Below are 49,231 nucleotides of genomic sequence, written 5' to 3' on the forward strand. Positions count from 1 at the left end.
ACTGGGCACCAAACACATAAAAAGCCGTTGCATCCGCAACGGCTTTTTTGTTTTCCGGCCGCCAAAGAAAAAACGAGACCGACAGCGATCTCGTTTTTCGTTGTATCTGCTGAGCTGCGGGTACACGCACCGCAGTGCGCACACCCCAGCCCCTCTATTACTTACGCAGCAGCGTCTTAAGCACGTTCTGCAAACGGCGTGCATTGGCCGTATCGCTGGTGCTTGCCAGCACGCGCGCCACATCCTGACCCCAAGTCTGGGCCGGCGCAGGGTCATTGCGTCGTGTGAGCAGCTGCAACTGCAACATGCGCCGCGCAGCGATGTGCTCCGCGGGCGTTGGAGCGTCAGCCGCCATCTCCAGGCGCAGCAGCGCTTCCGACGCATCTCCCGTGGGCCCGGCAGACAGCGCTTGTGTCCAGGCGCTGCGCACCGACGCCGTCACGCCCGAACCCAGATCTTGCGTGCCGGGCACCATCGCTGCATCGCGCTTATCCCATGCCGTCAACAACTGGGTCAGGGCTTCGCCATGGGCCTGTGCTGCCAGCTTCTTCAGAGCAAGCTGCGCGTGCTCCATCGCCTCGCGCTGTGCGCGGAACGCTGTGTCACCCAGACGGGGGCCACGGTCCTCGAACGCCGGGCGATCACCAAAACGGCCACCTCGATCAGCACGATCGCCCATGCGGCCATCAGTGCGTGGGCCACGGGCACCGTCTCGGTCACCAGGGCGCCCATCACGGCGGTCACCAGGGCGCGCACCACGGCCGGTGGCTACCGGAGCGTCTTTTTTCATGCCAGGGCGATCATCCCCACGCACAGCCACAACAGGTCGTGCAGCAGGCTTGGGGGTCGCGGGTACGGGTGCAGGCGCTGCGGCAGTAGCATCACCACCTTCCACAGCCTCCACAGAGGCATCCGCTCCGACTTCGGTAGCAAGGGGAGCAGCGGGAGCAGCATTCACCTGGACTTCGGCGTGCGACTGTGCATCCTTGTTGGCCGTGGCGACAGCTTCGGCCGCCTGGGCCTGTCCGCGCAATGCGGCTTCCAGCGCCTGCATGGCAGCGCGGATCTGCTGCGCATCACCAGTGGCGTTGGCTGCTTCCAGCGCCTTGGAGGCCTCCAGAACCACGCGGTCCCGCGCACTCAGCTCGGTGACAGCGCGATCACGATCCACCGACTTGCGATTGAACGCTTCATCAATGGGCTTGCGGAAAGCGTCCCACAGCTTTTGCTCGTGCTTGCGATCCAGCGGCACCGTCTGCGCCTCGGCTTGCCAGCGCTGCTGCAGTGCCTTGACGGCATCGATACGCAGCGACGGAGCTGCGCCAAGGGCTGTGGCCTCGTCGATCATCGCGTGGCGACGCGCCAGGCTTTCCTTCTGCGCGGACTCCAGTGGTGCAGCAGCCAGGGCAATGGCCTGCTTCCACAACGGCTGCAGTTCGGCAAAGATTTTTTCACCCACATGGCCGCCTTCGCGCCAGCGGTCACCAAACTGGTACAGCGCACGATTGATGGCCTTCCAGTCGCCCGACGCAGCATGCTCTTGCGCCCAGGCCTTGACCTCTTCGATCAGCGCCAGACGTTGCGCCTTGTGCTCGGCCGCTTCGGAGCGGATCTTCTCCAGCCATGCTTCCACGACCTTGTGCGCTGCGTTGCAGGCTTCGTCAAACTTCTTCCAGAGAGCGTGGTTGGGGGCACCGCCCTGGTCTGCCTGCTTCCACTGGTCTCGCAGATTGCGCAGAGTCTCCTGCATTTTGCGGCCACCCAGAGCCTGCCCCTCTGGGCGGTTGAGCAGGGCTTCGGCCTTGGCCACCAGGTCCTCACGCACCTGGTCTGCGCTCCAGCGCTGCCAGCCTTCCAGTTCACCGGCAGCCACCAGCGCCGAGTGCACCTGCTGCTCCAGGGCGTTGTCAATGTGTTTGCCATGCACCTTGAGCACAGCACGCAATGCAGCTGCCGCGCCAGCGCTGGCCTTGCCATGGCCTTCGGCAGTTTCTTTTTCGAGCGTCGCCAACGCATCACGCACCAGTTGGTGGGCTTTTTCAATCACCTCTGGCGCCACCTTGGGTTTGACGACACGCGCTGGTTTGCTGGCTGCAGCAGAAGCGGCCGCAGCGGCGGCAGCCTCAGTGGGCAGGCCACGTGCGGCGCGCAGTTCGTCCGCCCACACGGGCACGGGTGGCAGGGGCGAAGAGGCATCTTCTGCCGCAGCGGCAGCCTGGGCTACTGCGGGCTGAAAAGCCTCCCACACCACCAGCAACTGGGTACGCGATGCATCCAGCAGGGGGGGGAAGCGTGCTTCGACACTCGCCCAGCTCGCATCACCCGTCAGCTCCTGGGCCTGCTCCTGCCAGCGTGCGACATCGGCGCGCAGCAGCTCCAGCGCAGCATGTGCATCACGCCAAGGTTTGGTGGAAAGCACTTCGATGCGCTGCGCCAGCAGCACAGCGGCCTCGCGCTGCACCTGCACACGGTGCTGCAGGTCTTCGATGACCTTCACACGGTCCGCCAGCTGCACCTTGAGCAGCGACAGCGGCTCGCGCGAAAGAGGCGCGCCGGCCTTGGCGGCATCACGTTGCCAAGCCAGGGCATCTGCAATATTGAGCTTGGGGGCGGCCAGCAGGGCCTGGGCCTTGTCCGCCCACTCAGCCGCAATGGCCTCCTGCCCCTTGGCACGGCGGATTTCGTCCAGACGTTCGCGCACGGCGCGGGCTGCGCCCTTGTCACGTCCGCTCAGCTCCTTGAACACCTCCTGCAGCTGCTCGGGGGCTGGCTGCGTCGCCAGCCAGTCGCGGATACGGGAGGCGCGCTCACCCGACGTGGCGGCAGAGAAAGCGCCGCCGGTCAGCGCATCGAGCGGGTGCGGCTCGTGGGTTTTGGCCGGGGCCGGATTCACTTCAGGTGCGTCGGACATTTTGCTGCGGGAAAAAAATGGAAACATGGATCCAATGAATAACGAAGGCGTCCCAGGCGCAGGGCCTGGGGCCGTGCCCGAGCGACCGCACCATGCGCACGCGAGGGCAACAAAGGGGCTATTTTCACCGGATTGGGCCAGCAGGCCGTAGCGGGGTGCATCATCAACACCAGCAAGGTGATCTGGCACAAGGCTCTGCGAGACAAGCCGCCCCGCTGATGGACCTCTGCGAGGACGCCGCGCGACACTCCGGGCGAAGGGTCGCCGCTCTAGGGAACAGCCCCCATTATCTATATATAAGACAGCGCCGCCCACACACATGGCGAAGCACCAATAAGAAAGCCCAACGAGCAGTGCCTGAAGGGCCTGCCCGCCGGGCTTGACGGCTGACACAACGGTCTTTGCCATCGATCGCGATGCGGAGAGAAAGGTCCGCATGGCGAGGAGGCAAGGTATTGCCTCCAGGGGTTGCCATGGAAGCGGCATCTGCTGCACCTCGGCACTGAATGCCCTCGGAGGGAGACTTCGCTTCGTCTGGCGATGCCTGAAATCTACAGGCGCCTCCACCTTATCAAACTCGCTTCGCCAACTCAAATCGGATTCTCAATGGCGGCGAAACGCCCGATTGAATTTGACATGGAGATGTCAGCCACCACCTGCCAGCCCACAGCGCTAAACGGCCCCTCACCCCACAAAAACTGTGATTTTTTACATAGTTTTCATAATTTTTATGTCTAAAAAAGAATTTTGTTAGTATTGACTATGCATTTAGTGAGCTTCTAGAATCCGCCAGCCCCAAAAACAGGGCTAGTACAAACCCCAATCGCTGCCGAACCCGGCTAAGTCAACCCAGGGCGCCAAGCACTCCACAGACGTGCAGCCCGGACTTGATGGCGTACCAATCCAGGCGACCTGCCAGAAAAGCACAGTCCACCGTGACTGCCTCGCTCCACTGGCCCGCCTCAGAAAGGAAGAGCTATGACAGCGTCAGGAAAAATAGTCTCCGGCGTGCGAACCTTCGCGGCCGACGTGACCGAAGGTTTTCTTGAAATCACCCACAACAGCTTCGCCCTTATTGGCTTGGCCGTTGCCTTTGTCGTCATTGCCCTCACTGCACGGCCCGATCTGCGCCAGGCCGGCGAAGAGCAACTGATGAACTGGCTGCAAGCCCGCCAGGTTGAAATGCTGGGCATGCCCATCGAGCCGGAGGCAAGCGAGCGCGCCACGGCCGTCAACCCCAAAGATCTGCCCAAGGAACAGGCAGCTGTGGCCTTCTGGCTCAGCAAGAAGTACCGCGTGGCACCTGAGCCTCTGAGCGCACTGGTGGCAGAGGCTTACGAGATTGGCACCCGCGCCAAGATCGACCCTACCCTGATCCTGGCCATCATGGCCATCGAGTCGAGCTTCAATCCGTTTGCCGAAAGCGCCGTGGGCGCACAGGGACTCATGCAGGTGATGACCCGCGTGCACACCGACAAGTACCAGAGCTTTGGCGGCCACTTTGCCGCCTTTGACCCGGTGAGCAACCTGCGGGTGGGTGTGAAGGTGCTGCAGGAATGCATCGCCCGCGCTGGCTCGCTCGAAGGCGGTCTGCGCTTTTATGTGGGCGCTGGCAACATGGCCGACGATGGAGGCTACGCAGCCAAGGTGATGGCGGAGCATCTCCGCTTGCGCCAGGTGGCCGGTGGCCGCGCAATTCCTTTCAATCCTCCGCCATCTTTGTCTACCCAGGCTCCGGTACAGAGCATTCCTGCGGCAGCACCCCGCACCACGCCCCCGGCAGCAGCCAGCGACAAGGTGGCACTGCTGACACCTGACTTGTAAACCAGTAGGTTACCCGGCGCGCCCTGGGAACGACCTTTGCACCAAGTGGTTTGGAGGTTTGTATGGTGTGCCAATGGCGCAGTGTCGGCTACACTAGAGGTGCACGCGACTGGCGATAGGCGCTGCATCCAGCCGATGGATGTTGCCGCTGACGTGGAAACCAGCAAGAACCCACTTCTTGTGAACCACTGGGAAGCGTGCCGCAGGGGTCCAGCCCCATGCGTTCAGCCGTTCGCCTGGGCAGCCCTTGTTTCAAGGGACACAAGTTCATAGGACTGCCAATCATGTACGACCGCAAAATTCTTGTCGAACAAACCGACCCCGAGCTGTTTGCTGCCATCCAGGCCGAGAACGCGCGCCAAGAGCACCACATCGAGCTGATCGCCAGCGAGAACTACGCCTCCCCCGCCGTGATGTGGGCCCAGGGCACCCAGCTGACCAACAAATACGCCGAAGGCTATCCAGGCAAGCGCTACTACGGTGGCTGCGAGCATGTGGACGTAGCCGAACAACTGGCCATTGACCGCGTCAAGCAGCTGTTCGGCGCAGAAGCCGCCAACGTGCAGCCCCACTGCGGTGCGTCGGCTAACGAGGCCGTGTTCCTGGCCTTCTTGAAGCCCGGCGACACCATCATGGGCATGAGCCTGGCCGAAGGCGGCCACCTGACTCACGGCATGCCCCTGAACATGTCCGGCAAGTGGTTCAACGTGGTTTCCTATGGTCTGGATGCGAACGAAGCCATCGACTATGAAGCGATGGAAAAGAAGGCCCACGAGACCAAGCCCAAGCTCATCATCGCCGGTGCCTCGGCTTACAGCCTGCACATCGACTTTGCACGTTTTGCCAAGGTGGCCAAGGACGTGGGCGCGATCTTCATGGTGGACATGGCCCACTACGCTGGCCTGATCGCCGCTGGCGTGTACCCCAACCCCGTGCCCCACGCTGACGTGGTCACATCGACCACGCACAAGAGCCTGCGCGGCCCCCGTGGCGGCATCATCCTGATGAAGGCCCAGCACGAAAAGGCCATCAACAGCGCCATCTTCCCCGGCCTGCAAGGTGGCCCGCTGATGCACGTGATCGCCGCCAAGGCAGTGGCTTTCAAGGAAGCGCTGCAGCCAGAGTTCAAGACTTACCAGGAACAAGTCGCCAAGAACGCCAAGGTAGTGGCCGAGACGCTGACCGCACGCGGCCTGCGCATCGTGAGCGGCGGCACGCAAAGCCACGTCATGCTGGTGGACCTGCGCGCCAAGGGCATTACCGGCAAGGAAGCCGAGGCCGTGCTCGGTGCCGCCCACATGACCATCAACAAGAACGCGATCCCCAACGACCCTGAAAAGCCGATGGTGACCAGCGGCGTGCGCATTGGCACCCCCGCCATGACCACGCGTGGCTTCAAGGAAGAAGAAGCCCGCATCACGGCGAATCTGATTGCCGACGTGCTGGACAACCCGCGCGACGAGGCCAACATCGCTGCCGTGCGCGCCAAGGTCAATGCGTTGACCGCTCGCTTCCCTGTCTACGGCTAAATCCCCAGCCAAGAGCCATGAAGTGCCCCTTCTGCAGCCACCTCGAAACGCAAGTCGTTGAAACGCGGGTGTCTGAGGATGGGGTCTTCATCCGCCGCCGCCGCCAGTGCGGTGCGTGTGACAAGCGCTTCACCACGTACGAGCGGCCGGAGGTAAGCTTTCCGGCCATCGTCAAGAAGGACGGGCGCCGCATTGAATACGACCGGGGCAAGCTGCTGGCTTCGTTCAATCTGGCATTGCGCAAGCGCCCTGTCAGCACCGACCAGATCGACAGCGCCATCGAGCGCATCGAAGAAAAACTGCTCAACCTGGGGCAGCGCGAAGTAATCTCCAGCCGCATTGGCGAGCTGGTCATGCGCGAGCTCAAGAAGCTCGACAAGGTGGCCTATATCCGCTTTGCCAGTGTGTACCGCAGCTTTGAAGACATCGACGACTTCCGCGCCATGGTGGATGAGGTGCGCAAGTAGCAGTGTGCTCCCCGGAGTGGCCGTCGCGCTGATGCCCTCTGCGTGTCCTCCTACCCCCCTGCTACCTTGTCTGCGCGATGCAGCGCGAGGGGCCACTGGCACGGATTGCACGTTGCAACGTTCGGCTATGGCCCCTGCGCATGTCGCGCATGCTACTTCGCAGAAGCTATTAATTTGATAGCTACTGCAGCATGATGGACTAGCGCTTCAGGCGGTTTTTACGTCAAAACTACCGCACAGCACTCAGGCAAGGTCCGCGCAAGTGCCCGACAATGCGCGCGGTGAAAACTCGCCATTTCCTGCAGCTGGTGCTGCTGTCTGCCCTGTGGGGCGCTTCCTTTCTGTTCATCCGCGTTGCCAGTCCGGTTCTGGGCCCCAATGTCATGGCCGCGCTGCGGATTGGCCTGGCCACTCTCACACTGATCGGCATCATGCGGTGGGCGGGCGAGCCCTGGCCCTGGCGCCACTGGCGTGAGCTGCTGGGGCTTGGCACGCTGACGGTGGCAGTACCCTTTCTGCTGTACGCCTGGGCGGCCCTGCACCTGCCTGCGGGCTACAGCTCGCTACTCAACACCATGGCCGTGCCGTTTGGCGTGATTGCCGCCGCCTGGATGAAGGAGGACACGCTGAGCACGCGCAAATGGGCGGGCTGCCTTTGCGGCTTTGCAGGGGTCGCGCTGATCGTGCAGCTGGGGCCTGTGGCGCCCACCTCATCGGTGCTGCTCGCGGCGGGCGCGTGCGTGGCAGCCGCGGCCTGTTATGGCCTGTCTCTCACCTGGATGAAACGGGCGACAAAGCGCATGTCGCCGCTGTCGATTGCCGCAGGCATCCACGCTGCAGCCCTGTTGCTGCTGCTACCGGGGGCGGCATGGACCTTGCCCGCCGCGCGTTTTACTCCAGAGGCACTGGCCGCCGTGGCCGTGATGGGCATCGTGACCTCAGGGCTGGCGTACTGGCTTAACCTGCGGGTCCTCAAACATGTCTCGCCCGTGGCCGCCATGAGTTCCGCCTTCATGATCCCGCTGTTTGGTGTGGCCTGGGGGCATGTGTTTCTGGGCGAGGCCCTGGGGCCGGGCATGCTCTGGGGTGGCACCTTGGTGCTGGTGGCGACCGGGCTGGTCACAGGTTTCAACCCCCTGCGATGGCTGGGTGCTTTGCGCCGCACCGAAGGCTGACCCACTGCCCCACTGACTGACCGAGCGACCCAGCGCCGGAGACGGGCTTCAGCGCGCGACGGTCGCGACGCGGGTGATACGGTTGGTGGTTGGCGGCATCACTGGGCTTTGCAGGCGGAAATAGGACTCCAGCGCGTCCAGATCCAGCTCCCCCACGCGCCGGTCCTGGCCTTGCGTCAACACTGTGAAGTTGTCGCCGCCGCTGTCCAGAAAGCTGCTCATCACCACACGCACCGACTGCGTGTCTGTCACTGGCGCGCCATTCAGCACCATGTGGCTGATGCGCGCCCCGGCAGGCTGGCTCAGGTCGTAGCGGTAACTGAACCCACTGGATACCGACAGCACCCGGGGTCTCTGCACAGTGTTGCCGGCGCTGGCGAACTGCTGCTCCAGCACCGCGCGGATCTGCGCTCCCGTGAAGGTCTTCACCACCAGCTGGTTGCCAAATGGCTGCACCGCATACAGCTGGCCATAACGCACCAGGCCTTGCCCATCAGGCACCAGGTCGGCGCGCAGGCCGCCCGGGTTCATGAAGGACAGCTGCGCACCACCGTCCGCAGGCGCTCGCGTGGCCAGCAACTGGGCGTCCGCTACCAGGTTGCCCAGCACGCTCTCCAGCGCCGCATTGGGTTGGCGGCGCATGGCCCCCTGGGCCTGGCCCACCGGCCGCTGGGCCAGTGGAATGGCGGCAGCGCGGTAGGTGTCGATGATCTTTTGCACGCCGGCATCCGCAGGGAACGTCGGCACGGCAGTGGTCAGCGGCACCAGCCCCTGGGCGCCGATGAAGGCCTCGCCCTGCACCACCACATTGCGCGCCGTCTTGCTCACCAGGCGGCGGGTCTGCGTATCCACGCGCAGCTGGATGTCGGTGAGCAGCGTGCCGTACTGGCCCGCACTTGTCAGCAAGAAGGGCTTGGCCGGGTTCACGCGGCTGTAATCGCACACATAGGCCTGGTGCGTGTGGCCGGAGACCACCACATCCACGGCCGGGTCCAGGCGCTCCAGGATGGGCACAATGTCGCCCGACAGGCCTGCGCAGCTGGTCTCCTGCACGCCCGCCGTGGTGCCGCCACCTTCATGGATGGCCACCACGATCACATCGGCGCCTTGGGCCTTGAGTTGCGGAATCAGCGCGTTGGCCGTGGCGGCCTCATCCTCAAAACGCAGCCCGGCTACGCCCGACGGGCTGACCATGGTGGGGGTGGCCTGCAACGTGAGGCCGATAAACCCCATGGTGACGGTGACACCGCCTTCGGTAAACCGCTTGAGCCCCATGGCTGGCAGCAGGGTGCGGCCGTCCTCGCGCACCGTGTTGGCCGCGAGCAGGCCAAACTTGGCCCCCTCAAAAGGCTTGCTGATGCGGCAGGGCTCGCGCGAGGTGAACTTCTCGCAGCCCCCGTGCTGCAAGCGCAGCAGTTCGCGCCAGCCCCGGTCAAATTCGTGGTTGCCCACCGCATTGAAGTCGATCTGCATGCGGTTGACGGCCTCGATGGTGGGCTCGTCCAAAAACAGCGACGACACCAGCGGCGACGCCCCCACCATGTCGCCTGCCGACACCACCGCGTGATGACGGGACTGTGCCTTGAGGGCCGCCATGGCGCTGGCAAAGTACGCCATGCCCCCGGCAGGCGCCAGCACCGGGCCGGTGGGCCCCTGCACGCGGTGCGCCATGTGGGGCGGCTCCAGATTGCCGTGCAGGTCGTTGAAGCCGATGAGGGTGATGTCGATGGTGGGTGGCGTGGCCTCAGCCACCGGCGCGGGAGCCCCCGGGCTGGTGCAACCGGTCAGCCACAGTGCCACGCTGACCAGCGCCACGCCGCAGCTACCCCGCAGGGCCCAGCGAATGCGCGCCGTGTGACCGTCAGCCTTCAACAAGCCGTTGCTCATAGGAAAGAGACCGCCCGAAGGACGGCGCAAAAAGGAGAGGTTTACAGAAACGATGCCTGGATCGGCGGCACGGGTGGCACCACGTCGCCGCACTGGGCACGGTGGCGCAGTGCGTGCTCCATCACCACCAGCGCCAGCAGCGCCTCGGCAATTGGCGCAGCACGAATGCCCACGCACGGGTCGTGGCGGCCCTTGGTGATCACCTCTGTGCTCTTGCCATGGATGTCGATGGACTCGCGCGGGCTGATGATGGAGCTGGTGGGCTTGATGGCAATGCTGACCTCCAGGTCCTGCCCCGTGCTGATGCCGCCCAGCACGCCACCCGCATTGTTGGTGCGAAAGCCCTGGGGCGTCATCGAATCACCATGCATCGTGCCCCGGTGGGCCACGCTGGCAAAACCGGCGCCAATCTCCACGCCCTTCACGGCGTTCAGGCCCATCATGGCGTGGGCAATGTCTGCGTCCAGCTTGTCGTACAGCGGCTCGCCCAGGCCCACAGGCACGCCCGTGGCCTGCACGCGGATGCGGGCGCCACACGAATCCCCCGCTTTGCGCAGGGCGTCCATGTAGTCCTCGTACTGCTGCACGTCGGCCACAGGGGCAAAGAAGGGGTTGCTCTGCACGTGGTCCCAGCTCTCGAACGGGATGGCCAGCTCGCCCAGCTGCGTCATGCATGCACGGAACTGCGTGCCGTATTGCTGAGCCAGCCACTTCTTGGCCACCGCGCCTGCGGCCACCGTGGGCGCCGTCAGGCGGGCCGACGACCGGCCACCGCCGCGCGGGTCGCGGATGCCGTACTTGTGCCAGTACGTGTAGTCAGCATGGCCGGGGCGAAAGCTCTCCGCGATGTTGCTGTAGTCCTTGCTGCGCTGGTCGGTGTTGCGGATCAAAAGCGCAATGGGTGTGCCGGTGGTCTTGCCTTCGTACACGCCGGAGAGGATTTCCACCGCATCGGGCTCGTTACGCTGCGTGACGTGGCGGCTGGTGCCCGGGCGGCGCCGGTCCAGGTCGGCCTGAATGTCTGTTTCGGTGAGCGACATGCCGGGCGGGCAACCGTCGATCACGCAGCCAATGGCCGGGCCGTGGGATTCACCAAAGTTGGTGACTGCGAATAAGGTACCGATGGTGTTGCCGCTCATGGCGGGGATTATCCCAGAGCCCCAGGGAGCCATCGCGCAACACCACCGGTCTACCGGGGCGCACCACTGCGCACCCGAGAAATCTACCATTGCAATGTCGCATGCGCGGGGCCCGATGGGGGCCGTGGCCCCCAGGCACGGGCAGGACATATCTCGCTTGGCAGGGCTCTGGGCGCTTGTTAGCATGTAACCATCGATTTCTGGGATCTACATGCCCGCCCTCGCGCCACCCTCTCCGGGTCCAACATCGCCGTCCCGCACCCTTCTGACTGCCGCACTGGCAGATGCACCGCTTCGCCGCGCACTGGATGCCAGCGACAACGCCGTCGTCCTGACCAACAGCGCCAAACGGGTGGTCTACATCAACGAAGGGTTCACACGGCTGTTTGGCTACCAGCCCGCCGAGGTGCTGGGCAGGCACCTGAGCGAGGTCTTGCTGGGCCCCCACTCCGATCCGGACCTCCTCGAAAGCATCCGGGGCAATGTGCTGACCAAAGGCAGTTTTCGTACGGACACCCTGCTTTACAGCAAGGCGGGGCAACCGCGCTGGGTGTCGCTGGTGATCAATGCGTCCGACGAAAGCTCGGGCGGACCGGGAGGCAGCATCTCGATCTTGACCGACATCACGCTCACCAAGATGCACGAGGTGCTGCAGACGCGTGTGCTCGAAGGCATGGTCAACGAGTTGCCCCTGCCCGAACTGATGGCACTGGTCTGCCGCGAGGTCGAACGCATTGCGCCCGAGGTCACCGCTACCATCCTGGCGGTGGACGCACAGGGCCGGCTGCACCCGCTGGCAGCGCCCAGCCTGCCAGCCATCATCAGCCGCGCGCTGGACGGACTGGCCATTGGCCCCACGGCAGGGTCGTGCGGCACCGCGGCTTTCCGCAACGCGCCCGTGGTGGTCACCGATATAGCCACAGACCCGCTCTGGGACGACTACCGTGACCTGTTTGCACCGAGCGGCCTGCGCGCCTGCTGGTCCAGCCCCATCCGTGACCACCGGGGTCAGCCGATCGGCACCTTCGCGTTCTATTTCCGCGAGCCGCGCGCACCCGACGCGCTGCATCAGCGCCTGGTCGATGTGTGCCTGCACCTGTGCGCATTGGCCATCGAACGCGACAGCACGCACCAGCGCATCCACCAGCTGGCGTTTTTTGACGTGTTGACCGGGCTGCCCAACCGCGCACTCTTTCGGAACAGCGCCGAACGCACACTGACCGACCTGCGGCAGAGTGGCCACACAGGCGCCCTGCTGTATCTGGACCTGGACCGGTTCAAGCAGGTCAATGACACCCAGGGGCACGCTGCGGGTGATCTGCTACTGAGCGAAGTGGCCCAGCGACTGACCCAGGGCTTGCGCGCCCGCGACCTGATTGCCCGCCTGTCGGGTGACGAATTTGTGCTGCTGTTGTCCGAGTGCACCACCGAACAGGCCGTGCAAAGCGCCCACCGTGTGCTGCACGACATTGCCCAGCCGCTGGATATTTTTGGGCAGACCCACGTGCCCCACGCGAGCATCGGCATTGCGATGTTTCCAAACGATGGTGACACCATCGACACCCTGCTGCGCCATGCCGACCAGGCCATGCACCAGGCCAAGAGCGACCATCGCCACAGCCTGCAGCTGTTCAGCGCCGAGATGAACCGCCGCGCCCAGGAGCGCGCCTCGCTGGAGCGTGCGCTGCAGCAGGCACTGTCCGACCGCAGCCTCACGCTGCACTACCAGCCGCAGGTGCTCAGCGGCTCCCCCGGCATATTGCACGGTGTGGAGGCTCTGGCGCGCTGGAACCACCCGCAGTGGGGCATGGTGCCACCGTCGCAGTTCATCCCTGTGGCCGAGGACGCCGGCCTGATCCATGACTTGACCTTGTGGTTGCTGGACGAAGCCTGCCGCCAGCTGGCGGCCTGGCGCGCTGCGGGCCACGATGTACCCTGCGTGGCCGTCAACCTGTCGGGCCGCAGCTTCCACCGGCCCGAATTTGCGCAGGAGATCGGCGATGCGCTGCAGCGCCATGGCCTGCGCACCAGCGATGTGCTGCTGGAGATCACCGAGAGCGTGATGATGGATGCGCGGCCAGTCACGCTGCAGAACATCGAAGCACTGCACCACAAGGGCTTCAAGCTGTCTCTGGACGACTTTGGCACCGGCTACTCCAGCCTGAGCTATCTGCACCGACTGCCCATCAGTGAGCTCAAGCTCGACATGGCTTTTGTGCAGGACCTCACCACCAGCGCCACGGCGCGCGCCCTCACTGTGTCGGTGCTGAGCATTGCGCACAGCCTGGGCATGGTTGTGGTGGCCGAGGGGGTGGAGACCACCGGCCAGCAGCAGTGGCTGCAGGCCCACGGCTGCCCGGTCATGCAGGGCTACCTGTTCGGCAAGCCGCTACCACCCGATGAGATCGAGGCCTGGCTGTGCGCCCAGGCGCCTCGCCCCTATCGCTGACTTGGCTAGAGACACATCTGTGCCGTCACGCCGGGGCGCGGGCCTCGCGCCCTGCCCACAACCTCAGGTACGGGGTTCTTCTTCCGGCCAGTCCCGGATGTAGGCCTTGAGCATCTTGTTCTCGAAGTTCTGGCTGTCCACCACGGCCTTGGCCACATCATAGAAGCTGATAACGCCCATCAGCATGCGGCGGTCCATCACGGGCATGTAGCGTGCGTGGCGGTCCAGCATCATGCGGCGCACTTCGTCCATATCAGTTTCGAGCGTGCAGGTCAGGGGCGCATCGTCCATGGCCGTGCGCACCAGCATCGTGCCCACGCTGCCGCCGTTCTTGACCAGCGCCTGGATCACTTCGCGGAAGGTGAGCATGCCCACCAGGTCGCCATGCTCCATCACCACCAGCGAGCCAATGTCGCGCTCTGCCATCAGGCTCACGGCACCCGCCAGCGGCTCGTCCGGCGATGCGGTGTAGAGGGTGTTGCCTTTGACGCGAAGGATGTCGCTGACTTTCATGGTGCGGAGTCTCCGGGGGATCGGGAAGAATCGGAAAGGGTATGTGTGGGCCCGCACACACCAGCACATCCGCTGGGGTTGCCCAGGTGCTGCAGGCTGTTTGTCGGCAAATATAGCCCACAATGCCCGCCTGCATTGACAACATGGGAGACACACAGATGCCCGGTTACTCCGACCCCGGCTTTGACACGCTCGCGCTGCACGCAGGCGCCAGCCCCGACCCCGCCACCGGCGCGCGCGCCGTGCCCATCCACCTGACCACCTCGTTCGTCTTCGAGTCGAGCGACCATGCCGCGTCCCTCTTCAATCTGGAGCGCGGCGGCCATGTGTACAGCCGCATCAGCAACCCCACCAATGCGGTGCTGGAGCAGCGCGTGGCCGCCCTGGAAGGGGGCGTGGGCGCGATCGCCACCGCCAGCGGCCAGGCTGCATTGCACCTGGCGATTGCCACGCTGATGGGCGCGGGCAGCCACATCGTGGCCAGCACGGCGTTGTATGGCGGATCGCAGAACCTGCTGCACTACACGCTATCACGCTTCGGCATCGAGACCACCTTTGTGAAGCCCGGCGACATCGACGGCTGGCGCGCTGCGGTGCGCCCCAACACCAAGCTGATCTTTGGCGAGACCGTGGGCAACCCCGGCCTGGATGTGCTGGACATCCCCACCGTATCCTCCATCGCGCACGAGGCCGGCGTGCCGCTGCTGGTGGACTCCACCCTCACCTCGCCCTGGCTCATCAAGCCCTTCGAGCATGGCGCCGACCTGGTCTACCACTCGGCCACCAAATTCCTCTCGGGCCACGGCACGGTGGTGGGGGGCATCGTGGTGGACGGAGGCAGCTTTGACTGGGACGGTCCCAAATCGGCCGGCAAATTTGCCGAACTCACGCAGCCGTACGACGGCTTTCACAACATGGTGTTCACCGAAGAGAGCACCGTGGGCGCCTTTCTGCTGCGCGCGCGGCGCGAGGGCCTGCGCGACTTTGGCGCCTGCATGAGCCCGCACACGGCCTGGCTCATCCTGCAAGGCATTGAAACCCTGCCGCTGCGCATGGCGCAGCACATGCGCAACACCGAGAAGGTGGTCGAATTTTTGGCCGCGCAGCCGTTTGTGTCGCGCGTGGGCCACCCGTTGCTGGAGTCTCACCCCAGCCATGCCTTGGCGCAAAAGCTGCTGCCACGCGGTGCGGGCTCGGTGTTCAGCTTTGACCTCAAGGGCAACCGCGAGCAGGGCAAGAAGTTCATCGAAACCCTCAAGGTCTTCAGCCACCTGGCCAACGTGGGCGACTGCCGCAGCCTGGTGATCCACCCGGCCAGCACCACGCATTTCCGCATGAGCGACGAAGCGCTGGCGGGCGCAGGCATCAGCCAGGGCACGATCCGCCTGTCCATCGGCCTCGAAGATGCCGACGACCTCATTGACGACCTGAAACGCGCGCTCAAAGCCGCAGAAAAGGCGGGGGCCTGACCATGCACATCCAAGTCAACGGCGCCGCCATCTACTGCTACACCGGCGGCAAGGCATTTGATGCCGCTAAGCCCACGGTGGTGTTCATCCACGGTGTCCTCAACGACCACAGCGTGTGGGCCCTGCAAAGCCGCTACATGGCCAACCACGGCTGGAACGTTCTGGCCATCGACCTGCCCGGCCACTGCCGCAGTGGCGGCGATGCCCCCGCCACGGTGGAGCAAGGCGCGGACTTCATCGGCGCGCTGCTGGATGCCGCGGGCGTGCAGCGCGCGGCGCTGGTGGGCCACAGCTGGGGTTCGCTGATTGCCATGGAAGCCGCTGCGCGGCTCAAGGACCGCATCAGCCACCTGGTGCTGGTGGGCACGGCGTTCCCGATGAAGGTCTCGCCCGCACTCATCGAGGCCTCGCAGACCGACCCGGAGAAGGCGATGCGCATGGTCAATGTGTTTTCCCGCAGCACCCTGTCTGCGCCCCCGTCGGCCCTGGGCCCGGGCACCTGGGTGTTTGGTGCAGGCATGGCGCTGGGGCGCAAGGTGCTGCGCAGCAACACGGCAGTCAACGTGTTCCACCGGGGATTTGTGGCCTGTGACAGCTATGCCGGTGGCGAAGCGGCCATGGCGCAACTGACCTGCCCCGTGCTGTTTGCGCTGGGCAGCCAGGACCAGATGACGGCGCCCAAGGCCGCACAGGGACTCGTCAAGGCCGCCCAGGCGGCGGGCAAGCAGGTACAGATCGCCCACCTGCCCGTGGGGCACAACCAGATGACCGAGGCGCCGGAAGAAACACTGGCCGCTATCCGGGACTTCCTGGCACGGTGACCCCCACCAACCCCGGCGCGCCGAAAAGGCCGCCGGGGTTTTTGGTTGTAGACCCATTGGCGACAGCACACCCGCAATGCCCCGCTGGTGCGCACTGGGGCTGCGGCGTATAACGCGTGCAGAGCCCCAACGCCGCCCGGAGACAACGCCATGACCACCCAGACTGCCACCCCGCAACCAGCGCCCAGCACGGACCCTCGGGCCTTCACGCGCTTCGCGGACTTCTACCCGTTCTACCTGAGCGAGCACAGCAACCGCACCTGCCGCCGCCTGCATTTTGTGGGCTCAACACTCACCCTGGTCTGCCTGGCCATGCTGGTGGCCACAGGCAAGCCGCAATACCTGCTGTACGGCCTGCTCTGCGGCTACGGCTTTGCCTGGGTGGGGCACTTTGGTTTCGAGAAGAACAAGCCTGCCAGCTTCAAGCGCCCGCTGTACAGCTTCATGGGCGACTGGGTGATGTACAAGGACATCTGGACGGGCAAAGTGCCCTTGTGAACTGATTGAAAGCTCTACAGGCAGCGGGCGCTAGTGCAGCATGCCTGACTAGCTATAATTTATATAGCATTCAAGACATCTCCCACAAGCAGCAGGTCAACTCAGGTCAACGCGCCTGCAGCACATCAGCCATGTACAAGCTTTCCAGCCTGGCGTTGACCCACAGCGGCCCCAGGCTGTCCACCCGCTGCAGCAGCAGGCGCTGCACCAGGGGCGCAAGCAAGGTGCTCTCCGGGTCGGCCAGCAGCACGTAGCGGGACTCGGGCACGTCGGCCGCGCTCACGGCGGCATCGTTCACCTGCACTACCCAGTCCAGCGCGGTCAGGGCCTCAAGCACAGGCTGCAGTTGCAGCCCATCCACCCGCAGCAACTGGGCCAACTGGCTGGGGCGCAGGCCCTTGATGGGCTGCTGGCGCGCACGGTACAGCGCCTGCAGCACCTCCACCGCCAGCTGAAACGTCCAGCCCGCCACCGTGCCGCGCCGCGCCACCCCCGCCAGCAGGCTGGGCAGGTAGGCGGTCACCACTGCCCCCAGCAGCACAATGACCCAGGCCACATAGATCCACACCAGCAAGATGGGCAGCGTGGCAAACGCGCCGTACACCACCGAATAGGTGGGCACCTTGCCCAGGTACACCGCCAGCGCCTTCTTGGCCAGCTCAATGCACACCGCCACAAAAAAGCCGCCCGTCCAGGCATGGCCCCACTTCACCGGGGTGTTGGGTACATAGTGGTACAGCGAGGCCATGCCCCCCGCCAGCACCACAAACTGGATCGAATCAAACAGCAACTGCACGCCATCGGGCAGGCGCTTGACCAGCCCGCCCGAGGCCGACATCACATACGAGGTGAGCGCCAGGCTCGCCCCCATGAGCAGCGGGCCCAGCGTGATGGCCGCCCAGTAGATCAGCACCCGCTGTCCCAGCGGCCGCAGGCGCTGCACGCGCCAGATGTCGTTGAGCGTGCGGTCGATGGTGAGGATCAGTGCCAGCGCCGTGGCCAGCAGGATGCTGAACCCCGCCACGCCCAGGCTGCTGGCCTTGGCCGCAAACTGGGTGAGGTAGCCCAGCACCTGGCGCGAGATGCTGTCAGGTACCAGGCTGCTGACCAGCCAGCCCTGCAGCGCATCCTGCAGCTTGCCGAAGATGGGGAATGCGGTGAACACCGCCAGCGCCACGGTAAAAAACGGCACCAGCGCCAGGATGGTGGTGAAGGTGAGGCTGCTGGCCGTGAGGCCCAGGTGGTCCTCGCGGAAGCGCTCACGCAGCGTCTGGGCCGTGGTCTTCCATGGGAAGTGCGACAGCTCGGTCATCAGCGCCTCCACGCGCAGTGCGGCTGTCTGTAAGGTCAAGGGCATGGCCGATATGATGCCACCCCAATGACTGCATCCCCCGCCGCCCCCTCCTCGCCCACCCCCCATCCCATGCCCTCCGACCATGGTGTGGCTGCCACCCGCTGGGTGGCTACCGGTAGCTTGCTGGCCCTGATTGTTCTGTGCCTGGCGTGGGAGCTGGTGCTGGCGCCCGTGCGGCCTGGCGGCTCGTGGCTGGCCATCAAGGCGCTGCCGCTGTGCATACCGCTGGCAGGCATCCTCAAGAACCGCATGTACACCTACCGCTGGGTCAGCCTGGTGATCTGGCTGTACTTCACCGAAGGCGTGGTGCGCGGCTGGGGCGACAAGCCCCCATCGCAATGGCTGGCCTGGGGCGAGGTGGCCTTGTGCCTCGTGCTGTTCACCGCCTGCACCCTGCATGTCCGCGTGCGCCAGCGCAACGCCAAGGCAGCCGCTGCTGCGGCAGAAGCCAGCGCAGCGCCACCCGCCCCCTGATGCCCATGGCGCAGCCCTCCGCTATCCGATCAACCCACTGAACCCGTCGCTTCACCCATGACCACTTTGCTCGACACCCTGCGCACCATCGTCGGCCCCGCCCATGTGCTCAACGAAGGCGACCTCACCGCCTGGGAACAGGACTGGCGCCGCCGCGTGCGCGGCAAGGCCCTGGCCGTGGTGCGTCCTGCCAATACGCAAGAGGTGGCCGCTGTGGTTAAGGCCTGCGCAGCAGCAGGCACCGCCATCGTGCCCCAGGGCGGCAACACTGGCCTGGCCGTGGGCTCCACACCCGACGACTCGGGCACGCAGATCGTGCTGAGCCTCACCCGCATGAACGCGGTGCGCAGCGTGGACACCGACAACCTCACCATGACGGTAGAAGCTGGCTGCATCCTGCAGAACCTGCAGGATGTGGCGCAGAACGCGGGCGTGCTGTTCCCCCTGTCACTCGCGGCCGAGGGCAGCTGCACCATTGGCGGCAATCTGGGCACCAACGCAGGCGGCACACAGGTGGTGCGCTATGGCAATGCACGCGACCTGTGCCTGGGCCTCGAAGTGGTCACCGCCCAGGGCGAGGTGTGGGACGGCCTCAAGGGCCTGCGCAAGGACAACACCGGCTACGACCTGCGCGACCTGTTCATCGGCAGCGAAGGCACGCTGGGCATCATCACCGCCGCGACGATGAAGCTCTACCCAGAGCCCGCCGCACGCCTCACCGCCTGGGCCGCTGTGCCATCCATGGAGCACGCCGTGGCGCTGCTGGGCCTGGCGCACAAGCAGCTGGGCGCGGGCCTCACGGGCTTTGAGGTGATGGGCCAGTTTGCGCTGAGCCTGGTCGGCAAGCACATGCCGCAGCTGCGCGTACCCTTCCTGGGCGACGACAACGCGCCCTGGTGTGTGCTGCTCGAAAACTCCGACAGCGAATCCGAAGAGCACGCGCGCGCACGGTTTGAAGCCTTGCTGGAGACCGCGTTTGAAGCAGGCTGCGTGACAGACGCCGTGGTGGCCGAGAACCTCACCCAGGCCCACCAGCTGTGGCACATCCGCGAGAGCATTCCGCTCGCCCAGGCCGAAGAGGGCCTGAACATCAAGCACGACATCTCGGTGCAGATCTCGCGCATCCCTGCCTTTGTGGCGCACACCGATGCAGTGCTGCAGCGCGAGATCCCCGGCGTGCGCTTGGTCAACTTCGGCCACCTGGGCGACGGCAACCTGCACTACAACGTGCAGGCCCCGGCAGAGGGCGACCCCAAGGCCTTCCTGCGCGAGCATGAAGCGCATGTAAACCACCTGGTGTACGAGGCCGTGGCCGAGTTTGGCGGCTCGTTCTCGGCCGAGCATGGCATCGGCGAACTCAAGGCCGACAAGCTCGCCAAGTACCAGTCGCCCGTGGCGCTTGGCATGATGCGCGCCATCAAGCAGGCGCTGGACCCGCAGGGCATCATGAACCCGGGGCGGGTGCTGCAGGCCTAGGCCCACCGGCACGGGTCAATCAGCGCCAGATCAGCGCAAGAAATGCAGGCCGCCCAAGGCCAGCAGCTCGCGCATCGGGGGCAAGAGCCCCCTGCCAAACGCATCAGCCTCGTACATGGCATACCGCTCCAGGGCGCGTTGCTCGAAGTCAGGAGCGTTGACGGCAGCAGCCACCAGCAGATCGGGGTGGTAGTTCAGCAAGCGGTAGTCGCTGCGTTGGCGCAGGCCCACGAAGGGGCATTCCTCATCCGGCACGCTGTTGGCCCATCTGTCCAGATCCTGCAGGCTGTGCAGCTGGTCCAGCCAGTCCAGCACGGCCCTGTCGTACAGTGCCGCCAGCTCATCCCGGCGCGTGGTGGCACTGTCTGCGCTGCCCATGGGCAACTCGTAGGTCACCCCCCCAGCCTGTTTTGAGAACAGTGCAGGTGGCTCCAGGTAAGTGAATGGCAGTCTGCGCGTCTGCGCGAAGTGCTGCAGGGACACCCTAAAGGCCGGCCCGCCATCGCTATCAAGGGCTGCCTGCAGGTGAGAGGGCAATGAAAGGCGTATCCATACGCCGTGGTGCAAGGTGTCTCGCACCATGTCCGAGTACACCAGCGCCTCGCCCACAGGCAGCTTTTTCTTGAACCAGAATTCGCCCCGCACCTTGCGCCAGCCCCGATGCACAAACAAGGGCTCCAGCGATTGCTGCATCCAGCGGCTGCGAGCCGAAGGCGAGGTGTCCAGCTCAGGGAATGCAGGTATGTCTGCCACAGCTGCAGCAGATCCCCTCGGGCCCAACGCCTGCCCTGAAGGGATGTGCACCTCGCCGCTGTGCGGATCAAAAATCACCCACCCCAGCTGGCGAGCCACGCGCTCAATCACCGGTAGCACCACCTCCAGTTCGGCCACGGCGGGGCTCAGGCTTTGCACCAGCGCAAACGGGTCCGGCTCCGGGGTTTCAGACCAATAGTCTTCGGGCTCGCCATCCTGCGGCAGCCCGGCTGCAATGGCTTGCATCAGAGCACCTGCCGCCGGATCGGGGTTGAAGCTCAACTGCTGGCGCAGGTCACGCAGCGTGGCCTGCGCGTCGTCACTGGAGATAGGGATCGGATGGCGCCAGAGGTGCAGAACATAGCTCATGGTCGAAGCTTGGGGCACAGAGCCCGAATGCGGATCAGACGCGCATCGTAGTCCACCGCACCCGAGAAAACCGCGGGGCATGGCGGCCGCCGCGCACCTGCAGGCCCTTGCAGGGAAACAGTCCTCCGGCTCTAACTGCAAAATGGCAATATCGCTCCACAACATCTCGCAGCCCGCCATGTGTTCCGCCACCAGCATACGTCCCGTCCAGCTCGCCGACTACCCAGCCTGGCGCCCGCTCTGGGACGGCTACAACGCGTTCTATGGCCGCTTTGGCGCCACCGCGCTGCCGGAGCACATCACGCAAGCCACCTGGCAGCGGTTTCATGACGCGGCAGAGCCCATGTTCTGCCTGGTGGCGCAGGACGATGCCAGCGGCGAGCTGCTGGGCCTCACGCACTATCTGTTTCACCGCAGCATGACGCGCATCGAGCCCGTGTGCTACCTCAGCGACCTGTTCACCCGCGAAGCCGCGCGCGGCCGGGGCGTGGGACGGGCGCTGATCGAAGCGGTGTACGGCGCAGCGCGCGCCGCCCAATCTTCCCGCGTGTACTGGCAAACCCACGAGACCAATGCCGCCGGGCGCCAGCTGTACGACAAGCTGGCCAAGCACCATGGTTTCATCGTGTACGCACAAGAACTCTGACCGCCACCCAAGGCCCACCTATGACACTGCCTGATCTGCACAGCGCCATCGCCGAACACACCGGCACGGTCTTCTGCGAGCGCATCAACAAGCCGCAAGAGACCAAAACGGTGAATTTTCAGCACCACATCCAGCACCCCGCTGCGATGGATGCCCCCCTGCCCGGTGTGGGCCAGCTCGCCGCTTTCTACGCCACGTTCGGCGGCGTGCTGCTGTACCACGATGCCAACTCGGGCGACGCCGCCCGCTACATCGCCCCGCCCGCTGAATGGCCCACGCTGCAAGAGGCGTTCGAGGGCTGGACGGAGCACCTGAGTGACGAAGAACGCGAAGAGATCCTGCCCGACTGGATTGCGCACTGCCTGGTGATTGGCGAGACGCCGCACTCGGGCAACTACATCCTGATGGCGACCGATGGCGAGTGCGCCGGACAAGTCTTCGAGTTTGACCACGACGGTTATGAGTTCACCCACGCGGCTGACGACCTGGTGGACTATGTACAGCGCCTGCTCCATCTCGACAGCCCCACGCTGGCCAACATCGCTTCGCACATGCGCTTCATTGACAAGAACACGGGGGCCCAGTGGTGGATTCTGGAAATGAGCGACAACCAGGGCCACCGGGTGCGTACCGACGTGTGAGCTGCGGCAGGGGTGGGAGCACCCATAGCTATAAAAATGAGAGCTTTCAGCGCATATAAATTGGGCGCCAGAGGCCATTTTTACTAGAACATTCGCCCTCCCGTCCGTGACACGAAGGGCAACGCCACTGCAGAAAAGGTGACGTCACAACACCTTGCGCATTGGCTGTGCCTTTAGCCCCGCCCAGGTTTGCCCCGCTCCATGCGGCACATAGCCAAGGCGGCGATAAAAGGCCTCCGCAGTGCGCGTGCTCTCCAACCCCAAAGCTGCGAGCCCCACCTCGCGTGCATGGGCCTCCACGTGCTGCAGCAGGCCCCGCCCCACCCCTTGGTGCAAGGCCTCTGGCACCACATAGCAAAGCGCCAGCGTGGGCCGCGCCAGCAGCGCAAAGCCCACCATCGTGTCGCCTCGGTATGCCCCCCATGCTGCAGCGCCCAGCGCGGAGATCCACGCAGCCAGGTTCTCGGGCGTCTTGTTGGCCAGCCAGGCCATCAGGATGGTGGGGTCATGGCCGTGGTCAAGCGCACAGCAGTGGGTGATGGACTGGCGGATGACCGTGCAGGCGGCTTCTGCGGCATCGGGGCCCACAGGGATGATGCGGTGGGCTTCGGAGACTGCGTTGGCGGGCCTCATGCCGATGCGGCCCGCGACAAGCCCACCAGCAACACCGCCAGCAATGCGTAGAACAAAGATCCGGCGATGTACAGGCCGCTCGCAGTCACCACGCGTTGACCCTCGCGCCGAAACGACAACGCTCCGGCGGGAGCAAACATGCGGGCTTCCTGGTGGCGCACATGCTCCGTGCGCCAGCGCCCCAGGCTGAGCGCACGCACCAGCAGTGCGCCGGTGGCTATCAGCAGCACATCTACCGCAGACCACAACACCGCAACCACAAGATCAGTCATAGGCATCCCCGGCGAATTGGCGATGTTTGATCATAGACATGCCGCTCCCAGGGGTGCGGACACAAGCCCCATGTCAGCGCGGGTCTTGGGCGGCGGGATGCTGCTCGCTCCATGCGCGTGCAGCCCCCCATCCCGGCGGCACGCAGCCCTGCTCCATCACACACAGGCTGGCGCTGGCCAGCGCATGGCGCAGCGCCTGCTGGCAGGCGTCGGCCGTCAGCCCGTCCACAAACTCCGCAAAACTCGCAACCCCGGCGGTCTGCGACTGCCGCAGCAGATGCGCCAGCAGCCCTGCCAGAAAGCTGTCGCCCGCGCCCACGGTGTCCACCACTGGCAGCGGCTGGGCCTCTTTTGCAAAACACTGCACGCCGTTGCGGTGCAGCAGCCAGGCGCCTTCCGCGCCCAGCGTGAGCGCCAGCAGATGGGCCTGCGGGTTGGCAGCTAGCAGATGCTGTGCGCGGGCCAGGGCATCCACGCCGGGCACGGCCAGATGCTCCAGGTCTTCGTCGCTGGCCTTGATGATGTGGGCGTGGGCCAGCGCGGCGTGCACCGCGGTGCGGTAGGCCGGCAGGTCGGGCATGACGGAGGGGCGCAGATTGGCATCGACCACCACACAGCGGCCTGCGGCGCGCTGGGCGGCCAGCCACGGCAGGTAGATGGCAGTGTCACGCGCGTCGAGCGCCAGCGCGCCGGTGCACACCAACTGCAGCGCGGGCAAGGCGGCGCAGCTATCGCCCAGACCTGCGGCAGACACGGCACGGTCGGCCACGCCTTCGCGGTAGAAGGCGTAGTCAGGGTGGCCATGTGCGTCGAGATTGACCACGGCCAGTGATGTGACCTGCTGCACGGGCTCGGGCTGGGCCAGCACCACGCCGTCAGCCACCAGTTGCGCAGCCAGTTCACGCCCAAAACGGTCGCGCGACAGGGGGTTGAGGTACTGGGTGCCCACACCCTGTCGCGCCAGCGCGCGGCACAGGTTGTAGAGCGCGCCGCCCAGGCACGGCAGGTAGCTGCCATCGGGGCGGCGGATCAGGTCGATGAGGGCCTCGCCTGCAATGGCGGCGTGGATGGGCGCTGTGCCGTTGGAAATCGTGGATGAGGAAGTCATGGTGTTTTGGGAGAAAACAGGCAGCGCGTCAGAACTGCGATTGCAGCGCGGGGTACAGCGCGACAAAGCGGGCATAGCGTTCGGCCAGCTGGGCTTGTTGTGCGGGCTGTGGCATGAAGATGGCGTCAGCGGGCAAAGGCTGGCACCAGTGGGCTTCGTCACCACCGCAGGCCATGGCCGCCAGGCGCGCAGCCCCCAGGGCGGCTGCGGCGTGTGCGCCCTGCGGGCGCTGCAGCGGGGTGCCCAACGCGCTGGCCAAGAGCTGCGCCCAGGGGTTGCTGCGGGCACCGCCACCGACCAAGGCCAGGGCTTCATCATCCCGGCGGGCAGCACCACCCTGCCCGGCCCCGGCAGCACGCATGGCATTGAGGCCATCCAGCAGGCCAAAGCCCACGCCTTCCATCACGGCATAGGCCAGGTCCGCCGCTTCGTGCTCGGCCCGCAGGCCCATGAACACGCCGGTGGCAGCCGCGTTGTTGTGCGGTGTGCGCTCGCCACTCAGGTACGGCAAAAACAGCGGCGCCTGCGCCTGGCGGGTGGTGTTGAGGACGCTGACGGCGTCAGACAGTTGCGCCTCGTCGCCACGCCCCGTCAGCCGGGTAACCCAGCCAAACGCACTCGCTGCACTGAGCATGACGGACATGTGGTGCCAGCGCTGCGGCAACGCATGGGCAAAGGCATGCACGGCGCGCTCGGTGGCAGGCGCAAAAGCGTCCGTCACGCGAAAGACCACACCCGAGGTGCCCAGCGACACAAAACCCTGCCCCGCAGTGCGGGCGCCCACGCCTACGGCACTGGCGGCGTTGTCGCCCGCGCCAGCAGCCACGACGATGCTGTCACCGAGCCCCCAGCGGCGTGCCACATCGCTGCGCAGTGTGCCGGTGGGCGCACTGCCCTCGGCCAGCGTCGGCATGTGCGAAACATCGAGCCCACAGGCTTGCAACATGGCCGGGCTCCAGGCGCGCGCCTGCACGTCCAGCCACAGCGTGCCCGATGCGTCGGACATGTCGCTCACTGCATCGCCGGTGAGTTGCAGGCGCAGCCAGTCCTTGGGCAGCAGCACGGTGCGGATCTGGTCGAACAGGGCGGGCTCGTGCGTGCGCAGCCACAGCAGCTTGGGCGCGGTGAAGCCGGGCATGGCGAGATTGCCGGTGATCTGGCGCGAAGTGGGCACAGCCGATTCCAGCTGCGCACATTCGGCGCTGGCGCGGCCGTCGTTCCACAAGATGGCCGGGCGCAGCACCTGGCCCAACGCGTCCAGTACCACCGCGCCATGCATGTGGCCCGAGAGGCCGATGCCCCGCACCTGCGCCCACGCTGCGGGAGCCTGCGCGCGCAACTGCGCCACGGAGGTCTCCACAGCGGCCCACCAGTCGGCGGGGTGCTGCTCGCTCCAGGTGGGCTGGGGGCGCAGCTGGGGCACGGCGGCATCTACCGTAGCGACCACAGTGTGCGCATCGTCCAGCAGCAGGAGCTTGACACCCGAGGTGCCTAAATCGATTCCAAGGTACATGGGTGATGGACAGATGTCAGTGATTCACAGTGAAAGCCATGGCCCGGCCTTTGCCTTTGGCGGGCTGCGTGCAGGGGTCACGCAACAAGGGCCTCCTCCCGTCTCAGGGTGCAGATCCGGCCAGGGATCAGGAAGTCTTTCCAAACCTTCCCGCGCCCTGCTTGCGGTACTCGCTGGGCGTCATGCCCTTGATGTCCAGAAAGCGGCGGTTGAAGTTAGCCATGTTGTTGAAGCCCACGTCATAAGCAATGTGGGTGATGTAGCGCTCGGTCTCCATCAGCAGCTGGCACGCGCGGTTCACGCGCACCAGGTTCACGAAGTCGGTGAAGGTATTGCCCGTGGCGCGGCGGAAGAAGCGCGAAAAGCGGCTTTCCGTCATGCCCAGCTCTTGCGCCAGGTCGGCCGCCGACAGCGGGTCGGCCAGGTGGTCGGTGATGCGGCTCACGATGGCGTTGATCTGGTCGAGCTGGGTATCGTTGTCCTCGCTTTGCAGCTGCGTGCTCGACAGCAAGCGAAAGTCGGTGCAGCGCGCCAGGTCGCTCAGGAACTCACAGAAAGCGCCGAACCGGGCGAGCCCCTGACGCGCCTTGATGCGGTGCCAATGCTCTTGCGCCTGCGCTTCCATGCCAAAGAACTCCACACCGTGGCGCGCGCGCTCCAGCAGAGGCAGCACCTCGCGCAGCTCGGGGATGGTCTCGCTGCTGGCCACCAGCGGCGCGTGCGAGAACTGGATCACCAGGTCGCGCAGCGGCACGCCGCCTTCGGGCAGATCCATACTGATCCAGTTGTGCGGCAGGCGCGGCCCGGTCAGCACCAGGTGGCCGGGCTGGAACTGACCGATCCAGTCCCCCACAAAGACCTTGCCAGAGGTCGCGGTGATCAGGTGCAGCTCGTACTCGTCGTGGTAATGCCAGCGCGCCAGCGGCGTGGGAAACCCGTGCGACAGGCAACGGATGAAGCCCGCCGTCTCGGGCGACTCGTAGCCCAGAGCGGGCGAGCGCACATAGTCGTGCTCCAGCTCGGGCTTGGTCTGGCGCGGGGCGATGGGCATCTTCACGGTCATGGCGATAGTGGGCTCAAATTACACCAGCATCAGGCGCCTGTCCGCTCCGCCACAAAAGCCAACACGCGGGCATAGGCTTTGCGCAGCGCGTCCACCAGTTGGGGGTGGCCAGCCATCTCGCCCCACAGGGTCGTGTCGGCCGCATACGCCGCCACGGGGTCAGCGGCATCGCAGATGGCATGGGCCGCTGCGGGGTCCATGGCCTGGTCCTGGTAGGTGTAGGGGATCTGCCCCGCGTGCCAGCGCTGCAGGTAGGCCAGGAACAGCGCGGGCAGCATGGCCACGCTGTCGAACGGTGCGTTGCGCGCCAGCTTGTCGCGGACGGTGGGCGCGATCATGCCGGGGATCTTGGAGAACGCATCCATGGCCACGCGCTGATTGGTGTCTGCAATGGCGGGGTTGCCAAAGCGGTCCAGCACCACGTCGCGGTAGCGCTGCAGGTCGATGGGGCATGGCTGCTCTGGGGTGTGGAGCACCGGGATCGCGTCGTCGGTGACGTAGTCGTAGGCCATCTGGCGAATGGCCGCATCGTGTGTGCCTTCGTGGATGTACTGGTAGCCCGCGAGCGTGCCCGCCCAGGCAATGCAACTGTGCGTGGCGTTGAGCAGGCGGATCTTGGCCTCTTCATGGGCCTGCACCGACTGAACCATCTCGACGCCGACCGTTTCCCACGCGGGTCGGCCCGCGATGAAATGGTCTTCGATGACCCACTGGATAAAGCTTTCACCCATGAGTGCTGCTTTGTCGTCCCAACCCGTTGCAGCCTTCACGCGCTCGGCCACATCGGCCGTGGGGCGTGGCGTGATGCGGTCCACCATGGCGTTGGGGCTGGTGGTGTTCTGCTCCACCCACTCTTTCAGTGGCGTATCGCCCAGTGCCTCGATGAACTGCAACAGCCCGCCGCGCGAGCGGTCGCCGTTGTGGCGCAGGTTGTCGCAGTTCATCAGCGTCACAGGGCCTGCACCGGCTGCCCGGCGTGCGCGCAGGATGCTGACCAGGCCGCCGTAGATCGTGTGGCCTGCCTGGCCGGCCTTCACGGCCGCCAGATCGGCACGCAGGTCGGCAAACGTGGGCCAGTCGAGCTGGTTCTGGGCATCCAGGTAGTAGCCCGCTTCGGTCACCGTGAAGCTGATGATGCGGGTGGCGGGGTCGGCACCCATGGAAATCAGCGGGGCCAGGTCGTCCTGGTAGGGGATCACCCGCTGGATCGACTCGATGACGGTGTAATTGCGCTCGCCTTGGGGGGTGACGGTTTCGAGCGTATATCGCCCATCCTGCGCTTGCAGCGCCGCGATGGTGTCGGCCATGTCCGGGCGCAGGTTGCCGCCTGCGATGGCCCAGCCCGTGTCACCTTGCTGGCGCAGCTGGTGAACGTAGACGGCCTGGTGGGCACGGTGGAAAGAGCCCAGGCCCAGGTGCAGGATGAAATTCATGGTGCGTGACTGCGGGTTTCTAGAGATCAAAGTTCGTGGGCATCATCACGACGTCGCGGATGGTCATGCCGCGCGGGCGGGTGAGCATGAAGAGCACCACATCGGCCACTTCGGACGCCGCGATGAGGCTGCCGCTGGCCTTGGCCTCGGCGAGCTTTTCCGCGGGCCAGTCGGCCAGCAGCGAGGTGATGACCGGACCGGGCGAGATGGAACCCACACGGATGCCGTGCTTGAACACCTGGCGGCGCACGGTCTGCACAAAGCAGTTGACCGCCCACTTGGACGAGGCGTAGACGGGCTCCCACGGCGTGGGGAAATGCGCGGCCAGCGAGCTGGTGACGATGATGTCGCCCGTGCCACGCTCGATCATGTGGGGCAGCACGTTGTGCACGTTCTTCATCACCACGTTGACGTTCAGGTTGAGCATGCGGTCGATGGCGTCGGGGTCGGCATCCACCAGGTCGCCGCCCACATACAGCCCGGCGTTGGCGTGAAAGATGTCGAGCTGGCCCGCGAGCGCCAGCGTGCGCTGCAGCAGGCTGGCGCATTGCCTGGCATCGAGCAGGTCCAGCACCAGCGGCAAGGCGCCGGCGCCGATGGCTGCACAGGCCTTGGCCAGCGCTGCCTCGTCACGGTCGATCAGCACCACACGCGCACCAGCGTGGGCCATGGCTTGGGCACTGGCAAAGCCGATGCCCGATGCGGCGCCGGTAACGGCCGCCACCTTGCCTTGAAGTTCTTGTCCGGGGGGCATGGGAGCAGTCATGGCGGTCATGCGGTCTGGCGGGCCACCACGCGGCCGTTCGGGTCGAACCAATGGGCTTGCGAGGCATCGATGTCCAGGCAAACCGCATCGCCCGCACGCAGGCCTGTGCGGTCGTTCTGGCGCGCCACAAACTGCGCGCCGCTGGGCGTGCTCACGTAGATCAGCGTCTCTGCGCCCAATGCTTCCACCAAGTCCACCTGGCCCGGCACCGGCGTCGCGCCGGTGTTGCGCACCGTGATGTTCTCGGGGCGCAGGCCGATGGCGCCGCCCTCCGCCCCGGCGGGTGCCTGCTGCTGCACGGGCGATGGCAGCTGCGGCAAGGGCACCACATTCATCTGCGGCGTGCCGATGAACTGGGCCACGAACTGGTTGGCAGGCTTGTCGTACAGCTCCAGCGGTGTGCCCACCTGCTCGATGACGCCGTCGCGCAGCACCACCACGCGGTCGGCCAGCGTCATGGCCTCCACCTGGTCGTGCGTGACGTAGATGGTGGTGGCCCCGAGGTCGCGGTGCAGCTTGGCGATCTCCACCCGGGTCTGGCCGCGCAGCGCCGCGTCGAGATTGGACAGTGGCTCGTCAAACAGGAACACCTTGGGCGCGCGCACGATGGCGCGGCCGATGGCCACGCGCTGGCGCTGCCCGCCCGACAGCTCCTTGGGCGTGCGCTGCAGGTACTGCGTGAGGTTGAGGATGCGCGCGGCGTTCTGCACCTTCTCGTCGATCACCTGCTTGTCCACCTTGGCGAGCTTGAGCGCGAAGCTCATGTTCTCGTACACGCTCATGTGCGGGTACAGCGCATAGCTCTGGAACACCATGGCCAGGTCGCGCTTGCTCGAGGGCTGGTCGGTGATGTCGCGGCCGTCCAGCATCAGCGTGCCGCCGTCGGTGGCTTCGAGCCCCGCGATCAGCCGCAGCAGCGTGGACTTGCCGCAGCCCGAGGGGCCGACGAAGACGATGAATTCGCCTTTCTGGATGGAGAGGTCGATGCCCTTGATGGCGCGGTGTTCACCAAAGAATTTCTCGATGCCGCGCAGTTGAAGGTAGGCCATGGAATCTGGTTCCTGAAAACTTGATTGCGTTGGATAGGAAAGCTGCGCGTTACTTCACGGCGCCAAACGTCAGGCCCTGCACCAGCTGCTTCTGGCTGAACCAGCCAAACACCACAATGGGCGCAATGGCCATGAGCGACGCTGCAGACAACTTGGCCCAGAACAGGCCCTCGGGGCTGGAGTACGACGCGATCAGCGTGGCCAGCGTGCCCGCCTTGGCAGCGCTCAGGTTCAGGCTCCAGAAGGCCTCGTTCCATGACAGCACCAGGCACAAGAGGCCGGTGGACGCGAGCCCGCCCATGCCCAGCGGCAGCAGCACCAAGCGCACCTCCTGCCACAGCGTGGCGCCGTCCATGCGCGCGGCTTCCAGAATTTCGCGCGGGATGTCCTTGAAGTGCGAATACAGCATCCAGACCATGATGGGCAGGTTGGACAGCGCGAACACGATGATGAGCGCAAGCTGCGTATCGAGCAGGTGGCTCTTTTGCGCCAGCACATAGATGGGTACCAGCGCGCCCACGGCGGGCATCATCTTGGTCGAGAGCATCCACATGAGGATGTCCTTGGTGTACTTGCCCTTGAAGAAGGCCATGGCGTAGGCCGCAGGCGCAGCCAGCATCAGCCCCACCAGGGTAGAGACCACGCTGGTGATGACCGAATTCTTGGCGTACAGCAAGTAGTCGCTGCGCTCCTGCACCTCGTGGAAGTTTTCGAGCGTGGGGACAAAGAACAGCTGCGGCGGCACGGCGATGGCCTGCAACTCGGTCTTGAACGCCGTGAGGAACAGCCAACCCAGCGGGAAAAACAGCAGCAGGGCCACGCCCCAGGCAGCGGCGGTGCGCAGGGCCAGCAGGCCCAGCGGGAAGTTGGAGCGGCGTCGTTGTGTCGTTGTCATGAGCGTTGCCCCGTCTTACTTGTCAAGGTTCTTGCCGACCATGCGGATCAGAAACACCGCCGCGATATTGGCCAGCAACACTGCGAACAGCGCACCTGCCGAGGCCACGCCCGCGTCGAAGTTGAGCAGCGCCTGCTTGAAGATCAGGAAGGTGACGTTGGTGCTCGCATCGCCCGGCCCGCCACCCGTGGTGGTGTAGATCTCGGCAAAGATGCTGAGCAAAAAGATGAGTTCGATCATCACCACCACCGCCACCGATCGGGCCAAGTGCGGCACATACAGGTAGCGCAGCTGCTGCAGGTAGTTGGCGCCGTCCATGCGCGAGGCTTCCAGCTGCTCGTGGTTCATGCTCTGCAGCGCGGTCATGAAGATCAGCGTGGCGAACGGCAGCCATTGCCACGACACCATGACGATGACCGAGAACAGCGGGTGGTCGGTGAGCCAGTCCACCGGCGCTGCGCCAAAGAAGATCCACACCTGGGCGAGCACGCCGTAGATGGGATTCATCATCATGTTCTTCCACATCAGCGCGTTCACCGTGGGCATGACGAAGAACGGCGAGATCAGCAGCACCCGCACGATGCCACGGCCCGCAAACGGCTCGTTGATGAGCAGCGCAATCGCAATGCCGAACACCACCGTGATGAGAATGACGCTGCCCAGCAGCAGCAGCGTATTGACCACTGCCGTGCCAAACGACGGGTCGGTGACGAAATACTCAAAGTTCTCCAGCCCGGCAAACCCGGTCTGGTCCGGCTGCATGAGGTTGTAGCGGATGAGCGAGAAGTAGATCGTCATCACCAGCGGCACGATCATCCACAGGAAGAGCGTGGCCATGGCTGGCGTGAGCAGCAGACGGGGTAGCAGGCGGCGGTTCATGGGAATTCCGATACAGACTTACACAGCGCAGTGAGGCAAGCGCCCAGTGGGCGTAGCGAGCGGCCCGAGGTGGGGGTGCTGTACCGCAGTCGTACTCCCGTACGGCGAGGAACACCGCCCCCCAGATCGGGCCGCGCAGTAGCCCAATGGGTGCTTGCCTATTTGTAGTAGCCGGCCTTCTTCATTTCGCGGTCAGCCGCCACCTGGCCGGCCTTGAGTGCCGCGTCCACCGTCGTCTTGCCTGCCAGCGCAGAACTCATCTGCTGGCCCACGGCGATACCGATGGCCTGGAACTCCGGAATGGCCGCGAACTGCACGCCCACATACGGGCTCTTGGGCAAGGTCGAATCCGTGGGGTTGGCCGAGTCGATGGCGGTCTTCTCTGCGGCGGCAAAACGCGCGGCCTTCTGGAATTCCGGCGAGGCGTAGGTGCTCTTGCGCGTGCCGGTGGGCACGTTGGCCCAGCCGTTGGTCTTGGCCACCAGCTGGATGTAGTCCTTGCTGGTGGACCAGGTGATGAACTTCTGCGCGGCGTCGACCTTTTTGGAACCAGCCGGGATGGCCAGATTCCACGACCACAGCCAGTTCGCGCCCTTGGGCGTGTTCATGGTGGGCGCCTGGGCAAAGGCCATCTGGTCGGCCACCTTGGACTGCTTAGGGTCGGCCACGAACGATGCGGCGATGGTGGCATCCACCCACATGCCGCACTTGCCGGAGTTGGTCAGCGCCAGGATCTCGTTGAAGCTGTTGGCCGACGAGCCGGGCGGGCCATAGTTCTTGAGCAGGTCGACGTAGAAGGTGATGGCTTCCTTCCAGGGCTTGGATTCGAGCTGCGGCTTCCACTGCATGTCGAACCACTGGCCGCCGAAGGTGTTGACCAGCGTGGTCAAAAACGCCATGTTGTCGCCCCAGCCCGGCTTGCCGCGCAGGCAGATGCCGTACACGCCGTTCTTGGGGTCGTGCATCTTGGCGGCCAGGTCCTTGATCTGCGGCCAGGTGGGGCGCTCGGGCACCTGCACACCAGCCTTGTCGGCGAGGTCCTTGCGGTACATCAGCATGGAGCTTTCGCCATAAAACGGGGCGGCGAACAGCTTGCCATCCACGGTCAGGCCATTGCGCACGGCGGGCAGCAGGTCGTCCACGTCGTACGCCGCGTCGGTTTTCAGCTCCTGCAGCCAGCCCTTCTTGCCCCAGATGGGCGCTTCGTACATGCCGATCGTCATCACATCGAACTGGCCGCCCTTGGTGGCGATGTCGGTCGTCACGCGCTGGCGCAGCACGCCTTCTTCCAGCGTGACCCACTTGAGCTTGATGTCGGGGTTCGCCTGCTCGAAGTTCTTGCTGAGCTTTTGCATCTCGATCATGTGGCCGTTGTTCACGGTGGCAATGACCAGCTCGGTCTGCGCACTGGCAGCGCCGCACAGCGATATGGTCAAAGTGGCGGCCAGCGCAACGGCCAGGGTCAGGCGCCGGGGGGCGGCAACACGGGGGGAATGTGGCATCGGAATGTCTCCTTCGGTATTGGTATGGAATCTGCCGTTCAACGCCACACGCAGGCATACAGGGCATTGACGGACTGAACGATACCGATGCTGCCATGCCGGATTGGTACTCCCAGCTCCTGCAAAGATACTAATTTGCACCATCTAATCAGGATTTCTACCTAGTCATGTCAATTGGGTATCTATCCCCATCCACTCCGGGGGCTACAGACGCTGCAGCCTCTCACTGTTCGCTACAAAATACATAGCTGCAAAGGCTTATCCTTTCTGCACTACCAGCACATTGCGTTCTTGGCCATGAGAAACCCATACCGGGCCGCATAAAATCCTGCAGCGCTACTGCGTGCACCTGCCCCTGTATGGACGGATGCAGTACCAGTGCCTCGCTCCAATCCCTCTGTGATGAGCCCTTTGCCCTCCCCCATGACACAAGCCTTTGCCACCGCCTCCCGCCCCGTGCGCTCCCAGTACGAAGACTTCATGCGCCACGTGTTCACCCACGGCGTGGACAAATCGGACCGCACGGGCACCGGCACCAAGAGCGTGTTTGGCCACCAGATGCGGTTTGACCTGAAAGAGGGCTTTCCGCTGGTCACCACCAAGAAGGTGCACCTCAAGTCCATCATCCAGGAGCTGCTGTGGTTCCTGACGGGCTCCAGCAACAACAACTGGCTGAAAGAGCGCGGCGTCACGATTTGGGATGAGTGGGCGCGCGAGGATGGCGACCTGGGTCCGGTGTACGGCGTGCAGTGGCGCAGCTGGCCCACGCCGGACGGCGGGCACATCGACCAGATCAGCGACGTGATCAAAACGCTGAAAACCAACCCCGACTCGCGCCGCATCATCGTGAGCGCCTGGAACGTGGCCGAGCTGCACAAGATGGCGCTGATGCCCTGCCACGCGTTCTTCCAGTTCTACGTGGCCCCGGCGCAAGAACCCGGCGGGCGCGGCACGCTGAGCTGCCAGCTGTACCAGCGCAGCGCAGACATCTTTCTGGGTGTGCCCTTCAACATCGCCAGCTATGCACTGCTGACCCACATGGTGGCCCAGCAGTGCGACCTGGATGTGGGCGACTTCATCTGGACGGGCGGCGACTGCCACATCTACAGCAACCACCACGAGCAGGTACAGGCCCAGCTGGCGCGTACGCCCTACCCCTACCCGGTCTTGAACATCAAACGCAAGCCCGACAGCATCTTCGACTACGAGTACGAAGACTTTGAAGTGGTGGACTACCAGTGCCACCCTGCCATCAAGGCGCCCGTGGCAGTCTGACCACTGCACCAGCCAGCCAGCGGCACAGGCCCCGCTTTCACCCATAACCAATACAACGAGCTTCTATCTATGTCTTCCGGCGGATTCCACGTACATGGCCCCCACGACCACGCGGTCGAACATGCCACCCACGGCCACGATGCTGCGCACCACGGCGCGGACCATGGCGGCGGCTCGTCCACCAACAAGATCGCCATGTTCACGGCCATCGTGGCCACGGTGGGTGCCATCTTTGCCTACATGGGCGGCGCCACCCAGGCCAATGCGGGCCTGATGAAGAACGATGCGGCCATCAAGAAGACCGAGGCCTCCAACCAGTGGAATTACTTCCAGTCCAAAAGCACCAAACAAAGCCTGGCCGAGCTGGCCCGTGACCTGACCCCTGCCGAAGCCGAGAAGGTCAAATACCAGGCCAAGATCGACCGCTACGAAAAAGAGAAGAACGAGATCAAGACCGCGGCCGAAAAGCTGGAGGCCGATGCCCACGCCTTCGATCAGCAAAGTGAGGCCCAGATGCACCAGCACCACCGCTGGGCCCAGGCCACCACCGCGCTGCAGGTGGCGATTGCCCTGGCCGCGATTGCGCTGCTGACCAAGAAGAAGTGGCTGGAATACGGCATGTACGGCGTGGCCGCCGTGGGCCTGGGTGTGGGCGCGCTGGCGTTCCTGCACATCTGATCCCCTCCCCACTCACACACCGAGCGAGCCCCATGCCCCTGCACCTCATCTACGCCCGCGCGGCCAACGGCGTCATCGGCAAGGACAATCGCTTGCCCTGGCACCTGCCGGAGGATATGGCGCACTTCAAGCAGCTCACTCAGGGTTGCCCCGTGGTCATGGGCCGCAAGACCTGGGACTCGCTGCCGCCACGTTTTCGCCCCCTGCCCGGTCGCACCAACATCGTGGTGACGCGCCAGGCCGACTGGCAGGCCGATGGCGCCCACCGCGCGGGCAGCCTGGCCGAGGCCCTGGCACAGTGCGACGCTGGCAAGACCGTGTGGATCATTGGCGGCGCGCAGATTTATGCCGAGGCCTTGCCCCTGGCAGACTGCGTGGAGGTCACGGAGATCGCGCAGGACTTTGACGGCGATGCCTATGCCCCCGTGCTGGGCGCAGAATGGGTAGAAACCGCCCGCGAGCACCACGTGAGCACCAACGGGCTCCCGTTCAGCTTTGTGACCCGTGTGCGCCGCGCCTGACGCTTCAGCCCTTCCCTCATTCACTCACATTTTGATAGCTGCTGGCGCATGATCCACTAGCGCTACCGGCCAAAAACCATGCAAATTGCCACCTGGAACGTGAACTCCCTGTCGGTGCGCCTGCCCCAGGTACTGGCCTGGCTGGCGACCAACCCGGTCGATGCCCTGTGCCTGCAGGAGCTCAAGCTCACCGACGACAAGTTTCCGCACGACGCGCTGAAAGAGGCGGGCTACGAGGCCGTCGCCTTCGGCCAGAAAACCTACAACGGCGTGGCCATCCTGAGCCGCCACCCGCTGCGCGATGTGGTGCGCAACATCCCAGGCTTTGGCGACGAGCAGGCCCGCGTCATCGCGGCCACGCTGGACACACCTGAGGGCCCGCTGCGCCTGCTCAATGGCTATTTCGTCAACGGCCAGGAGCCGGGCTCGGAAAAGTTTGCCTACAAGATGCGCTGGCTGCAGGCGTTGCAGGACATGGTGCGCGCCGAAATGTCCGCCCACCCCCGCCTGGTGCTGGTGGGCGACTTCAACGTGGCCCCCGAAGACCGCGACTCGTACGACCCCGAGGGCCTGCGCGAGACCATCCACCACACCACCGAAGAGCGCAACCACTTCCAGGCGCTGCTGACGCTGGGGCTGACAGACGCCTTCCGCCTGTTCGAGCAGCCCGAAAAAAGCTACTCGTGGTGGGACTACCGCATGCTGGGCTTTCAGAAAAACCGGGGCCTGCGCATCGACCACATCCTGGTGAGCGAAGCGCTCAAGCCCACGGTGACGGCCTGCGTGGTGGACCGCGCTCCGCGCAAGAACCCGCAGCCCAGCGACCACGCCCCGGTGGTGGTCACCATGGGGGCCTGATACCCCCGAGCGGCACAGACGCAGCAGTCGCAACGGACGCAGTGGTCGCCCGGTATCGACAAAAACAAAGGCTGTCAGAGCAAACTTCTGGCAGCCTTTGTTTTTGCTTCTGGCGACGCCGTCCGAGCGCATCAGCCCCGTGGGCCACATGCGCTCCAGACGTGCGTCCTTCAGCGCTTATCGCTGGGTCGAAAAGCCGTTGCGCAGCGCACGCACTTCGTCATGGTTGCGCTGGGCGCCTTGCGCCTGGCGCTCAACCAGCATGCGGATGTCGGCTGGCAGCGTCGCCTTCAGCGCCTTGCGGTAGCGTGCCACGGCGGCGTCTTCGCCACGTTCGCACTCTTCCAGCACGGCCTTGTCGTCCTGCGTGGACAACGCGGTCTTCACCGACACCCAGCCCCTGTGCAGCGCGCCCGCCACGGTCCCCCCCTGCGCGGGGTCGCCATTCAAGCGGCGGATTTCGTGCTCCAACTCTACGGCGGCAGCGGCACACTCGCGCGAGTGGCGCTGAAATATGCCCTTGAGCTGGCCCGCCTCTGCGTGCTCGGCACAGGCATGGAAACCGTATTCGCCGTCGCGCGCAGACTCCAGCAGGTCGTTGAGCACATCGACGACGTCTTCGTTATCGATCACGTCCAGCGTGCGGTCTTCGGCTGGTACACGGCGGTTGGCTGCTCGCTCCCAAGCAGCACGGGTGGCGGGCCGCACGTCGGTCCAGGCCAGGCCGTCACTGCCGTGGCGTGCACGCCAGTCATCGGCGAGCCGCGGCTCGATGGCATCAAACTCGCCCTCGTAGCGGCCCACCGACGACCAGCCCAACTCGTAGGCCGGGCGGTATTGGTCATAGGTGCGCCCACCCACGTAGTAGGGTTCGCGGTGGTAGGCCTCGCGCCAGTAGGCGTCTTCTTCGGTGGGGTTCACGGCCTCGGCGGCGGCTTTGCCCGCCAGGCCCCCAGCGACTGCGCCCGCCACGCCACCGATGGCAGCGCCCACAGGGCCGCCAAAGGCACCCGCAGCAGCCCCGGCAGCAGCGCCTCCGAGGGCTGCCCCCACGCCCGTTCCGATGGGGTGTGCGCCCGGCTCGTTGGTCAATGGGTCACGGTTGGCATCGTTGAAATCCGACATAGAAACATCTCCGGTTGGTTGACAGTGACTTCATTGTTGAAGCCACCTCCGGAGTGCCGGGTCGGTCCAGGGAGGGCCTGGATGTAGGACATAGCCCGCCGCGAGGCGATGGGATGGGCGCACATCAAGGCTGTATTTCAGGCCACCGCCTGCAGCGCAGGGGTGGCCTTGGCTTGCTACATATTCAATAGCTCCCAGCGCATATTCAACCGGCGCATGCAGCCATTTTCATGCTTCATCCGGCGCGTCCAGCCCCAGCTCCTGGATCTTGCGGGTGATGGTGTTGCGCCCAATGCCCAGGCGCTGCGCGGCCTCCATGCGGCGCCCGTGGGTAGCAAGCAGCGCGGTGCGGATCAGGCGCGATTCAAAGCGGCGCGTGAGAGCGTCCCACACCTCGGGCTGGCCCCCGGCGAGCAGTTTTTGCGCTTCGGTTTCCAGTGCCTGTTCCCAGCTATGGGCTGAGGCAACGGGGGCTGCAGCGGCGTCGGCCGACCAGGACGGCACGGCTGCAAGCACAGGCGCAGACACTGGCACTGCGGGGTGCAGCCCCCCCACCATTTCAGACGGGGGCAGCGGTGCTGCAGGCATCTGAACCACCGGGGCCAGCGGTGCAACGGGGGCCAGCGGCGCCACCGGCATCGATGTCACCGTGGCCGCAGTAGGCTCCGCACTCACCGGTGCGCGCATGGGCGGCTGGTACACGGGTGCTTCCAGCACCTCGGGCGGCAGGTCTTGCAGCGAGATCACCTGCGCGGGCGCCATCACTGTGAGCCAGTGGCAGATGTTCTCCAGCTGGCGCACATTGCCCGGGAAGGCAAACTGCTCCAGCCGCGCCAGCGCCGAATCGGCAATGCGCTTGGGCTCGACGCCCAGCTGCCGTGCGCTTTGCTGCAGAAAATGGCGCGTGAGCATGGGCACGTCTTCATGCCGCTCGCGCAGCGCGGGCAGGCGCAGGCGGATCACGTTGAGGCGGTGGAACAAGTCCTCGCGAAAGCCGCCTTCCTTGACGCGCTGCTCCAGGTTCTGGTGGGTGGCCGCAATCACGCGCACATGGGCCTTGACGGCTGCGTGGCCGCCGACGCGGTAGAACTGGCCGTCGGACAACACGCGCAGCAGGCGCGTCTGCAAATCAAACGGCATGTCGCCGATTTCATCGAGGAACAGCGTACCGCCCTCGGCCTGCTCAAAGCGCCCGCGCCGCTGCGTCTGTGCGCCGGTGAAGGCGCCGCGCTCGTGGCCGAAGAGTTCGCTCTCCAGCAGGTCCTTGGGAATGGCGGCAGTGTTGATGGCCACAAAGGGGCCGTCTGCCACCGGCGAGTGCTTGTGCAGCGCGCGGGCCACCAGCTCCTTGCCCGAGCCCGATTCGCCGGTGATGAGCACCGTGACCTGGCTTTGCGACAGCCGCCCGATGGCGCGGAACACGTCCTGCATGGCGGGCGCCTGGCCCAGCATTTCGGGGGTCGCGGTCTGGCGCTCTTCGGTGACTTCCTCCCGCTGGCTTTCTTCCACCGCGCGGCGGATCAGCTCCACCGCCTTGGGCAGGTCAAACGGCTTGGGCAGGTATTCGAACGCGCCGCGCTGAAAGGCCGACACCGCGCTGTCGAGGTCGGAGTACGCCGTCATGATGATGACGGGCAGGCCGGGCTGCAGCTCGCGCACCTTCTCCAGCAGTTGCAGGCCCGAACCTCCGGGCATGCGGATGTCGCTCACCAGAACCTGGGGGCCCTGGCGCGCGGGGTCGCCTGCGGTGACATCGGCCAGTGCGTCCAGCACTTCGCGCGGGTGCGTGAAACTACGCGTGGGCAGGTTCTCGCGGGCCAGCGCCTTTTCCAGGACGAAGCGGATCGAGGGGTCGTCATCTACTATCCAGATCGGCTTCATATGTTTTTCTTACCTTCCCTGTGGTTGCGTGTCAGGGACCATCGTGCGCTTCAGGGCAGCGGGATCAGGATGCGGAAGTCGGTGCGACCCGATACGCTGTCGCATTCGATCAACCCGTGGTGACGCTGCACGAAGGTTTGCGCCAACGTCAGCCCCAGCCCTGATCCGCCGTCCCGACCCGACACCAGCGGATAAAAAATCCGCTCCTTGATGGCATCGGGTACGCCCGGTCCGTTGTCGATGACATGCAATTCCAGTGCCAGCCGGTAGCGCTGTCGGCCGAACGTGACCTGGCGGGCCACACGCGTGCGCAGCGTGATCACGGCGTCGCCCTTGGCAATGCGCTCTGACAGCGCCTGGGCCGCGTTCTGCACGATGTTCAGCACCGCCTGAATGAGCTGCGCGCGGTCCCCCCGAAACTCGGGAATGGAGGTGTCGTAGTCGCGCTGAACCTTGAGGCCCTGCGGGTATTCGACCAGCACCAGCGAGCGCACACGCTCGCACACTTCGTGGATGTTCACATCGCCCACCAGGTGCGGGTGGCGATGGGGCGCGAGCAGCCGGTCCACCAGGCTTTGCAGACGGTCGGCCTCGTGAATGATCACCTGGGTGTATTCGGTGAGCTCCCGGTTGTCGAGCTCCATCTCCAGCAGTTGCGCGGCACCACGGATGCCGCCCAGCGGGTTCTTGATCTCGTGGGCCAGGTTGCGGATCAGCTCCTTGTTGGCCTGCGCTTGGTCGCGCAGGCGCTCTTCGCGGTCTTGGCGGGCCTGCTGCTCCAGCGGCCACAGCTCCACCAATATTTCGCCCACCTGTTCGGCATCGGCCACGTTGACATGCACGGGCACAGGGTCCTGGTGCAGGCGCTTCAGGCTGGCTTCGTAGCGCAGCGCGGCAAAGTCCTTGCCCCGTGCGCCCGCCAGGGCGGTCTGCAGCAGTGCCGGGTCGGTAAAAAAGGTGGAGAAGTCCGCCCCCTCCAGGGTGCGGCGCGAGAGGCCCAGCGTGTTCTCCAGCGCGGCATTGGCAAACTGCACCGCGCCATCGTCAGCGCGCAGCACCGCCACCAGGGTGGACATCAGGTCCAGGGAATGAAAACGCCCGGTGTCAGTGCCGGGAAGGTCGGAGGAAGAAGGGGCACTCACACGCAATCACCGCTGTCAGTTGGTGGGCGCAGCAGGGGCCGGCAGGCGGGCGATCTCTCGCTTGATACCCGCAATGTCACTCTCGCTGCGGGCCACACTGGCTTTGAGTTCGGCCGTGCGTTCGGTGTAGCGCTGCGGGTTGCGCAGGTCCAGTGCGTTGCGCTCCGGGGCACCGTTGTTGTATTCCTTGAGCAGTTCGGCATGGCGCGTTTCCGCCTTGCGCAACTCGGACTCCAGGATGGCGCGTGCGTCCGAGTCGCGGGACTTTTGCTCGTTGTTGCTCACGCGGGGCGCCGTGGCGGGCGATGTAGCGGAAGATGTGGCAGCGGCGCCACCGCCACTGGTAGCAGGCGCTGCGGCAGACGCTGGGCGGGTGCCCTGTACCACGGTAACGTTGCCCCCCTCTACCAGCTTGCAGCCGCGCTCCTTGGCTTGCTGGGCATTGTTGGTGTATTCGTTGCCGCAACGGTAGATGCGGTCTTGCGCCTGGACTGCGGGAACGGTGGCGGCGATGAGGAGCAGGGTGATGAGCGTTTTATTCATTCGGTTTCCTCGCACTGACATGCAGGGGACAGGGGAGTATCCCCCAATCACCCTACATCTCCAATCCAACAAGGGCAGACCCTTGAAGGGCTGTGTATACGGACGCAACACCTGGCGTCTTGGTTCCGCCGCACGCGTTCGGCGCCTGTAGCGCCTCCGCCCGCCCATGAAAAAAGGCGGCTTGCGCCGCCTTTTTTGAGCAATGGTCTGCAGGCAGACGATTACAGCGAGTAGTACATGTCGTACTCGACAGGGTGCACGGCCATGCGGAAGCGGGTCACTTCATTCATCTTCAGATCGATGTAGGCGTCGATCATGCTGTCGGTAAACACGCCACCCTTGGTCAGGAACGCACGGTCCTTGTCCAGGTGTTCCAGGGCCTGGTCCAGGCTGTGGCACACAGTGGGCACCAGCTTGTCTTCTTCTGGAGGCAGGTGGTACAGGTCCTTCGTGGCGGCTTCGCCGGGATGGATCTTGTTCTCCACGCCGTCCAGACCAGCCATCAGCAGGGCAGCGAAGCCCAGGTAGGGGTTCATCAGTGGATCGGGGAAGCGAGCTTCCACGCGACGGCCCTTGGGGTTGGCCACGTAAGGAATACGGATCGAAGCAGAACGGTTCTTGGCCGAGTAGGCCAGCTTCACCGGGGCCTCAAAGTGGGGCACCAGGCGCTTGTAGCTGTTGGTACCGGGGTTGGTGATGGCGTTCAGGGCACGTGCGTGCTTGATGATGCCGCCGATGTAGTACAGCGCGAAGTCCGACAGACCGGCATAGCCGTCGCCAGCAAACAGATTCTTGCCGTCCTTCCAGACGGACTGGTGCACGTGCATGCCGGAGCCGTTGTCGCCGTGGTAAGGCTTGGGCATGAACGTGGCGGTCTTGCCATAGGCGTTGGCCACGTTGTGGATCACGTACTTTTGCAGGATGGTCCAGTCAGCGCGCTCAACCAGCGTGCTGAAACGGGTGCCGATTTCGTTCTGACCAGCACCCGCCACTTCGTGGTGGAACACTTCGACCGGAATGCCCAGGGACTCGAGGATCAGGGACATCTCGGCGCGCATGTCTTGCGTGCTGTCAACAGGAGGCACTGGGAAGTAGCCGCCCTTGACGGTGGGACGGTGGCCACGGTTGCCACCTTCGAGCTTGGCGCCCGTGTTCCAGGGGGCTTCGTACTCTTCGATTTCGTAGAACGTGTGGTTGGGCTCGGTGCTCCAGCGCACGCCGTCGAAGATGAAGAATTCTGGCTCGGGACCGAAGTAGGCCGTGTCGCCCAGGCCAGACGCCTTCAGGTAGGCTTCAGCGCGCTTGGCGATGGAGCGGGGGTCGCGGTCGTAGGCCTTGCCGTCGGTGGGCTCGATCACGTCGCAGGTCAGGATCAGCGTCGTTTCTTCAAAGAACGGATCGATGTTGGCCGTGCTGGGGTCGGGGATCAGCTGCATGTCGGAGGCTTCAATGCCCTTCCAACCAGCGATCGACGAACCATCAAAGGCATGGCCCGAAGTGAACTTGTCTTCGTCGAAGTGAGAGACGGGCACCGTGGTGTGCTGTTGTTTGCCACGGGTATCGGTGAAACGGAAGTCAACGAACTTGACTTCGTTCTCCTTCACCATCTTCATCACGTCTGCAACGGTCTTGGCCATCAGGTTCTCCTGGATAAAGCGCTTGTTGAAAAAAGAGTTTGCCGAAATAAAAGCAGTTTGCGTGCCAGCCGAGTGCAGTACCGCACTATGAAGGAGCGCTACCCGGGACACGTCGGCATGGCGTGCGCCAAATTGCACCAATACAGTGCAACCCATCTACCAAATCTGAGTCTCACAGGTTGCGCACCAATTCAGGGCCGCAATTTGCACCAAATTCGTGCAATCCTGTTTTCAAAGCCTGCCATGCAGCAGGCACCGAGGACGCGGGCCCTTTGACACCCAGTTCGATATGCCGCCCGTATTGTGGATGATCTACGCTGGGCAAACTGAACACCCGCACATCAGGGTGCGATTTTTCAATCTGCTCCATAAGAGGCGTCAATGCTGCCTCCATCGCGCCATAAACCACCACCGACTGCTCAGTCTGCGGTGCTCGGTTGAAATGGGCTGCGTAGTGCTGCTCCAGCACCCACTCGATCATGGGCCACGCCATGACAGGAAAGCCCGGAACGAAGTGCACTGCACCGCCCCCAGCCCCGTCGCAACGGAAGCCGGGGATCTTGTTGTAGGGATTGGGAATGATGCGCGCACCCACTGGAAACATGCCCATGTTGAGGCGATGTACGTTGTCGGACCGGTCGGGCTCATAAGGCACGCCCTGCTCGCGCGCCACATCCTGCATGCGTTCGCGGATCAGGGCCTCAGCCTCTGGATGCAAGGCCAGGTCGCGTCCCAGGGCGCGTGCAGCGCATTGCCGCGTGTGGTCGTCAGGCGTCGCGCCGATGCCTCCACACGAGAACACCACATCGGACGATGCAAATGCGCGCTGCAGCGTGGCGGTGATGCGGTCCGGGCTGTCACCCACATAGTCGGCGTAGGCCAGCGAGAGGCCACGCGCCGACAGAAGCTCGATCACCTTGGGCATGTGCTTGTCGGCCCGTTTGCCCGAAAGGATCTCGTCGCCCACGATGATGAGGCCAAAGGTGGGGGTCATGGTGCATTGTCTCCAGGGTGCGGATTTGCAGGGGGCGGCAGCGCGGGCGCTGGGGGGGCCGCCGTGTTCAGAGCTGGCGCGTCTGTGGGACGCAGGGTCGCTTCGGCCAATGGGGCGGGCCCGGTCATCGGCGCCATCATGGCCCGCTCGGCCCGCAAGCGCTGCAGGGCAGCCAGTCCATAGTGCGTGAACCACAGCGAGGAAAAAGCGAATACCAGGGTGTAGATCCAGATCGCCAGCGGCACCAGCACAAAAAACGCGGCAGCAAACACCACGCCCGATGCCCACACAATGCTGGGCGCAGCCCCCAGGTAGCCCGTGACGATGCCAATGCCCAGCAGGCTGCTGCGATGGCGGCGGAATATCTCTAGGCGCTCTTCCTTGCTGGCATGGTCCGCCAGGGCGTCGAACACCATCACCCGGTAGGTCAGCCAACCCCAGATCAGTGGTGGCAGGATGAGCACCAGCGGCGGCACCAGCCACAGCGGAACAGACACCACCAGCGCCACCAGCGCCAGCACCGTGGACCCTACCGACCAAGCCACACTCGCAATGAAGGACCCGCCCTTCTTGCGCTCCAGACCCGGAAAACGCCGCGCAGCCACCAAGGCCACCAGGGCGGGGGTCATGAGCACCGCTACGGCCAGCAGCGACACCACCACCAAGACAGGCGCCACGGCCAGCACCACCATCAACGGCGCCATGACAGCAGTCACATCCCCCAGGCCCCAGCCCTGAAGCCAACCCCAGACGCTGGCCAGCAACGAGGACGCATCGAGCAACGCGCGCATCCCCTGCACCGCCGCGTCCCAGTAGAAATAACCCAGGCCGAGTGCCAAAACGGCCATCAAGAAAAGAGGCAAGAGCGACAGCGCAATCACCCGCGGACGCAGGCAATAGGCGGCGGCACGCCAGAAAGAATCAAGCAGTAATCCCATGGCGGCAAGCATACAGGCAGCGCCCGCCAGGCCACTCAGGCCTTGCCCAGCAACCTCAGTACGCCCCGCCATTGCTGGGACCAGAACCCCGCGCCGTAGTCGCGCACACGGCCATCGGGGCCCGGCTCGACCTGGTCGCGCACGCCCGTGGGGTCAAAGCGCTTTTCAAAGTTAGCCGTGCCCATCAGCATGTCCCACCAAGGCAGAAGCACCCCGAAGTTATGCCCGCCGAGTACCACGCGCGGTAGCGTTGCCGGTTGGTCCGATGTTGCCTCGGCCGAAGGCTTGACCGTCTCGTGGCCAATACCGATGCTATGGTGCCGGCGGTGAAACCGGGGGCTGATCCAGAGCCGCTCACCCACCTGACCAAACCACAGCCGCACGTTGGCGTGCTGAAAGCTCTCGCTGAGCTGGGTAATGGCCACGATAGCAATGAACTGCCCAGGAGCAACACCAATCAGCTGCGCCACCGTCACCAGAATCACGTCGCGCAGCAGGTCATCAAGCAGGTGGTTGCGGTTGTCGCTCCACATCGTCATCTGCTGCTGTGCATGGTGCAGCGAATGCAGGCGCCACCACCACTCAAAGTGATGCTGCCCCCGGTGGATCCAGTAGTCCACAAAATCGAACACCACCAGATACAGCAGCAAGCTGACCCAGGAGATGTCCGTCACACCCGGCCAGAGGCCATCGAGCTGGAACGTGCTGACACCCGCCACACGCAAGGCACCAAACAGTGAATCCGCCAGCGGATCCACCGTGAAAAACAGCGCCAGCCGGAACAGGCCCAGCCGGTGAATCAGGGTGTAGAGGATGTCAGTGCGGATGGTGGCGCGGTCATTGACCTGCTCCACCGGCCACCAGTGCTGCATGGGGCCAATCACAGCCACGATGACCACCAGCTGCAGCAATCCCACCAGCAGCCAGCCGGAGGCCTCATAGCCGTTCTCCAGCAGGCTGGCCAGCCCTGTGGTGAACATCAGCGGCTGCAGCACGCTCTCAAAAAGCCATTGCTGCACGCTGTCAAATACACCGCCTAGCCATCCCATTGTGTCGCGCTCCCTGGCACCTGGTTATTCATGCAAACAAGCGGCGCGTGCGTCCTCAGCCACTGCGCACGCAATTGAACTTGACCCCACAGCCCATCTAGCGAACCTGAGCCGCTGCGGCCGCATAGTCAGGATGATCCCGCAAGGTGCGAAAGCAAAACCCTCGCTGCTTGAGTCCTTCAATCAAAGGCTCCAGCACAGCAGGCGCCCAGGCGTCCTTGCGCGACCAGATCCCCAGGTGCGCCAGCAGGATGTCGCCACTGCGCACATCACGCAGCGCCTTGTTCAGCAGCGCGGTGTTGCTGGCCGTCTCACTGGGCAACTCATCCCCCAAGAAGCCGGCAGGCGACCAACCCACATGCGCGTAACCGCAGGCCTTCGCGCTGGCAATCAATTGTGCAGAGGTCTTGCCGCCAGGCGCGCGGAACAGGGGCAAAGGCGTCTTGCCGGAAATGGCCTTCAAACGATCCGCAGCACGGGTAATTTCTTCGCAGTATTCAGCCGCCGACATCACGAAGCTTTGACCCTCACGCGGTCCCGCTGAGGGACGGACCCGAAACGCCGGATGCGGCGCGCTGCCAGCATCGGCACGCCAGTAGGTGTGGTTCCAGGTGTGGGAGGCCAACTCATGGCCCTCCGCAGCGCGTGCACGCCACCATGGTGCCCAATGGTCTCCCAGACTTCCATCGCCTTCCTTCGTGCGCTCGTTGGCAGCAAAGAAGGTCACATGCACCTGCTGGCGCTTGAGCACCTCAGCCACCAAAGGCGCCACTTCCATGTGGCCAGTGTCAAAGGTCAGGTACAGGGGCTTTTTGCAGTCATTTTGGGCGGTAGCGCTAGTGAAACATGCCCAAACAGCTATCAATACAATAGCATCGCGACGCCTGCTGCGTGATCCACAAAAAGCGCTGAGAAACATACCTCTCACCGGCTGCACCGCGCTCAACGTGGCGCGTGTTGCAGTGTCCATACGCCGTGGGGCGATTTACCCACATTGACCTGGCGCACCACCTTCTTTGCCTGGGTGTCCACCACAGACAGCTTCCGGGCCCAACGCGAACTGACGTAGATATAGCGGCCATCCGCCGAAACATCCATGCAATCGGGCCCGCCAGGCACGGGGTACGACTCGACGACTTGCTGGGTGTTCATGTCGATCTTGCTGATCGAGTTGGCCACGCGATTGCTCACATACAGGTGGTGCCCGTCGCCAGCAGCGCGAAAGGCGTGTGCACCGTTGCCTGTCTTGATCCGCTTGACGCTGACCGCTTCACGCCCGGAGATATCGAACACCTCCACGCTGTCACCGCCCGTCAGTCCCACAAACAGGTGCTTGCCATCGGGACTGCCGTAGACATCCGCAGGCATGGGGCCTGTTTTGACGCGCCATTTGATGGTCTGGGTGGCAATATCAATCGCCACCAGTTCGTCACTGTCCTGCATGGTCGAATAGACGGTGGTGCTGCGGCTATCGATCCACAGATGGCTGGGGGTGCGCGATGTGGCCACGCGCTGCACCAGGGTCAGGTCCTTGCCGTCCCAGCGGTAAAAGTCCACGTGATTCAGACGGTTGGCGGCCGTGATGAACCATTTCATGTCGGGACTGAATCGCAGATGGTAGGGGTCCACAATCCCACGTACGGTACGCTGCACCTCGGCGGTACGGGGGTCCACAAACGTCAGCGTGTCACCGAGCGCGTTGGCCACGATGATCGACTTTTCATCGGGGGTCAGATACAGATGGTGCGGCTCTTTACCTGTAGGTATGCGGGCCGTCTCAGTCCAGGTCACCGGGTCGATGACGCTGACGCTGGCCTCCAGCGAATTGAGTACAAAAAGCGGCGGAGCGCCCGCCGCCACACTGGCCAAGGAGTAACACCACCCACCAAGGGCCACAACGCAGATGCGTGCAATCGAGAGAATCTTCACAAAACCACTTTCAACACAGCCTTGAAGTGTAGCGCCGCACCTGCCGTGGTTCTGAGCGACAACACGTAACACCAAGGTGATCGTGCACTCTTTGATCAAAGTCATCCCGGTATTTGCGGAGCAGAGAATGCACAGTCTCACCACAGGATCCGGTCATTGCTCGTGGACAAAGCGCTCTCGGCCTAGACAGCCGAGGCATCCTCGATTGGAGGCATGGCGCCTAGGCTGGGCGCTCCCCGCCAGACGACAAGGGACACACTGTGGACGCGACGCTCAAGCGTTGCTATTCAACAGTGCCAGATCCGAGGCATCCAGCCATCGCCATTGCCCGGGCTCCAGATCTGCAGGCAAATCCATCCCCCCAATGCGAGAGCGGTGCAGCCCCTCCACCCTATTGCCAACCGCTGCAATCATCCGCTTGACCTGGTGGTATTTGCCCTCGGTCAGCGTCATATCCAAGCGATGTGAATCCACGATGGCGCAATTTGCAGCACGCACCGGCTTGGGGTCATCGTCCAGCACAACTCCCGCCAACAATTTCGACACTTGTACCTCGTCCACGGGATGTTTGGTTGTTACTTGGTAAACCTTCGGCACATGCTTCTTGGGCGAACTCAAGCGATGAATAAACTGCCCGTCATCGCTGAGTAGCAACATACCCGTTGTGTCCTGATCAAGACGCCCCACCGCCTGCACTCCTTGTACGGCACTCTTGGTGGGCCGCTGGCGCAAGGGCGGAGGCAGGAGCGTGTAAATACTGGGGTACGTGGAAGGCTTTTGAGAGCATTCCGTGCCGGCGGGCTTGTGAAGCAGCACATAGGCTTTGGCCTGGAACGGCCAGTCCACTCCCTGCACACGTAGCTGGAGCCCTTCGGGCTCAAAATCGGCGGTTGCCTCCGTGCAAAGCACATACTCGGCATTGGGCGAAGATGCCTCACGCACCGAGACCCATCCCTGCTGAATAAGGCCTGCGCAAACACGACGCGTACCAAAACCTTGGGAATACAGAATGTCTTGTAGTTGCATGGTCAATACCCGGGAGGGTCAGCGAGAAGAGATGATTTTTGTGCGCCTGGAAAGCAAAAAACCCCAGTCTTTGTAGACTGGGGTTTTCTGGGCTGTAAGAGCCTGACGATGACCTACTTTCACACGG

44 protein-coding genes and 1 riboswitch are annotated in these 49,231 nt (G+C 64.4%); of the genes, 16 read left to right on the forward strand and 28 right to left on the reverse strand.

Going from position 1 to position 49,231, the window contains the following annotated elements:
- Window positions 1-157: 157 nt before the first annotated feature.
- The gene (locus tag AC1Q64_RS02235) at window positions 158-2,938 is read right to left on the reverse strand and encodes a DUF349 domain-containing protein (RefSeq protein WP_492250287.1); all 2,781 of its coding nucleotides are present in this window, start codon (window positions 2,936-2,938) and stop codon (window positions 158-160) included.
- Window positions 2,939-3,889: 951 nt separating this feature from the next.
- Here AC1Q64_RS02235 and AC1Q64_RS02240 point away from each other — a divergent pair.
- From AC1Q64_RS02240 to AC1Q64_RS02255, 4 genes are all read left to right on the forward strand, one after another.
- Window positions 3,890-4,735: a lytic transglycosylase domain-containing protein gene (locus tag AC1Q64_RS02240; protein WP_291433197.1), complete on the forward strand. Its 846-nt coding sequence runs from the start codon at window positions 3,890-3,892 to the stop codon at window positions 4,733-4,735.
- Window positions 4,736-4,830: 95 nt separating this feature from the next.
- Window positions 4,831-4,984: riboswitch (ZMP/ZTP riboswitch) on the forward strand.
- A 35-nt stretch (window positions 4,985-5,019) separates the two neighbouring features.
- Window positions 5,020-6,264 carry a serine hydroxymethyltransferase gene (gene glyA, locus AC1Q64_RS02245; protein ID WP_492250288.1) on the forward strand — a complete coding sequence of 415 codons (1,245 nt, stop codon included), beginning with the start codon at window positions 5,020-5,022 and terminating at the stop codon, window positions 6,262-6,264.
- 17 nt (window positions 6,265-6,281) lie between these two features.
- A complete protein-coding gene (gene nrdR, locus AC1Q64_RS02250; protein ID WP_291433201.1) occupies window positions 6,282-6,731 on the forward strand; it encodes a transcriptional regulator NrdR in 450 nt (149 codons plus the stop codon).
- Window positions 6,732-7,003: 272 nt separating this feature from the next.
- The gene (locus AC1Q64_RS02255; RefSeq protein WP_291433203.1) at window positions 7,004-7,906 is read left to right on the forward strand and encodes a DMT family transporter; all 903 of its coding nucleotides are present in this window, start codon (window positions 7,004-7,006) and stop codon (window positions 7,904-7,906) included.
- 48 nt (window positions 7,907-7,954) lie between these two features.
- On the opposite strand, the gene AC1Q64_RS02260 is transcribed toward AC1Q64_RS02255, so the two are convergent.
- Both AC1Q64_RS02260 and aroC read right to left on the reverse strand, forming a co-directional pair.
- A complete protein-coding gene (locus AC1Q64_RS02260) occupies window positions 7,955-9,793 on the reverse strand; it encodes a bifunctional metallophosphatase/5'-nucleotidase (RefSeq protein WP_492250289.1) in 1,839 nt (612 codons plus the stop codon).
- A 41-nt stretch (window positions 9,794-9,834) separates the two neighbouring features.
- A complete protein-coding gene (aroC, locus tag AC1Q64_RS02265) occupies window positions 9,835-10,932 on the reverse strand; it encodes a chorismate synthase (RefSeq protein ID WP_291433207.1) in 1,098 nt (365 codons plus the stop codon).
- A 211-nt stretch (window positions 10,933-11,143) separates the two neighbouring features.
- Here aroC and AC1Q64_RS02270 point away from each other — a divergent pair, with 211 nt between their 5' ends.
- Window positions 11,144-13,381, forward strand: coding sequence for a sensor domain-containing protein (locus AC1Q64_RS02270; protein WP_492250290.1), 2,238 nt, complete (start codon window positions 11,144-11,146; stop codon window positions 13,379-13,381).
- 63 nt (window positions 13,382-13,444) lie between these two features.
- Here AC1Q64_RS02270 and AC1Q64_RS02275 read toward each other — a convergent pair whose 3' ends face one another.
- Window positions 13,445-13,894, reverse strand: coding sequence for a CBS domain-containing protein (locus AC1Q64_RS02275; RefSeq protein ID WP_015013536.1), 450 nt, complete (start codon window positions 13,892-13,894; stop codon window positions 13,445-13,447).
- Between the two features lie 158 nt (window positions 13,895-14,052).
- Between AC1Q64_RS02275 and AC1Q64_RS02280 the strand changes: the two genes are divergently transcribed.
- The 3 genes from AC1Q64_RS02280 to AC1Q64_RS02290 all read left to right on the forward strand — a co-directional run bounded on the left by AC1Q64_RS02280 (window position 14,053) and on the right by AC1Q64_RS02290 (window position 16,682).
- The gene (locus tag AC1Q64_RS02280) at window positions 14,053-15,363 is read left to right on the forward strand and encodes an O-acetylhomoserine aminocarboxypropyltransferase (protein ID WP_492250291.1); all 1,311 of its coding nucleotides are present in this window, start codon (window positions 14,053-14,055) and stop codon (window positions 15,361-15,363) included.
- A gap of 2 nt (window positions 15,364-15,365) precedes the next feature.
- Window positions 15,366-16,184 carry an alpha/beta fold hydrolase gene (locus AC1Q64_RS02285; RefSeq protein ID WP_008906693.1) on the forward strand — a complete coding sequence of 273 codons (819 nt, stop codon included), beginning with the start codon at window positions 15,366-15,368 and terminating at the stop codon, window positions 16,182-16,184.
- 150 nt (window positions 16,185-16,334) lie between these two features.
- Window positions 16,335-16,682 (forward strand): Mpo1-like protein, encoded by a 348-nt coding sequence (locus AC1Q64_RS02290; protein ID WP_492250292.1) that lies wholly within the window; start codon window positions 16,335-16,337, stop codon window positions 16,680-16,682.
- A gap of 106 nt (window positions 16,683-16,788) precedes the next feature.
- Here the strand turns inward: AC1Q64_RS02290 and AC1Q64_RS02295 are convergent, their stop codons facing one another.
- Window positions 16,789-18,039, reverse strand: a complete 1,251-nt coding sequence (locus AC1Q64_RS02295) for a YihY family inner membrane protein (RefSeq protein ID WP_492250293.1) — start codon at window positions 18,037-18,039, stop codon at window positions 16,789-16,791.
- Window positions 18,040-18,060: 21 nt separating this feature from the next.
- Here AC1Q64_RS02295 and AC1Q64_RS02300 point away from each other — a divergent pair, with 21 nt between their 5' ends.
- The gene (locus AC1Q64_RS02300) at window positions 18,061-18,510 is read left to right on the forward strand and encodes a DUF2069 domain-containing protein (protein ID WP_492250294.1); all 450 of its coding nucleotides are present in this window, start codon (window positions 18,061-18,063) and stop codon (window positions 18,508-18,510) included.
- A gap of 57 nt (window positions 18,511-18,567) precedes the next feature.
- Entirely contained in the window at window positions 18,568-19,986 is a 1,419-nt protein-coding gene (locus AC1Q64_RS02305) for an FAD-binding oxidoreductase (RefSeq protein ID WP_492250295.1), read from the forward strand.
- 30 nt (window positions 19,987-20,016) lie between these two features.
- Here AC1Q64_RS02305 and AC1Q64_RS02310 read toward each other — a convergent pair whose 3' ends face one another.
- Window positions 20,017-21,108, reverse strand: coding sequence for a hypothetical protein (locus AC1Q64_RS02310; protein WP_492250296.1), 1,092 nt, complete (start codon window positions 21,106-21,108; stop codon window positions 20,017-20,019).
- Window positions 21,109-21,286: 178 nt separating this feature from the next.
- On the opposite strand from AC1Q64_RS02310, the gene AC1Q64_RS02315 reads away from it, so the two are divergent.
- Together AC1Q64_RS02315 and AC1Q64_RS02320 are read left to right on the forward strand one after the other, a co-directional pair.
- A complete protein-coding gene (locus tag AC1Q64_RS02315; RefSeq protein ID WP_492250297.1) occupies window positions 21,287-21,754 on the forward strand; it encodes a GNAT family N-acetyltransferase in 468 nt (155 codons plus the stop codon).
- Window positions 21,755-21,774: 20 nt separating this feature from the next.
- Window positions 21,775-22,395: an SMI1/KNR4 family protein gene (locus AC1Q64_RS02320; protein WP_492250298.1), complete on the forward strand. Its 621-nt coding sequence runs from the start codon at window positions 21,775-21,777 to the stop codon at window positions 22,393-22,395.
- Window positions 22,396-22,539: 144 nt separating this feature from the next.
- Here the strand turns inward: AC1Q64_RS02320 and AC1Q64_RS02325 are convergent, their stop codons facing one another.
- The 11 genes from AC1Q64_RS02325 to AC1Q64_RS02375 all read right to left on the reverse strand — a co-directional run bounded on the left by AC1Q64_RS02325 (window position 22,540) and on the right by AC1Q64_RS02375 (window position 33,508).
- Window positions 22,540-23,028, reverse strand: coding sequence for a GNAT family N-acetyltransferase (locus AC1Q64_RS02325; RefSeq protein WP_492250299.1), 489 nt, complete (start codon window positions 23,026-23,028; stop codon window positions 22,540-22,542).
- Window positions 23,025-23,300, reverse strand: coding sequence for a hypothetical protein (locus tag AC1Q64_RS02330; protein WP_492250300.1), 276 nt, complete (start codon window positions 23,298-23,300; stop codon window positions 23,025-23,027). The genes AC1Q64_RS02325 and AC1Q64_RS02330 overlap by 4 nt, the downstream gene beginning before the upstream one ends.
- 73 nt (window positions 23,301-23,373) lie before the next feature.
- A complete protein-coding gene (locus AC1Q64_RS02335; protein ID WP_492250301.1) occupies window positions 23,374-24,408 on the reverse strand; it encodes a PfkB family carbohydrate kinase in 1,035 nt (344 codons plus the stop codon).
- A gap of 28 nt (window positions 24,409-24,436) precedes the next feature.
- Window positions 24,437-25,921, reverse strand: a complete 1,485-nt coding sequence (gene xylB / locus AC1Q64_RS02340; RefSeq protein WP_492250302.1) for a xylulokinase — start codon at window positions 25,919-25,921, stop codon at window positions 24,437-24,439.
- A gap of 127 nt (window positions 25,922-26,048) precedes the next feature.
- Window positions 26,049-26,984, reverse strand: a complete 936-nt coding sequence (locus tag AC1Q64_RS02345) for an AraC family transcriptional regulator (RefSeq protein WP_260666958.1) — start codon at window positions 26,982-26,984, stop codon at window positions 26,049-26,051.
- A 29-nt stretch (window positions 26,985-27,013) separates the two neighbouring features.
- Window positions 27,014-28,417: a D-arabinitol 4-dehydrogenase gene (gene dalD / locus AC1Q64_RS02350; RefSeq protein ID WP_492250303.1), complete on the reverse strand. Its 1,404-nt coding sequence runs from the start codon at window positions 28,415-28,417 to the stop codon at window positions 27,014-27,016.
- A 19-nt stretch (window positions 28,418-28,436) separates the two neighbouring features.
- Complete coding sequence (locus AC1Q64_RS02355; protein ID WP_492250304.1) at window positions 28,437-29,171, reverse strand: SDR family oxidoreductase; 735 nt, start codon at window positions 29,169-29,171, stop codon at window positions 28,437-28,439.
- A 17-nt stretch (window positions 29,172-29,188) separates the two neighbouring features.
- Window positions 29,189-30,232 carry an ABC transporter ATP-binding protein gene (locus AC1Q64_RS02360; RefSeq protein WP_492250305.1) on the reverse strand — a complete coding sequence of 348 codons (1,044 nt, stop codon included), beginning with the start codon at window positions 30,230-30,232 and terminating at the stop codon, window positions 29,189-29,191.
- 49 nt (window positions 30,233-30,281) lie between these two features.
- Complete coding sequence (locus AC1Q64_RS02365; RefSeq protein WP_069105337.1) at window positions 30,282-31,127, reverse strand: carbohydrate ABC transporter permease; 846 nt, start codon at window positions 31,125-31,127, stop codon at window positions 30,282-30,284.
- 15 nt (window positions 31,128-31,142) lie between these two features.
- Window positions 31,143-32,006 (reverse strand): carbohydrate ABC transporter permease, encoded by an 864-nt coding sequence (locus tag AC1Q64_RS02370; RefSeq protein ID WP_492250306.1) that lies wholly within the window; start codon window positions 32,004-32,006, stop codon window positions 31,143-31,145.
- A gap of 158 nt (window positions 32,007-32,164) precedes the next feature.
- Window positions 32,165-33,508 carry an ABC transporter substrate-binding protein gene (locus AC1Q64_RS02375; RefSeq protein ID WP_492250307.1) on the reverse strand — a complete coding sequence of 448 codons (1,344 nt, stop codon included), beginning with the start codon at window positions 33,506-33,508 and terminating at the stop codon, window positions 32,165-32,167.
- A gap of 423 nt (window positions 33,509-33,931) precedes the next feature.
- On the opposite strand from AC1Q64_RS02375, the gene AC1Q64_RS02380 reads away from it, so the two are divergent.
- The 4 genes from AC1Q64_RS02380 (at window position 33,932) to xth (ending at window position 36,840) form a co-directional block, all read left to right on the forward strand.
- Window positions 33,932-34,783: a thymidylate synthase gene (locus tag AC1Q64_RS02380; protein WP_291438872.1), complete on the forward strand. Its 852-nt coding sequence runs from the start codon at window positions 33,932-33,934 to the stop codon at window positions 34,781-34,783.
- A gap of 69 nt (window positions 34,784-34,852) precedes the next feature.
- Window positions 34,853-35,461: a DUF4337 domain-containing protein gene (locus AC1Q64_RS02385; protein ID WP_056743682.1), complete on the forward strand. Its 609-nt coding sequence runs from the start codon at window positions 34,853-34,855 to the stop codon at window positions 35,459-35,461.
- 32 nt (window positions 35,462-35,493) lie between these two features.
- A complete protein-coding gene (locus tag AC1Q64_RS02390) occupies window positions 35,494-35,982 on the forward strand; it encodes a dihydrofolate reductase (protein WP_492250308.1) in 489 nt (162 codons plus the stop codon).
- Window positions 35,983-36,060: 78 nt separating this feature from the next.
- Window positions 36,061-36,840, forward strand: coding sequence for an exodeoxyribonuclease III (gene xth / locus AC1Q64_RS02395; protein ID WP_492250309.1), 780 nt, complete (start codon window positions 36,061-36,063; stop codon window positions 36,838-36,840).
- Window positions 36,841-37,017: 177 nt separating this feature from the next.
- On the opposite strand, the gene AC1Q64_RS02400 is transcribed toward xth, so the two are convergent.
- The 11 genes from AC1Q64_RS02400 to AC1Q64_RS02450 all read right to left on the reverse strand — a co-directional run bounded on the left by AC1Q64_RS02400 (window position 37,018) and on the right by AC1Q64_RS02450 (window position 49,104).
- On the reverse strand, window positions 37,018-37,965 hold the full coding sequence (locus AC1Q64_RS02400) for a ferritin-like domain-containing protein (protein WP_291437610.1): 948 nt from the start codon (window positions 37,963-37,965) through the stop codon (window positions 37,018-37,020).
- Between the two features lie 228 nt (window positions 37,966-38,193).
- Window positions 38,194-39,846, reverse strand: coding sequence for a nitrogen regulation protein NR(I) (gene ntrC, locus AC1Q64_RS02405; protein ID WP_291437612.1), 1,653 nt, complete (start codon window positions 39,844-39,846; stop codon window positions 38,194-38,196).
- Between the two features lie 50 nt (window positions 39,847-39,896).
- Window positions 39,897-40,922 (reverse strand): nitrogen regulation protein NR(II), encoded by a 1,026-nt coding sequence (gene glnL, locus AC1Q64_RS02410; RefSeq protein ID WP_492250328.1) that lies wholly within the window; start codon window positions 40,920-40,922, stop codon window positions 39,897-39,899.
- Window positions 40,923-41,003: 81 nt separating this feature from the next.
- Window positions 41,004-41,531, reverse strand: coding sequence for a hypothetical protein (locus AC1Q64_RS02415; protein WP_291437613.1), 528 nt, complete (start codon window positions 41,529-41,531; stop codon window positions 41,004-41,006).
- A 221-nt stretch (window positions 41,532-41,752) separates the two neighbouring features.
- On the reverse strand, window positions 41,753-43,168 hold the full coding sequence (gene glnA / locus AC1Q64_RS02420; RefSeq protein ID WP_056637704.1) for a type I glutamate--ammonia ligase: 1,416 nt from the start codon (window positions 43,166-43,168) through the stop codon (window positions 41,753-41,755).
- Between the two features lie 172 nt (window positions 43,169-43,340).
- The gene (locus AC1Q64_RS02425; protein WP_492250310.1) at window positions 43,341-44,162 is read right to left on the reverse strand and encodes a competence/damage-inducible protein A; all 822 of its coding nucleotides are present in this window, start codon (window positions 44,160-44,162) and stop codon (window positions 43,341-43,343) included.
- Window positions 44,159-45,100, reverse strand: coding sequence for an EI24 domain-containing protein (locus AC1Q64_RS02430; protein ID WP_492250311.1), 942 nt, complete (start codon window positions 45,098-45,100; stop codon window positions 44,159-44,161). Before AC1Q64_RS02430 ends, AC1Q64_RS02425 begins: the two co-directional genes overlap by 4 nt.
- A gap of 35 nt (window positions 45,101-45,135) precedes the next feature.
- Window positions 45,136-46,149 (reverse strand): sterol desaturase family protein, encoded by a 1,014-nt coding sequence (locus AC1Q64_RS02435; protein ID WP_492250312.1) that lies wholly within the window; start codon window positions 46,147-46,149, stop codon window positions 45,136-45,138.
- Between the two features lie 97 nt (window positions 46,150-46,246).
- Window positions 46,247-47,068 (reverse strand): polysaccharide deacetylase family protein, encoded by an 822-nt coding sequence (locus AC1Q64_RS02440; RefSeq protein WP_492250329.1) that lies wholly within the window; start codon window positions 47,066-47,068, stop codon window positions 46,247-46,249.
- A 23-nt stretch (window positions 47,069-47,091) separates the two neighbouring features.
- Window positions 47,092-48,078, reverse strand: a complete 987-nt coding sequence (locus AC1Q64_RS02445) for a YncE family protein (protein ID WP_492250313.1) — start codon at window positions 48,076-48,078, stop codon at window positions 47,092-47,094.
- Window positions 48,079-48,351: 273 nt separating this feature from the next.
- Entirely contained in the window at window positions 48,352-49,104 is a 753-nt protein-coding gene (locus tag AC1Q64_RS02450) for a 16S rRNA pseudouridine(516) synthase (RefSeq protein WP_492250314.1), read from the reverse strand.
- Window positions 49,105-49,231: the final 127 nt, after the last annotated feature.

This window comes from Acidovorax sp. GW835-FHT14G06 (genome assembly GCF_058793595.1).

Coding starts and splice junctions, on each gene's coding strand:
- AC1Q64_RS02235 (WP_492250287.1), bottom strand. CDS start 2,938: ATGTTTCCATTTTTTTCCCGCAGCAAAATGTCCGACGCACCTGAAGTG.
- AC1Q64_RS02240 (WP_291433197.1), top strand. CDS start 3,890: ATGACAGCGTCAGGAAAAATAGTCTCCGGCGTGCGAACCTTCGCGGCC.
- glyA (WP_492250288.1), top strand. CDS start 5,020: ATGTACGACCGCAAAATTCTTGTCGAACAAACCGACCCCGAGCTGTTT.
- nrdR (WP_291433201.1), top strand. CDS start 6,282: ATGAAGTGCCCCTTCTGCAGCCACCTCGAAACGCAAGTCGTTGAAACG.
- AC1Q64_RS02255 (WP_291433203.1), top strand. CDS start 7,004: ATGCGCGCGGTGAAAACTCGCCATTTCCTGCAGCTGGTGCTGCTGTCT.
- AC1Q64_RS02260 (WP_492250289.1), bottom strand. CDS start 9,793: ATGAGCAACGGCTTGTTGAAGGCTGACGGTCACACGGCGCGCATTCGC.
- aroC (WP_291433207.1), bottom strand. CDS start 10,932: ATGAGCGGCAACACCATCGGTACCTTATTCGCAGTCACCAACTTTGGT.
- AC1Q64_RS02270 (WP_492250290.1), top strand. CDS start 11,144: ATGCCCGCCCTCGCGCCACCCTCTCCGGGTCCAACATCGCCGTCCCGC.
- AC1Q64_RS02275 (WP_015013536.1), bottom strand. CDS start 13,894: ATGAAAGTCAGCGACATCCTTCGCGTCAAAGGCAACACCCTCTACACC.
- AC1Q64_RS02280 (WP_492250291.1), top strand. CDS start 14,053: ATGCCCGGTTACTCCGACCCCGGCTTTGACACGCTCGCGCTGCACGCA.
- AC1Q64_RS02285 (WP_008906693.1), top strand. CDS start 15,366: ATGCACATCCAAGTCAACGGCGCCGCCATCTACTGCTACACCGGCGGC.
- AC1Q64_RS02290 (WP_492250292.1), top strand. CDS start 16,335: ATGACCACCCAGACTGCCACCCCGCAACCAGCGCCCAGCACGGACCCT.
- AC1Q64_RS02295 (WP_492250293.1), bottom strand. CDS start 18,039: ATGCCCTTGACCTTACAGACAGCCGCACTGCGCGTGGAGGCGCTGATG.
- AC1Q64_RS02300 (WP_492250294.1), top strand. CDS start 18,061: ATGACTGCATCCCCCGCCGCCCCCTCCTCGCCCACCCCCCATCCCATG.
- AC1Q64_RS02305 (WP_492250295.1), top strand. CDS start 18,568: ATGACCACTTTGCTCGACACCCTGCGCACCATCGTCGGCCCCGCCCAT.
- AC1Q64_RS02310 (WP_492250296.1), bottom strand. CDS start 21,108: ATGAGCTATGTTCTGCACCTCTGGCGCCATCCGATCCCTATCTCCAGT.
- AC1Q64_RS02315 (WP_492250297.1), top strand. CDS start 21,287: ATGTGTTCCGCCACCAGCATACGTCCCGTCCAGCTCGCCGACTACCCA.
- AC1Q64_RS02320 (WP_492250298.1), top strand. CDS start 21,775: ATGACACTGCCTGATCTGCACAGCGCCATCGCCGAACACACCGGCACG.
- AC1Q64_RS02325 (WP_492250299.1), bottom strand. CDS start 23,028: ATGAGGCCCGCCAACGCAGTCTCCGAAGCCCACCGCATCATCCCTGTG.
- AC1Q64_RS02330 (WP_492250300.1), bottom strand. CDS start 23,300: ATGACTGATCTTGTGGTTGCGGTGTTGTGGTCTGCGGTAGATGTGCTG.
- AC1Q64_RS02335 (WP_492250301.1), bottom strand. CDS start 24,408: ATGACTTCCTCATCCACGATTTCCAACGGCACAGCGCCCATCCACGCC.
- xylB (WP_492250302.1), bottom strand. CDS start 25,921: ATGTACCTTGGAATCGATTTAGGCACCTCGGGTGTCAAGCTCCTGCTG.
- AC1Q64_RS02345 (WP_260666958.1), bottom strand. CDS start 26,984: ATGACCGTGAAGATGCCCATCGCCCCGCGCCAGACCAAGCCCGAGCTG.
- dalD (WP_492250303.1), bottom strand. CDS start 28,417: ATGAATTTCATCCTGCACCTGGGCCTGGGCTCTTTCCACCGTGCCCAC.
- AC1Q64_RS02355 (WP_492250304.1), bottom strand. CDS start 29,171: ATGCCCCCCGGACAAGAACTTCAAGGCAAGGTGGCGGCCGTTACCGGC.
- AC1Q64_RS02360 (WP_492250305.1), bottom strand. CDS start 30,232: ATGGCCTACCTTCAACTGCGCGGCATCGAGAAATTCTTTGGTGAACAC.
- AC1Q64_RS02365 (WP_069105337.1), bottom strand. CDS start 31,127: ATGACAACGACACAACGACGCCGCTCCAACTTCCCGCTGGGCCTGCTG.
- AC1Q64_RS02370 (WP_492250306.1), bottom strand. CDS start 32,006: ATGAACCGCCGCCTGCTACCCCGTCTGCTGCTCACGCCAGCCATGGCC.
- AC1Q64_RS02375 (WP_492250307.1), bottom strand. CDS start 33,508: ATGCCACATTCCCCCCGTGTTGCCGCCCCCCGGCGCCTGACCCTGGCC.
- AC1Q64_RS02380 (WP_291438872.1), top strand. CDS start 33,932: ATGACACAAGCCTTTGCCACCGCCTCCCGCCCCGTGCGCTCCCAGTAC.
- AC1Q64_RS02385 (WP_056743682.1), top strand. CDS start 34,853: ATGTCTTCCGGCGGATTCCACGTACATGGCCCCCACGACCACGCGGTC.
- AC1Q64_RS02390 (WP_492250308.1), top strand. CDS start 35,494: ATGCCCCTGCACCTCATCTACGCCCGCGCGGCCAACGGCGTCATCGGC.
- xth (WP_492250309.1), top strand. CDS start 36,061: ATGCAAATTGCCACCTGGAACGTGAACTCCCTGTCGGTGCGCCTGCCC.
- AC1Q64_RS02400 (WP_291437610.1), bottom strand. CDS start 37,965: ATGTCGGATTTCAACGATGCCAACCGTGACCCATTGACCAACGAGCCG.
- ntrC (WP_291437612.1), bottom strand. CDS start 39,846: ATGAAGCCGATCTGGATAGTAGATGACGACCCCTCGATCCGCTTCGTC.
- glnL (WP_492250328.1), bottom strand. CDS start 40,922: ATGTCCACCCTGGTGGCGGTGCTGCGCGCTGACGATGGCGCGGTGCAG.
- AC1Q64_RS02415 (WP_291437613.1), bottom strand. CDS start 41,531: ATGAATAAAACGCTCATCACCCTGCTCCTCATCGCCGCCACCGTTCCC.
- glnA (WP_056637704.1), bottom strand. CDS start 43,168: ATGGCCAAGACCGTTGCAGACGTGATGAAGATGGTGAAGGAGAACGAA.
- AC1Q64_RS02425 (WP_492250310.1), bottom strand. CDS start 44,162: ATGACCCCCACCTTTGGCCTCATCATCGTGGGCGACGAGATCCTTTCG.
- AC1Q64_RS02430 (WP_492250311.1), bottom strand. CDS start 45,100: ATGGGATTACTGCTTGATTCTTTCTGGCGTGCCGCCGCCTATTGCCTG.
- AC1Q64_RS02435 (WP_492250312.1), bottom strand. CDS start 46,149: ATGGGATGGCTAGGCGGTGTATTTGACAGCGTGCAGCAATGGCTTTTT.
- AC1Q64_RS02440 (WP_492250329.1), bottom strand. CDS start 47,068: ATGTTTCTCAGCGCTTTTTGTGGATCACGCAGCAGGCGTCGCGATGCT.
- AC1Q64_RS02450 (WP_492250314.1), bottom strand. CDS start 49,104: ATGCAACTACAAGACATTCTGTATTCCCAAGGTTTTGGTACGCGTCGT.